The following is a 56595-nucleotide window of genomic DNA, read 5'->3' on the forward strand; positions in this document are numbered from 1 at the left end:
GCAGTGAGTGAAGCGGCTGAGGTAGTGCCCGCGGAAAGCGTCCGTCTGAAGCGAAATGAAAAGCCTTAAAAATATCTAATATCTTAAAACAACTTTTCCACTTATAGCGGTTAATTGAAGAAAAAGACCTCACTTAATGTGAGGTCTTTAGTTGAAATAATTGAATAGGACAACGATTCCTTGGCTGGCAAGGTTCAAAGCGAAAATCGCTACAATCGGAGAAAAATCAATCATGCCGAATGGCGGGATGATCTTTCTGAAAATGTCCAGGTACGGGTCGGTGACTTTTGAAAGCATTTGGCCGAAAGCCGATTCTTTGGCATTAGGCAGCCAGCTCATCAAAATGCTGGCAATCAAGACAAATGAGTAGATGTTAATAGCGGTTAATAGCAAGTTTACAATAGCAATCATTTATTTTTCATGCTCCTCTTTTACTGTTGATCTTCGTAATAATAGTCGGAAATAGCTCCATCCACTTCGACAGTGTCTGGCACGCAGAGAAAAATATCCGTTCCAATGCGCTGAATATCTCCTCCAAGGGCGTAGACAGTGCCGCTAAGAAAATCGATGATGCGCAGACCCTGATCTTTTTCAATCCGCTGCAAATTGACGACTACTGCGCGTTTGTTCTTTAAATTCTCGGCAATGTCCTGTGCTTCCGCATAGACTCGCGGTTCGGCAAGAATCATTTTTGAAGATTTTGATGCGCTTTGCAAGCTTACCAAGTTTGATACTGTTGTTGTTTCCACAGGTTTTTGTCTCCGATCTTTCGGCGCTTTCCGGACTTCCGATTGGATGGGCTCCGGTTTTTCGTAGCGCTGGGGCTGCTGGGGCTGCTGGCGTTGTTGCTGCTGTTGCTCCTGCTCATCTTCTTCGTATTCTTCCAGATAAAAGAAATTCTTGAATTTGTTTTTAATGCTCATTATTTTGCCTCACTTTCCGACCCTACTAATGCAGTACCTATGCGAACAAAAGTTGCTCCTTCTTGGGCAGCAATGACGTAATCATTGGACATGCCCATAGAACATTCCGTACACGGGGCGTGCTCCATCTTTTCTGCGGCCACTTGAAGTTGAAGCGATTTAAGCTCTTTGAACACAGTGCGGATCAAAGCACTGTCGCTGGTGTTCGGCGCCATTGTCATTAACCCGACCACCTGGATTTTATCAAAAGCTGTAAGCGAACGGATAAAATCCAGTGTCTCTGCCGGCAATATTCCGCTTTTGGTTTCTTCGTTGGAGACATTCACTTGCACAAAGCATTTCAACGGTTTTTCTGCCCGTTTCTGAATTTCCTTCGCCAGGCTCAGGCGGTCAAGTGAATGGAGATAGTCGATGTTATTGACGACGTCTTTCACTTTTCTGGTCTGCAGATTGCCGATATAATGCCACGAGACGCCGGCGTCTATAGATTGGAGCTTCAAGGCAAGTCCTTCCGGACGGTTTTCGCCAAGATGCCGGATGCCGGCATCGATTGCTTCTTGAGTCCTTTCAACACCGACCTGTTTCGTTACCGCAATAATGTTGATGCCTGGGCGGATGCTATTTAATTCGTTAGTCATATTTTCAAAAACCGGTTTTATCGCGTTCATTTATTCACAACTTTTCTAAGGATGTTCAATCAATCCCAATCGGCAAAAGCCCATCAAAACCAATTGCCACTAAGCCTGGCCATTTATTGGCCCTGCTGCTTGAAGTTTCACTTTATTGTACCAAGTATAGGCATATTTATCAATTAAGCTCTGCCGTCATTGTCTTTCCGCTTTGGCAGCAACGCGATGACCTCTTTTAAACGCAATAAAAAAACAGCTGCCGGTTCGGCAGCTGTTGTGATTAGCGTCTCTTTTGTCGGTTGCGCAAGAATGTCGGGATGTCTAGTGCATCATCCTGTTGTTTTTCCTGGCGCACAGGCTCTTGTTGGTAAGAAGGCGCGTGGTCTTCACGGCGCTGTTCTTCGCGGCGCGATTCACGTAGTGAAGGCGGCGGAGACTGCTGCTGGATAGACTGTACGCGGCTTGAATTCAATCCAGAGCCCCGCGGCGTTCTTGGTTGTACCTGCTCTTCGTTGAAACCTGTAGCAATTACAGTGACAACAATTTCATCTTTCAGATTGTCATTGATGACAGATCCGAAAATCATGTTTACATCTTCGTCAGATGCCGACGCAACGATATCCGCTGCTTCTTGGACTTCGTACAAGCTCAAGTTCGATCCGCCCGTGATGTTCATAAGAACACCTTTAGCGCCATCGACGGATACTTCAAGCAACGGGCTTGAAACGGCTTTTTTCGCTGCTTCAGAAGCACGGTTTTCACCAGAAGAAACACCGATCCCCATTAATGCAGAACCTTTATTCGACATGATTGTTTTAACGTCAGCAAAGTCAAGGTTGATCAATCCAGGAACTGCAATCAAATCTGAGATACCTTGGACACCTTGGCGCAAAACGTTATCCGCTTCACGGAATGCTTCGAGCATCGGCGTGCTCTTGTCGACAATTTCAAGCAAACGGTCATTTGGAATGACGATAAGCGTATCAACAGATTCTTTCATCGTGCTGATTCCGCTGATTGCTTGTGTAGAACGCTTGCGGCCTTCGAAAGTGAATGGGCGTGTTACGACCCCTACCGTCAAAGCCCCAAGTTCTTTAGCGATTCCAGCGATGACTGGTGCAGCACCGGTACCAGTACCGCCGCCCATGCCGGCAGTTACGAATACCATATCCGCGCCGCGCAATGCTTCTTCAATTTGTTCTTTGCTTTCTTCAGCCGCTTTTTTGCCGACTTCAGGGTTAGCTCCAGCACCAAGGCCGCGCGTTAATTTGCCGCCGATTTGCAGGCGGACTTCCGCTTTGGATAAGTTTAACGCTTGAGCATCAGTGTTGACTGCGATAAATTCTACACCTTGGACTCCGTGTTCGATCATGCGGTTGACAGCGTTGTTTCCGCCGCCGCCGACACCGATAACTTTAATTATTGCCATAGCGTCAATTGATGTATCAAATTCCAACATTCTTTTTCCTCCTAAAATTGCTCCGCTTTTAAAGTAAGCATGATGCAATGTTCATTTTATTCGAAGAATCGGTCAAACATTTTCTTAGCTTTTGAAACGACGCCTTCAGTATTTTCCTTAGGCTGTTTTGGCTGTTTTTTAGGATGGTGTTCTTGCTCGATTTTCGCTGACTCTGTCAATGCAGCGCTCGCTCCTAAACGGCCATAGAACATATCTTCCATGTACGCGTATTGGATAAGCCCAACTGCTGTCGTGTACTGTGGTTCGCGGACGCCGATGAATTCCGGCACGAACAAACGGACACGGGTTTGAAGAATGTGGCGAGCCAATTCCGGCAGCCCTTCTAATTTCGCCATTCCGCCAGTCAATACGACGCCTCCTGGAAGGTCTTGGACGCCAAGGCGGTAAAGCTCATCTAAAATCAATTCAAAAAGTTCTTCCAGGCGGACCCCGATGATTTCAGATATGTATTTCTGGCTATATTGCTCTTTCGTATCTGAACCGATCACAGGAACTTCGAACAATTCATCTTCAGATGCATCGTCGTAGAACGCGTGGCCATGTTCCAGCTTGATCTTTTCTGCTTGTTCTGTCGGTGTTTTCAAGACGATCGATAAATCTTTTGTGACATGGTCGCCGCCGACAGGTATGACTGATGAAGCTGTCAAGTGGCCGTCTTGGAAAACAGCGATCGATGTCGATCCTCCACCGATATCGATGCAGGCCGTGCCGTGATTTTTTTCATCTTCAGTTAAAGCATAATAACCGGCAACCAATGGCTGCATGTAAATTTCACGAATCGAAAGGCCAGCACGTTCAACGCATCTTAGAACGTTGTGCAAAACGGTTTTCGATGTCGTAACCATTGTACCATCCATTTCAAGGCGAATCCCAATCATACCCCGCGGATCTTTGATTTCGTCCAAATGGTCGACAATGTATTGTTCAGGAATGATGTTGACGATTTCGCGTTCTGGCGGAATTGAGATGACTTGCGCCGCATCCATAACGCGGTCCAAATCCTCATCCGTAATTTCGCGGTCTTCGCTGTTTACAGCAACTACCCCTTTTACCGGCTGCAGCATGGCTTTATTGGCAGGAATGCCTAGAACCACTTCGTGGATCTGCTTGCCGATCATTCTCTCTGCTTGGTCGACAGCTTTTTTAATCGATTGAACTGTTGCATCTATATCAACAATCGCACCTTTTTTTATGCCATTTGATTTTACGTTCCCTACTCCGATAACGTGCAATGATTTATTGGCCATTTCCCCGATAAGTACTTTAACGGATGACGAACCGATGTCTAGGCTTACATATAATTCTGATTGACTCAATTCGTGGCACCTCCTTAAATTAACTTCATTAGTTTCATTCTATTGTAAATTGTGCACCTTGTCTAAGCAAAACAGCAGAAGTTTGTAAATTTCCTTACAATTCACCCCTGTGTTTCGCGCAATTCTTTTTTCTCTGCCCATTTCGTCAAAATTATGCGCCGGATGACAGCGATATTCTGGAACAGCCGCACACCGAATGCAAAAATGGCAGCGAGGTATAGATCCACTCCTAAATGCACCCCTAAGAAAGCGAGGCCGGCGGCAAGGGCGATGTTAAAGAAAAAACCCGATACAAATACCTTATCATCATACACCTGCTGTAAATGGGCCCTTATTCCCCCGAACAATGTATCCAGGGAGGCCAGAACCGCTATCGACAGATAGTTCGCATATTCAGGAGGGATTTGGATGTCCGTCAGCAATCCTAATGATATCCCCAATATTAAGCCCAAAATGGATAGCCACATCTATACTACTCCTTTGCTTCCTCTAGCAGATTATAATCAATGTCTTTGCCGTACGCTTCGATTGCCAATTCAGCAGTCGGTTCTGATACTTCAACGATCAGATCGTCGATATAGAAATCATCGCGCAGCGGAGACGACAGCAAATGGTTATAAAGCGTTTCTGTGTCTTCCATGGAATTCGCTACGATTTTTATGTTGAACGGCGGCGTCTGGATTGGCACCGTGTTCACCGTCGTCCTGCCGTTGATGTCACGGATTGCCGTTGTATTGACTATCCGGTTGCCATCGATCGATACATATAATCCATTAAATCGGTTGATTTCGTTTACAAACCGGATCAGCAAGTCAGGAGCAATGCCTTCGATATTCTGCCCCAAAGCGACCGCTTCAGGCGAAGGTTCTATTGACACCTCAATTCCTGGGCCGGCTGTTTCCGTAAGCCCCGCAGTCTTTCGCAAATCCTCTACCGTTTCGACTAATGCCTGTTCCGGGCTCTGGTCCGCCGCGTCTTCGTACTTGGATAAAGTTTCTGACAGCTGGCCGATTTCCGACAGCAATTCCGAGTGGAGCTGCTTTTCACGCGAAAGTTCCTGCCGCACTTCCCAAACATCGCGCGTATCCCGTGAGTTCGGTTCGTTCAAGGTATTGTATTGGATGGCCGTCATTAAACCGATGATGAATAAAATCAGCGAAAACCGGAAAGATATGATTTTTTTCATGATGGCTCCCCTTTACTCAAGATTCTGATAGCATGGCAGGCATGGATATTTTCTGGCCCATATCCAGCGTGACGATGATATTATCGTTGAGCAGCTGATCCATGACGCCGCCTGAAAGTTTCATGGAAGATTCGAGCACATCGGATTTGCCGATCGCTTCAATTGTAAACGGTGCCGGATACTGAACGCCATCGACCGTTATTACCGGTCCAGTGCAGACAATATAGGAATTTCCATCTATGCGCTGGCCATTGACGGAAATGGCTTGCGCCCCGGAAATGTAAAGCTCGTTGATGACTTGGAACACATGGCTTTCATGGACGATATAATCGTTCGGGTTTTTCGAATTGCCATCATATTCGCCGTCCTGCAGCGTCACTTTCAAGCCATCCCCTTCCACTGGCAGAGCTCCGACATAGCGGCGCAGCGATTCTGCTTCATCCGCATAATCACTGAACCGGTCTGGCCCATCAGAAAAAGATTGCTCGTATTTCTGGACTGCCGCCTGTTTTTCTTCCAATTCGGCCCGCAGGTCTTTATTTCGTTCTTGTTGTTCGATCAATTGGCCGCGGAAGCGCTCTTCTTGCTCGAAAAATGCACCGCCTGTGTAGCCGCTCTTGTTTTTTTCAGCTTGGGATAGACTGAAGGAATAAGCCATGATAAAGCCCAATACCAGAAAAACCAGCGAAAAAATAATTGATTTGCTGAAACGCCGATTACTCTTCTTCGGGTTCTTCATCATCTTCACCTTCTTTCGGAGGCCCGTACATGTCGTCATATGAGCGGAAGAAGATTCCGACCTCCATGTCAATTACGCCTTTTTGCCCTTCATCGAGCTGCGCAATAACTGAGGGGTAATAATTCAGTTTTTCCGCCAACGTGCTTAACGTCCCTTTGACTTCGTTGCCATCGTTCATATACAGGCTCACCAAAGGTGAACTTTCTTCCGGATTCAACGTAATCTGGGAAATGAGGTTATAAACCTCAGAATCGACGTCGGTTAACTGCGCCGCTAGTTTCTGGCGGGTTTCATCATTTTCAAAATTGGTGAAAATCGGACCGCTGACTGAATCTACGGGCTTTTCCAAAGCATATCCGTTTGATAAAACCATCTGATAACCGGTTTCGTTATCCAGGTAGCCTATTTTTTCGTGTTCTGCAATGTAGATTTCCAAACCAGTCAACCATTTTTTTTCGACCCTTGAAGCTTTTACCCATTCGAGGCCGTTCAATTTTTCTTCAATCTCTTTTTCAGTGAAGCTCCACATCGAATCTCCAAATTCCAGGCCGCTGGCTTGCTGGTAATCGACCGGCGCGTAAAGATTAGCGCCCGCCACCGCAACATCCTGAAGTTTGCTGTATTTTGTCTGGCTGTAGATGGCCACAACCAGCAACAAAAGAAAAATGGTCAGCAGCGCCACGAACTTGCGATTGGTTCTTTTTTTCCGCCGCTCACGGAGCGTCGGGATGCGTTCTTCGATATCAATCACTTTGTCCATACTCGCTGCTCCTTATCTTTTAGTCGTTTGCTTGCGTTACACGCTGTACCGCATCGATAAACGCATCGCCGCGGATTTCAAAATTTTCATACTGGTCCCAGCTTGCACAAGCCGGTGATAATAATACCGTGTCGCCGCTTTGTGAGTTGCCGACCGCTTTTTCAACGGCTTCCAGCATATCTTCCGCTTTTGCGACTGTTGGAACTCCGTTAGCCGATGCGAATTCCGCAAACCGGCCGGCAGTTTCGCCAAATGTAATAAGCGCTTTGACCCGAGGCATGAACGGACGCAATTCTTCCAAAGAATGATTGCGTTCGAGCCCGCCGGCCAATAAAATGATTTGGCCTGGGAAAGCCTCCAAAGCACTTTTCGTAGCAAGTGCATTTGTCGCTTTCGAGTCGTTGTAGAATTTGCGCCCTTTCCATTCAAGGACGAATTGTGAACGGTGCTTTACACCTGTAAATGACGTCAGGACGCGGATAATAGTTTCTTTCGTGCCGCCCCATAATAACGCAGCCGCTGTGGCTGCTAAAATATTTTCTAAATTATGCTGTCCGCCGAGCAAGATTTTCGATCGTTCGATCAACTGCTCACCCTGCCAGTAAATGAAGCTGTCATCGGCACTGATGCTTTCTTCAGTCCGTCCTTTCAATGTGAAAGGAATCAATTGCGCTTTGCACCCTGCAGCAAAATCCGCCAAAATAGGCTGGTCTGCGTTGTAGATGAAGAAATCTTCAGGAAGCTGATTGGCTGCGATTTTCATTTTTGAACCGACGTAATCTTCCGCCGTCCCATGGTAATCCAGATGCGCTTCGTACAGGTTCGTGATGATCGCAATATGAGGCCGGAATGATTCAACGCCTTTCAATTGGAACGATGAAAGTTCTGTGACGATGACATTTTCCGGTCTTGCTTTTTCCGCCACACCGCTTGCCACCGTACCGATATTGCCGGCAATCAATGGCTTTTTATTGTCTTGGTTGAGCATATGGAACAATAACGTCGTTGTGGTCGTTTTGCCGTTCGAACCGGTGATGCCGATAAACGGCGCTTCACTGATCAAATAAGCAAGTTCGATTTCTGTCCAGATTGGAATCCCTTTTTCGACAGCGGACTCAATGATGACGTTGGAATACGGAATTCCTGGGTTTTTGACCACCAATTCAAATCCTTCATCAAGCAAATCTTCTGGATGCCTTCCGCAAATGACCGTAACGCCCAAATTCAATAGTTCCTGAGCTTCCGGGTTCGCTTCGAATGGCTTTGAATCATTCACTGTAACAAATGCACCGAGCTGATGCAGGATTCGCGCAGCCGTAAACCCGCTTTTCGCCAACCCAAGCACCAACACTTTTTTATGGAAAACCTGTTCAACTTGTTTCATTTTATAAAACCTCCAGCGCAACTGCGATAACCGCTGCAATAAGCCCTACTGCCCAGAAGACAGTAACGACTTTCCATTCGGACCAGCCGCTCAATTCGAAATGGTGGTGAATCGGACTCATTTTGAAAATCCGCTTTTTTCTTAATTTGAAACTGCCGACCTGCAAAATAACAGACGCCGTTTCAATGACGAAGACCAAGCCGATGATGAGCAGCAGCAATTCCTGCTTCAACAAAATCGAGACCATTGCAAGAGCCCCTCCGAGCGCAAGAGATCCCGTGTCGCCCATAAAGACTTTAGCCGGGTATTTATTGAACACCAGAAAGCCTAAGAGCGCGCCTGCTACCGCGAAGGTGAACATGGCAATGCCTTCTTGTTCCTGTACGATGGCAATGACGCCGAACGCAGCAAAAGCGATTGATGCAGTTCCAGCCACTAATCCGTCCAGGCCATCTGTCAAATTGACGGCGTTCGAGAAGCCGACAAGCCAGAATATGATAAATAACACATACAGCATAGATAACTCGATAGAGAAATCAGTGAACGGAATATACACCGCTGTGTCGAATTCAGTGCCGTTCAATAGGAAAAACGAAATAACGGCAATAACGATCTGGGCAATCAATTTTTGCAGTGATGTCAACCCGAGATTCCGCTTCAAGACCACTTTGATAAAGTCGTCCAAAAATCCGATTAATCCGTAGCCGAATAAAACCAGCAGCAGGATGGTGATTTCCTGTGACATCCGGTCCGCAAAAAGCGCGACCCCCAATACAGTAATGATGATCGCGATCAAGTAGACAAGGCCGCCCATTGTAGGCGTCCCCGTTTTTTTCATATGGGACTCTGGCCCCTCTTCACGGATGCTCTGGCCAAATTTCATCCTTCTTAAAAGCGGGATAAAAATAGGCATTAAGGCAACCGTGAGCAAAAAAGCAATTCCAAATCCAAGCAATATATATCCATTCATGTTAGCAAAGAGCTCCTTTAAACATTAAATTATTGGGCTGAATCTTCAGCTGGTGCTTGTTCATTTTGTTCTGTTTCAGCCGATTCTCCTTCTGCCGATTCATCAGCAGGAGGCGTTTCCGGCACAACTTCAGGTTCAGCGGTTTCTTCCTCTGGAATCCCTTCCATGCCATCGGTCATTTGCACTTGGAACGATTCTTCCGGCGTCAGCATCTGCACAACGACCGGTTCCCCTTCTGTTATTGCCGAGCCCGGTGTCAGGCTCTGGCTTGCGGCGTAGCCTTCGCCGACAATCTCCAGTGAGATGCCGCTGAGCGATTGGAACGCCAGCAAGTCTCGTTTAGACCAGGCGGTAAAGTCCGGCAATGCCGTTTCGCCCGCCGTTTTTAAAATCACTGTGCCGCCTTCGACAATCGTTTCTCCAGCTTGCGGGTATTGGCCTTCCACCTTAGAGGCGGCGCCAGTTGAAATGACTTTCAGGCCTTTAGCGGTAAGCTGCTCAGCAACTTTCGCTGACTCAAGGCCGGTATAATCTTCCAGTTCCGCTTTTTTTACAGTTTCTGCATTTTTCGGTTTAATATTCATGTATTTAAGCCCGTTCTCCATTACAGAGGTAAAGATTTTTGCAACTGGCACTGAGCCATACTCGTCTGCCGGCAGTTCAGGCTCCTGAACACCAATATAAATGAGCAGTTCCGGATCTTCAGCCGGAGCCATACCCAAAAATGAGAATAGGTACTTGTTTCGTCCGGTTTTATACAGCCCATTTTCTCCAGGAACTTGCGCCGTTCCGGTTTTGCCGGCTACCGTATAATCCTGCAGCGCAAAACCGCGTGCGGACCCCGCCTCCGAAGTTACAGTGGAAGCCAGGATTTCCCTCACCTGTTTTGCCGTTTCGGCTGAAATCGGATTGCCAGCTTTGGTCGGTTCGCTTTTCTTGGTTACTTCGCCAGTGTCCGGGTTTTTAATCTGGTCGATGACATACGGCTGCATCATCGTTCCATCATTTGCAATGGCGGATGCAGCTTGGATCATTTGGACCGGCGTGACCGTCGATCCTTGGCCGTAAGACATGGTCAATCGATCGATCGGCCATTTGTCGAGAATCGTTCCCGATGCTTCATTTGGCAGATCAATGCCGGTTTTTTCGCCGAATCCGAACGCGTCGATATACCGCATCAAGTTTTCAGGTCCTAAGCGCTCGAGCAAGTATGCCATCGAAACGTTCGATGAACGCTGGAATCCTTCCAAAAATGTGATGCTCCCCCAACCGCGCCCGCTATTATGGTCGCCAATCGTGCGGTCAAGCAAGGTATACGTCCCCGATTCGTAATAAGCATCCGGATCCCATTTTCCTTCTTCAATCGCTGAAGCGAGTGTAAACATCTTCATCGGAGAACCGGGTTCGATGGTCAACTCAATGCTTTCATTGAGCCAGTTGTCGGACAGGCCTTCCCGCGTGTTAGGATTGAAAGTCGGCCGTTGGGACATTCCCAGAATTTCTCCGGTTTTCGGGTCCGCAATAACGGCGATCATGCGCTTCGGTGAATATTCTTCTTGAACGCTGGACATCGCATCTTCTAAAAAGTTCTGCAGTGTTTTATCCAATGTCAATTGGACATTGGACCCGTCCACTGCGGGAGTTACCACCGATTCACTATTTGGCAGTAAAAAGCCCCATTTATCTGTGCTGAATTCCATTTTTCCGTTCTTTCCAGTTAATACTTCATCGTGGATTGCTTCAAGACCCATTTTGCCTTTCGTTACCATCTGCCCATCCTTTTGCTCTTCTTTCAATGCAAAACCGATCAAATGAGAGGCAAAAGAACCGTTCGGGTAAAGGCGCTTCAAGTCCCGGACGAATAAAACGCCCGGAAGTTTTTCTTCTTTCATTTCAAGCATTTTCGTATGGCTGATTTCACGTCCCGCAACACCGAATTCGACTTGGTAGCGGTCTTTTTCAATTCCGGAATTCAAGATGCTTATAAGTTTATCTTCTGGGGTATCCAAATAATCAGACAATACTTCGGCTGTATGTTCCACGTCAGTTACATGCCGCGGGTTGCTGGCCTTCTGTGTGGCCGATTCATCAACGACGGCAACGACTTTATACGTCAACGTATCTTCTGCGATCACTTCGCCGTTGCGGTCAAGGATTTTCCCCCGTTTGGCTGTAAGCACTTCTTCCTGGCTGTATTTCGCTGCAGCTCTTGCGGCTAATTCCTGCCCTTCAACAGAACCTGTGGCCTGAATCGTTACGATTCTTGCCGTTAAAAGGAAAAAGAGCCCTGCAAAAACTAAAAACAGCAGAAAGGCTCCCCATTGAAATCGAAACTTTTTTTTCATTGCCCTGGCACTACCTTTACATTTCGCTCATTTGGTTTTAGGCCGCTTTCCTTTGCTTTTGCCCAAATGCGATCGTATCTGGATAGTTCGCTGACTTGCACAGACAAATCTGTATTTTGTTTCACTTTTTCATCGATTGAATGTTCAATTGTTTGTATTTCCTGAGACGAAGCCTGAATCACTGACTGGTTTTGCAGCACAAGAACAGCGCACAGTACGAATACAGCTACGAATGACAAGTAAAGGAATTTTTCGCCTTTAGTAATGAGATTTCTTTTTTTAGCCGGCTCCCGGGTAGGGTTTTGAGGAACGGCCGGCTGTTGTATGTATGCTTCTTTTCTTGCATATAAAGCCATTTGAACACGTCCTAACTCTCTTTTTTAGATCTTACTTCTGATCTTTCACTTTTTCGGCAATTCTCAATTTCGCTGATCGCGAACGGTTATTATGCTCCAATTCCTCCGCTGAAGGAAGAATGGGTTTGCGTGTAATCAACTTTAATATCGGTTCCATGCCTTCCGGTATGACAGGCAAGTTCGGTGGAAGTTCAGGCATTGACGAATGTTCTTTGAAAATCGCCTTGCACAGTCTATCTTCAAGCGAATGGAATGTGATGACGCTGATGCGCCCTCCAATGGCCAATAGCTCGATTGCGTCTTGCAGCGACGTTTCAGCTGCACCTAATTCATCATTGACTGCTATACGGATTGCTTGGAATACCCGCTTCGCAGGATGTCCGCCTTTACGTCTCGCAAATGCCGGAATCCCGTCTTTAATGCATTCAACCAATTGCCCTGTGGTTTCAATCGGCGCTAGCTCTCTAGCTGCTTCGATCTTTCTGGCAATTTGCTTGGAAAACTTCTCTTCTCCATAACGATAGAATATACGCACCAAATCTTCGAATGCCCATTCGTTGACGACATCGTAAGCGCTTAACTTCGCCGTTTGGTCCATCCTCATATCCAATGGTGCATCATTATGGTAGCTGAATCCCCGTTCTGGAGTATCAAGCTGAGGCGATGACACGCCTAAATCATAAAGGATGCCATCCACTTTCGTGATGCCGCGCATTTCCAGTTCTTCTTTAATGAATTTAAAATTCGCATGGATAAATGTAATCTTGTCTAAATGATCTTTCAACTTCAGCTTGGCATGGTCAATCGCTGTCGCATCTTGATCGAAACAATACAAATGCCCTTTTTCGGACAATTGCTGCACCAGATACTCGCTATGCCCTGCTCCGCCAAGCGTGCAGTCTACGTAAATGCCGTCAGGACGAATGTTCAGTCCATCGACGGTCTCGTGAAGTAAAACCGTGGTGTGGTTGAACAATCATTTCCCTCCGTTCAGTTTCTAAAAATCAAAGTCCGCTAAATTTTCCGCAATATCATTAAAAGAATCTTCAGATGCCGTAAAATACTCTTCCCATGCATCTTTAGACCAAATTTCAAATCTATTGGAGACACCGAGTATGACGCATTCTTTTTCAAGTTTCGCATATGATATCAAGGTCGATGGTATGTTGACGCGCCCTTGTTTATCGAGTTCCACTTCCGAGGCACCCGAGAAAAAGAACCGTGTAAATGCACGTGCGTCTTTTTTAGTGACCGGCAGCTCTTTCAGCTTGTCTTCGATCTTTATCCATTCATCCATTGTGTAGCCAAATAAGCACTGGTCCAGGCCCCGGGTAATGACAAAATTCTCCCCGAGCTGTTCACGAAATTTTGCCGGGACGATTAATCGTCCTTTAGCATCAACGCTATGTTGATATTCTCCCATGAACATGCCATCCACCCCACTTATTGTTTTTAATGTACCACAATCCCCCACTTCCCACCACTTGTTTTTTAAATATTTCACGTATGTTACAGAAAAAAATCCCAATTGCACTTCTTGAGACAAAAAAAAGCCTGCCGAGGCAGACTTTGCGTACTTATAAGTAGATGAGTTTATGATTTTTGTCATATTCAAAATCGAGTGCAAGCAGCTCTTTAACAAGGTTCAATCCATAGTCATTCATATACGGGAACGGGCTGAAAATTCGTTCCTGGTAGCCGCCATTCGGATGCAGCTCCAGTTCCAGCAAATCAAAATGGGCGAATTGTGTGCTGTTCTGCAGAATTACTTCATCTTCTAATTTGTTCTTCAAGAATTGCAGTTGTTTCTGATGGAATTGCAGGTTTTTCTCCACCAGCGGTTCCAATCCCCCACTTATCGTTGAAAATGCTTTTTTGATTTCGATGTATTTGGCTTGGAGCTGCTGTTCCAGTTCTTCAATGAGCTGTTCCGCCTGTTCTTCGCGTATCGACTCCATCAAATGCTGGCGCATTTCGGGAATTTTTTGACCTTTTGCTACTTCGGCGGCTGACAGATTGTATTTCCTCAATAAGGCCTCAACTTTTCTAGAAACCAAGGTCATGCTCAAACGTGGCATAACAACCGGCATTTCCATCCCTGCTGTTTGAAATACATTTTTCAATGCAGCCCAATAAGCGATTTCGCCTGGCCCGCCTACAAAAGCCAAGACCGGAAAGACCATTTCCTGCATCAATGGACGGGTCACTACATTATTGCTGAGATTTTCAGGTGATGTTCTTGCAATTTCCAGCAGCTCATCCAATGTGTATTCGATAGCCGCCCCTTTTCCTGTGAAGCGTTCGCCTTCACGCTGAAGAAGAATCCGCTCGCCCTGCACCGTGACAAATAAATTGGCGGCATTTTCTTCAGCTCCGATAGCTGCAGCATACCCGGCTTCCTGCAATTGCGCTTCAGTATCGGCAACGGCATGCGCTATCTCTTCAGAGTGCCGGATCATCTCCTCGAAATATGGAGTTTCGTATTGGCGAAGAGACGTATCCGCAGCGTCAATATACAATAGCCCTTCTTCGTTGAAAAAATGGTTTAAAAGCAGCGCAAAGAAATCCGTGTAGGAGTCTGCCTTTTCCAACTTTGTAAATACCAACGCCTGCAGCTCTTTGCTATAGGCTGTCTCTGGCAGGCTACGGAAGTATTCTTTCAAATAGGCTTCGACCGTTGATTTATTCAATTGTGCCGTGGAAGCAGAATTCTTGCCATATTCAGTATGTGGGACATTTAATTTGTCGAGCCGGCCGTTTATACCGCGGTACAAGTGGCTGACTTCTGCTAAATCATGGTCTTCTCCCGCAATCCAGAAAACAGGTACGACGTCCGTTCCCAACTCAACAGCTGCTTGCTTAGCCAGCACGATGATGGAGATGGCTTTGTGGACAGTGTACAAAGGACCTGTAAGAAGGCCTGCCTGCTGCCCCGCAACTACGACGGGCGCGCCCGCTTCGAAAGCTGCCAAATTCTTTTCGGCATTCTCGGAAAGACCGTTCGGAGACATATAATTGCGCAGGATCCCAGTGAGCTTGTGCCGATCCACTGGATGCTCTTTCAGTTTTTGATAGCGCTCTTTGAACTGCGCCGTGTCTGGTTTATAAGAAAAAAATTGTGCGATCGCGGGTTCGCCGTTTATGTAATCGTTCATCAGTTTACTGGCCGGTTCTATATAAAGTTCCTCTATATTCATTTAAAAATGTCCCCTTTTCCCTTTACATTCAGATACAACTATATCAAACCTGGACGCCATTGAAAAAAAATAAGCTTACAAGTTCAGGCTGCGGAGTTTCCACAGGCCTTTCTTGTAAGCTTCAAGCAGTCAAGAAGTCGTTGAGTGCGAACGCAATTCCCACTGCCCAGATCAAGCAATGGGCAATGCTGAGCAGCAGAAAATAAACTCGCCAGGTTTTGCGCCCCAGTTTCAGGATTTCAATTTCCTTCGACTTTTTCCATTCATTGATGAGCATGGCAATCGCCACGATAATCGCTGCCGCATAAGAAATGAATGAAGCGTCAAATTCCCATAAGGCTCCGATAGCCACCGGAATTGAAAAAAACAAGAGAAAAGTGGTCAAGTCCGCAGCCAAGCCGATTGAGCGATAGCCCAACCGCTTTCTTGCGAAAAGTACGATTAGTATAAAGGCAGTGGCAGGGGCGAAAATGAAAACGGCCCCAAGCGAATAAAAGATATCCATTGGTTAAACCTCGACTGATTTTAATAAATTATAAAAAGCTTTTAATGTCGGCAGTTCGATCGGCGACCGCATCAATGTGTAGCGGATGATCGTGTCAATCTCCATCTTCCGGCCGGCCCGTTTATCAGCAAGCATTGACGACGTGTTGCCAGCAGTTGATGCGCACAAAGAAGTAACTTCTTCAAATGGCAAGAAGGCGTCGATATCTGGAAATGCCCTGTATAGCTCCGTATACAGATCTTTCATCAATTCGTAGGCGTAGGGGTTCGTCAGCAATTCGCCGTTCTTGATCTCCATCAGCGCTGTCAGCGGATTGATGATGCTGTTGAGCAGCACTTTCCGGAACAGCATGCGATCGGCATCTTCATGCCAGCGGGTCAGCACTCTCCTTAAATCAAGCAAGGGCAAAAAATGCCTTTTCTCGCCTTTCAGCAAAGCCAAATTCAAAACTCCTTTGCCGGTGTGTTCGATTTCGTTATCGCTGATCCGGATAACCCCATGCTCGACACTGCCTGCAGCTATGTTTTGCTGAGGCATGCTTTTCAAGTACTCAAGGTGCAGCATGCCGTTCTGCAGGAAGACGATGGGATTTTCAGCACATTCCTTGTTGACGATCGGCAGAATTTCTTCAAGAGCATCGTATTTCACGGCAAGCAGCACAATCGCATGGCGATTGATGTTTTCCAGTTTTTCAGACGCATCGACAACATAATAGGCACTGCCCCTTTTGATGCCTTGCTCATTGATCAATTGCGCCTGTTCTTTGCGATGGGTGATCAGCTTGACGCTGGCCCCTGCATCGCGCAGCATGCAGGACATCAGCATACCGACAGAACCTGCCCCCACTACGACGTATTCCATTACAACCCCTCCTAGCCAGAATGGTTTCACCTTTTTAAAAGAAGCCTGCCTTAGCAAGGCAGACTTCTGGTTTCATTTTATTATACAGGAGTAATGGCATGTTTTCGATATGGCAACGGCAATTCTTTTGATTCATAGAAGGATAGGCGCTGCGCCAGGACTCCGCGCAATTGGTGGGGAGCCACAATTTCATCGATGATCAATTCAGAAGCCAATTTGTAGATATCGATTTCTTCTTTATACTCGCGATGTTTTTCCTGCACATACTTGATGCGCTCTTTCGGATCTTCGATCGCTTCAATTTTATTTGAATAAACAGCATTGACTGCCGCTTCCGGGCCCATGACCGCGATTTGTGCAGTCGGCAATGCGATGCAGACGTCCGGTTCGAAAGCCGGGCCTGCCATTGCATACAATCCTGCGCCGTAAGCTTTGCGGACGATGACCGAAATTTTCGGCACGGTTGCAGAACTCATCGCAGCAATGAATTTCGCGCCGTGGCGGATGATGCCTGCGCGCTCGACTTTCGTACCGATCATGAAGCCTGGCACATCTGCAAGGAATAAGAGCGGAATCGAAAAGGCGTCGCATAAGTTGATGAATTTTGCGCCTTTGTCGGCAGAATCGCCGAACAACACGCCGCCTTTGACTTTCGGCTGGTTGGCAAGGATGCCGACGACTTGGCCTTCAATGCGGGCGATTCCTGTAATCAATTCTGCCGCAAACAATTTCTTGATGTCGAAAAAGCTTCCTTCGTCGACTAATTGGTCGATCAATTCATACATATCAAATGGTGCGTTCTGGTTTTCCGGAATAATCGCTTCCAGTGTCCGGCCAGCTTTCGCTGCCTTCGCTTCGATTTTTTCCGGCTTCATCGCAAAGTTCGCGGGAAAGTTCTGCAGGTAACGGCGTGCTTCGGAAATCGCTTCTTCTTCCGTCGCCACCAACACATCACCGACGCCGCTGACCGTACAATGCATCCGCGCTCCGCCCATTTCTTCAAGCGTCACTTTTTCGCCGATGACTTTCTCAGCCATCCGCGGTGAACCCAAATACATCGAAGCATTGCCTTCGACCATGATGACGATGTCGCAGAAGGCAGGAATATAAGCTCCCCCAGCTGCAGATGGTCCGAATAACAAGCAGACCTGCGGCACCATGCCAGACATTCTTACTTGGTTATGGAAAATCCGCCCCGCACCCCTACGGTTTGGAAACATGTCCAATTGATCGGTAATCCGTGCACCGGCTGAATCGACCAGGTAAAGCATCGGCACTTGCATTTTCTCAGCGGTTTCCTGGATGCGAATAATTTTCTCCACTGTCCGGAAGCCCCACGAACCGGCTTTGACCGTCGAATCATTGGCCATGACACAAACTGTTTGGCCATTGACTTTGCCGATTGCCGTCACAACGCCATCAGCTGGCAAATCGCCCGCTTCGACATTGGCAAAGCGGCCGTCTTCCACGTAGTTTTCGTCGTCAAACAGCAATTTCAAGCGGTCCCGAACGAATAATTTATTGCTTTCTTTCATTTTTTCATGGTATTTGGGATGGCCGCCCGCAAAAATCGTTGCGAGCTTTTGCTCCAAACGCTCATTATACCCCGTTGTTTCCGTTGTTTTGGTCATTTCACTTGTCCCCTTTGCGTAAAAAACTCCGCTTATTCAGCGATTGTAACCAATGTCTCTTCTTCGTTGACGAAACCGCCGACTTCGACATGGACTTTTTCAACTACGCCGCCGACTTCAGCTTCCACCGGAATTTCCATTTTCATGGATTCAAGCATAACCAACGCCTGGCCTGGCGTTACTGTATCGCCTTCTGCTACTAATACGTTCAGGACTGTTCCTGCCATTGATGCTTTTAATTCTTTCATGATTTTTGTTCCTCCTTTGTTTTTTCCATCCATTCCGGCAGCACTGAAGTTGCGTATGTGCCAGAAGCAAACGGTTCTGAGCCGATAAATTCACGGTATAACGGCAAATTGGTTTTAACACCGACTATTGTAGCTTGATTGAAAAAATTCTGTGATTTATTCAAAGCGTCTGCCCGGTCATTGCCCGTGATGATCACTTTTGAAATCATCGGATCGTAAAATGGTGTTACGGTGTTGCCTTGTTCGTAGCCTGTTTCAATGCGCGCGCCTTGGCCCCATTCAACCGTCTGCAATAGGCCCGGTGATGGAAAGAACGTTTTCGGGTCTTCCGCATAAATCCGGTATTCGATGGAATGGCCTGTTGAACGGATGCTGTCCTGCGATGGCAATGTTCCGCCAGCCGCCACATCGAGCTGCCATTCAACCAAGTCGTAGCCCGTCACTTCTTCGGTGACCGGGTGTTCAACTTGAAGCCGTGTGTTCATCTCGAGGAAATAGAATTCATTGTTTTTGTCAACGATGAATTCGACCGTTCCCGCATTCGTGTAGCTGACTGCTTTAGCCGCTTTGACCGCCGCATCGCATAATTGCTGGCGCACATCTTCCGGCAGATCCGGTGACGGCGACTCTTCAATCACTTTCTGGTTGCGGCGCTGGACCGAACAATTCCGTTCGAATAAATGAACGATGTTGCCTTGCTCATCGCCGAAAATCTGCACTTCGATGTGGCGTGAATCTGCAATGAATTTTTCTAAGTAAACGACGTCATCACCGAAATACGCTTTGGCACGGTTTTTGACAGACGCAAACTGCTGACTGAGCGCTTGCTCACTATCGCAGCGCACCATGCCGATGCCGCCTCCGCCTGCACTCGCTTTCAACATCAGCGGATAGCCGATTTTGCCGGCTTCTTCGATCGCTTCGTCAATCGTAGCAACCCCATTGACTGTTCCTGGCACTACAGGGACGCCTGCTTTCGCCATGGTTTGCCGGGATTCGAGCTTGTCGCCCATTTTTTCTATGATATCCGCGGATGGTCCGATAAAAATCAGTCCGGCTTCAGCCACTTTACGGGCAAAGTCCGCGTTTTCCGACAACAGCCCATAGCCAGGATGAATCGCTTCGGCGTTATGCGCTTTTGCGGCTTCAATGATTTTGTCTGCTTGCAGATAAGACTGTACGACCGGATTCGGTCCGATCAATACTGCTTCAGTCGCTTCGTTGACGTAAGGCAGATCCCCATCTGCCTCGGAATGGATAGCGACCGTTTCGATGCCAAGGCGGCTGCACGTGCGGATAATGCGGCGCGCAATTTCGCCTCGGTTCGCGATCAGGATTTTTTTCATATTAGAAATACCCCCAATGTTTTTCTCCCTTCTCTAGCATATACGAATTTTGTAAGCGATTTCAACTATTGGGACAAAATTTTCTAAATATATAAATTGAACCGATGATTCATTATATGGATACTCTGCAGTTTTGCTCCGTAACTTCAGAATAGCAGATTTACATAAATATTTTATTTTCAAAGTGCTTATTAAGCGAAGGCACGATCAAGGGCTAGGCGAAGCAATGAGACGAGTATTCTTCTCGACTCAGGGCGGGAGCCATGCCCGGTGCGGTGTATAAACTATAAATTCTTATTCTCAGCCTAAATAGAAAAAAGACTCCCAACAAGCAGGAGCCTTATTTTTTGGATTTTGACAGGAAATTATCGACTGCTTCGTGGTGCGCGTCTTCTGCCCAAAGCTTGGCGCAGCGGCTGACTTCGGCTTCTACGCGTTCTTTCAGGTTAGTGGACTGCCATTGTCTGATGGCGATTTCCTTATAGGCTTGGTGGACTTCCGGCAGAATTTTTTTCATCGACCGGATAAAATCCTCCACATCCCCATCTTCTTTGATGATCTTTGTCGCCCATCCATTCTCCAGCAATTCATCCGCTGTATAAGGCTTGGCGTCGCACAGCATCTTTAAAGCATGGTCATGGCGCAGCATGTCCAATAAGTAGGTACCGCCGCCCCAGCCGCTTGTAATGGCCAGCGTGCCCTGTATAAAGCCGCATTTAGCATGTTCTCTTACGAGCCTGTAATCGCACGCCGTGGCAATCTCGCATCCGCCGCCGACTGCTGCGCCATTAACGAGCGCAATCACCGGCACAGGCAATGTCTTAATGCTATAAAGAACGTCGCTCATGCGCTTCAGCATCGGATATGCCTGTTCTTCTGTCTTTAACTCGTGAAAGACCGACAAATCGCCTCCAGAGCAGAAAGCCTGCGTGCCAGCCGCTGTAATGATGACGAAACGCGGTTTCAAGGTATGTACTTTGGTTATTAAGGTTTCAAGCCCTTCCATGACATCTGCGTTGATCGCATTGCGGATATCCGGCCGGTCAATTGTAAAAGTCAGGATTCCTTCTGCCAATTCAATTTTGTATGACATCTTGCCACCCCTTATTTTTGGATAGAGAAAAAGGCTATCGAGAGCCATGGCCTCTCAATAGCCTTTTAGCAGCAAATACTGGTTTACTTGCTTGCTACAACTTCTTTCCCTTTGTATGATCCACATGCTTTGCAGACGTGGTGAGCCAATTTCGATTCGCCACAGCTTGGGCAGTTTACCATGCCCGGCACTGACAATTTGAAATGTGTACGGCGTTTTCTTTTAACGGTTTTGGACGTTCTTCTAGCTGGTACAGCCATTGGTGACACCTCCTTACAATGATTCTATTCATCTGACTGATCAAAATACTTTGCTAAATCAGCAAGTCTTGGATCCGGTTTTGGTGGTGCTTCAGCTTTCTCGGCTTCCACTTGTTCATCTGTTGTGTACGACCAATCCTTGCCGCCTTTAATAACGGCTTCGTCGGCGTCTTCCTTAAAGACTTGTATCGGAATCTCAAGCAGGACCAGTTCTTCGAGTATTGGCTGAAGATCAATTGTTTCAGCGTCTACAAAATGAACATTTTCATCCTTGCTTCCACGGTCTTTTTCGGACCAAGAGAAGATTTCAACCGATTCAATGTCGATAGGGAATTCAACATCTTCCCAAGTTCGTGCACAAGGCAAGATTAACATGCCTTCGAGATGGAGCTTGCACGTCGTTTGTTGTGAACCAACTGTACACTTTCCTGTGACCCGCACAGGTGAAATTTCGCGAATATCGCTATTGCGCTTTTTCACTGCATCAAGCCGAACAGTTTCGTCAATTGGCATTCCGTCTTTGCGATGCTTCTGAAGCTGTTGAATCGCGATTTTCATAAAGTATCACCTCTAAGACAACAAAGTTTATTGTATAATGTACAGAAAAGGATGTCAAGATAAAATCTTGTCAGGGTGTACCTGATATCAGTAAACTGTATTGTAAGTTTACCAAAGGGGAGAATTAAATGAAAGCTACAGGCATTGTTGTTGAATATAATCCGTTTCACAACGGCCATTTGTACCACGCGCAGCAAGCACGGCAGAAGGCTGGCGCAGATGTGGTGATTGCCGTAATGAGCGGGCAATTTCTTCAGCGCGGCGAGCCGGCGTTCGCTGATAAATGGGCGCGGACGGAAATGGCGCTTGCCTCAGGAATCGATATCGTCTTCGAATTGCCATATGTCTATGCAACCGCACAGGCGTCCGATTTTGCAAAAGGCGCGATTGAGCTGTTGGGAGCTGCAGGCTGTGAATCTTTCTGTTTCGGCAGCGAAGAAGGCTCTATCGAACCTTTTTTGAAAACTTGGGAGCTGCTGGACAGCCAGCGTGATACTTATGAACGCTCGATTCATGAAGCCGTCCAAACCGGTATCAGCTATCCAAAGGCGTTGAACGAAGCTTACCACCGCCTCACCGGTTCTCGCAGCGGATTTGCCGATTTGGCGAAACCGAATAATATTTTGGGCTTTCATTATATTGAGGCTGCCCAAAAAAGCGGCTCCACCATCAAGCCTTTGACCATCCAGCGGATCGCCGCCGGCTACCATGATCCGATTCATACAGACTCAACCATCGCGAGCGCCACTGGCATCCGGCGCGCTTTTTTCGAAGAAGGCTCCCTGGAAGGGATTGAAAATCACCTGCCCATCCCTTCCCTTGCAGCCTTGAAAGCTTTTCACGATGACTATGGCGCTTTTGGCAGCTGGCCCCAATTTTATCCGTTGCTGCGCTATAGCATCCTGAAAGAACGCCCTCAAAATATAAAACGTTTCTCGGAAGTTGCGGAAGGAATTGAATACCTGATTTTCGAATCGGCGAAAAAGGAGCCCACATTCGAAGGATTTATTAATCGTGTTAAATCAAAGCGCTACACCCGCACCCGGATTCAACGCATGCTCACGCACATCTATACAGGGTTCACGTGGGACCAGCTCCGGTCATTCGAAGGGCCATCCTATTTGCGGCTTTTGGGGATGTCGGAAACGGGACGCCATTACTTGAATGGACAAAAAAAGAATATCGGCCTCCCACTCATCAGCCGTGCCGCCGATTTGGCCGATCCGATGGGGGAAATCGATATTCATGCCAGTTCCATGTATTTTCTCGGGCTTGGCGCAGACAACTTGAAGCGCGAATACACGACGCCGCCGATTTATTTCGGCTGAAGCTCTTCTAGGTAGTCCATAGCCTCTTCAATCGTTTTAACGGGCACCACTTCCATGTCGGTGCCTATTTTTTCTGCCGTTTTTTTGGCCAGCGCATAATTGGATTCCGTCGCACCTTCAGTTACATCATCCGGAGCAAAGAAAATTTCAATATCCTGGTTGTCGGCGGCAATTACTTTCTGATCGATGCCTCCGATGCGCCCGACTGTACCGTCGCTTTCCATCGTGCCCGTTCCGGCAATATCATAGCCTTTGGTGATATCTTCATCAAGCAGCCGGTTCAAGATTTCCAGCGTGAACATCAAGCCGGCGGAAGGGCCGCCGATTTTTTCCGAGTCAATCGTCACTTCCGGATTTGTGGTGATTTCCTTGTTCTCAACAAATGCGATGCCGATCCCGATGCGCTCAGGGTCAGTCGGCAATGGAGCCAGTTCCACTGTGTCCGTGATTTCACGGTCTTCCCTCTCGTATACAAGTTCCACTTGTTGGCCTTCTTCCTGGCCGCTCAAGTATTTGACAAACTCTTCTTGTGTACTGAATTGATTGTCATCCACTGAAATGACGCGGTCTCCGGCTTCAAGAATCCCATCAGCTGCTCCGCCTTCGAGAACGGTCATAACGTAAACGCCGTTATTCGTCACTTCGTAAGGCTTGTCTGCAATGTCGAACGCCACTTGCAGCGCATTGACCTGGGAATCCGCCATCATTTTCAATTGGCGGACATTGTATTCTTCATCACTTTCATGCGGACTTCTGACTTGATCCGCCGGCATGACTTTATAGCCGTCCTGGAATTTGGCGAAGGCATATAAAACCGGTGTCGCCTTCAGCAGCGAGATGGTCATCAAGCTGAGCGTCCCCTCGTCGTCTTCGTCCCCGCCGGCCACTTCCACAAGCGGACCTAATTCATACGCACCGCCTGGCCGTGTAATGTAGGAGTCCAGCGGATACGATGACAGCAAAACTGCCAAAGCGACAATAATGGCGAAAAACGCCAATTTTTTCTTTTTCATATCGATTTCTTCCCCCTTGCAGTCTAAATGACAAAAAGCCACGTATGCCGTGGCTTATTGATACTTCTGTTTCAAGGCTTTTTCAACTGCTGGCGGTACAAGGCCCGTTATTTTGCCGCGATATTTGGCCACTTCTTTGACTATGCTTGAGCTCAGGAAAGAATATTGGTTGCCTGAGATCATAAACAAAGTTTCAATGTTTTCGTTTAAAAACCGGTTCATCGAAGTGATTTGCATTTCGTATTCGAAATCAGACACAGCGCGCAGCCCTCTGATAATGGCCTTGGCTTCGACTTCAATCGCATAATCGATGAGCAAGCCTCCGAATGAATCGACTTTGACGTTTGGAATGGCATCTGTCACTTCACTGATCAATGCGATGCGCTCCTCGACCGAGAACAATGGATTTTTCGAAGAATTATTCATGACCACCACTCTGACTTCGTCAAAAATAGCGGCAGCCCGCTTGACGATATCCAAATGGCCCATCGTAATCGGATCAAAACTTCCTGGCACAACTGCAATTTTACTCAAACTTTTCTCCCTCTTCCCCTTTAAAACGGTAAATTGAAATGATGGTGTTGCCATAGAGCTCTTTTTTGAAACGTTCGAAAAATCGGGTGCGGTCGTTCAATTCCACATCCCGGTCATGTTCGCATACCACAATAGCATCTTCAGTCACTAAGCCGAGTTCTGCAGCTTTATCCATCAAACCGTAAGCCTTTTCCATGTGGTAAGGCGGGTCAAGGAACAACAGGCGGGCTTGGAGACCGTTTTTTTGCATCGCTTTCAACGCCCGCTCCGCGTCTGCTTTGAAGACGTCCGCACGCTCGGCAAGCCTGGTCTTCTCCAGATTCGCATTGATGGTTTCAATGGCTTTGCGGTCTTTATCGGTGAACGTCACACGGTCTATGCCGCGGCTCAACGCTTCGATTCCCAGCCCCCCGCTCCCTGCAAATAGATCCAGCGCGATGCCGCCGTCAAAAAACGGCCCGATCATATTGAAAATCGATTCTTTCACTTTATCTGTCGTGGGCCTAGTTGTAGTGCCCGGAACCGCTTTCAGCGGAATCCCTTTTACTGATCCTGCTACAACACGCATTTTATCGCCTCTTATTTACTGATTTTCTTATGAAAAGAATGTGCTTAATGGTAAAATGGTTTTTGGAAAGGACGTGGTTTTATGATACAGCGTTTTATCGAATTAGGAGAAGGATACGGAGATATCTTCGAACTCCGTGAACTCATCACAACAAATTCACACCGTTTCAAACACGGTTTTATATTTGTTTCAGAACAGCACGACGGCAAATCCACATTATCTGTGGCTGCTGCATTTGAACCGACTGCACAAGGCGGTTTCATGCCGATCTACATTTGCCGGGAGGGCATTCCAGAAAACTCAAAACGCCTCGAAATTTTTGAAGAGGCTGTCAAGGCACTGGGCCATACGCCGATTAAGATGGATGTGAAACATTCTTCGGCCTACGGCGAAAAACGGTTTTATTTCAGCCATTTGATCGCTATTTTGCGGTTGAACCATTATATCCCACCGATGCAATAATTACAGGCCGATCTTATAATCGTATTCCTTCGCCTTATCGGGCTTGGCGTTTTCGTATTCGGTTTTCAGGAACGGGCGCTGCGATTCAAGCACCAGCTTGACGTAGGGCAATTTTGATAATTTGGTTTTAGTGCTTTCAATAACATCCTGATCCATATACAGCACAACATATTTCAATTTGCGGGAAATAAAATGGACATGCCCGAATTTCCGCAATGATTTTGCTTGCTTTAAATGATGCACATAAACGATGAGGCCTTGGCGATCATGCATAATCATCCCTCTTTTCTTAACTTCTACAATACCATAGGTAAGAAAAAAGCCGCAACTGAGGAAATCCTCGCAGCAGGCATGCCCACAATGCCCGTGCTCATTTAAAAATGACATTCACATACCGGATTCGCTATAATAGTTTTAGTAGAATTTTCAAGGGGGTTTCTTATCCGCATGGGCAAAAAGACAAAAATAGGAATTGCTGCCGTCGCAGTCGGAGCTGCCGCATGGGCTGGCTCTAAGGCAATCGCAACTCCCCAGGTGCGCCCTGGCAAAAAAGTGCTCACATATACAACACCGGCCATATTGGCACACCGCGGGGGCAGCGCAATCGCTCCCGAAAACTCGATGGCCGCCTTCACCAAATCCGCCGAACTTGGAGTGGATGGATTTGAAATCGACATCCGACTGACGAAAGACGAAGAAATCATCGTTTTCCATGACGAATTCCTCGACCGTACGACAGATGGAGCTGGGCGCGTTGCCGATCTGGCTTTGCCTGAACTGCGCAAGCTGGACCTGGGCTACCGCTTTGCAGATGATAAAGAAAATAACCCTTACCGTGGAAAAGGCGAAACGATTGTCACGTTGAAGGAATTGATCGAAAAATTCCCGGACATGTGGATCAACATCGATATGAAAGATTCGCCAGAAACCTACGAAGGAAGTTTGATTCCTTCTAAACTTTGGCGTTTGATCGATTCGCTTGGCGTGCATGACCGGGTAGTTGTCACAAGCTTCTTCGACGAGCAAATTGACCGCTTCAATTTATACGCACAAAACAGCGTCGCTATCGGCGCTGGCGAAAATGAAGTCCGGAAAGCTTATGCTGCCTTTAATAGCCAGTTTGGCCATTTGTACCAGCCGAAAGCGGACGTTTTCCAAATTCCGGTTAAGTCTTCGATGTTCCGATTGGATTTGCCGCGTTTCATCGCTTTTCTGTCGAATCTGAATGTTCCTGTCCATTATTGGGTGATCGACGAACCGGAAGCCATCAAGACTCTAGTCGCAGCCGGCGCAAAAGGCATCATTACAGACCGCCCGGACATTGCCCTACAAACCGTTAAAGACGCTGAAAACAATTAAATCCAATAAAAAAATGTGCAGCGGAGACGCTGCACATTTTTTTATAATTATGGCTCTAAGCTGAACACGAACAGCCTCCACCCGTTCCACACCCGCTGCCGCAAGACGAATCGGATGAGAAAAATGGGTTGCTTGAAGGGATTTTTACGGCTTCTGAAACCGAGCGGCCGATGATGAAGCTCACTTGGTCCATCAGATCCTGCAAATCGTTCTCCGCAAAGCGCAGCGCAGCGACTTGTTCATTCAAGTCGATTCTCCGCTTGTCGACACGGATTTGTTTCATCACCCTGCTGTATTCAGGATGGTATTTGCCGAAGCGTTGAACTTCTTCATATTGGTCTTTCAACCTTGCAAAAGCTTGGATTTCATCTGCAAGATTTTTATCATTATATACATCACGGTAAGCTTGGCGATACGTTTCCGCCTGCTCCGATTGTAAAATCAGTTCGCTCAACTCTTCTGCAGAGTCAGTAATTTGAACCCATTCATAGGTCATGAACATATTGAATTCCTCCTCTACATTTCAATAATAGCAGAAATCCCATCATATTCATACATAGCGAAAGGACTGTCCCATGGAAAATCTTACAAACCAATTCCAGCGTATTTTAGACAGCAGCACACCGGACGACTTAAACATCCTGGCCGATTTTTTGGAAAACTTCGAGAAAAAGCAACAAGGCGAATTCAACACTTATTTGAGTGCCAGCTTAAACATGAAACGTGAAACGTCTGTTGAAAAAAGCATTGTTTCCATTCCAAATACCGCTTTTATCCATAATAATATCGCCATTCCACACGGCGGCATTTTGGCGGTTCTTTTGGACACCGCCATGGGTACGCTCGCCAACAGCAAATGCGCTGATGGGATGGCTGCGGTTACAACAAACTTAACGATTCATTATTTGGCTGTAGCGACAGAAAACGAAATCAAAGCCGAGGCAAAGATGATTCGCCAAGGCCGGCATACGATGGTAGTCGAAGGCAATATTTTCGAATCCGGCGGTAAGCACATTGCGACTGCAACCGGTTCATTTTTTCTTGTTCCCGCAGAGGGCTGACTTGCCGTCACTCCGCTTCTGCGGTTTCTTCTGGAGGTTTCAGCATGATCTGGGTATAGTATTTTCCGAACGCACCCACCCCGATTTCATCAAAACGGTCCGATAATAAGGCCTTGCGATGGTCCGGCGAATTAATCCAGCCATGTACGGCTTCAGCTGCGTCAAAATATTGGAACGCTGTATTTTCAGCAGCCTCCTCAAAACCGATGCCGGCGTTCTTAAGCCGAACGTTCAGACTTTCCAGTTCGACTTCCTGGCCGGAAGAAAAACTTTTCTTTGCGGTATTCTCGCTATGTGTCTGGGCAAGTTCATTGGCAGCCATATTTTCATCCAGCGGGACCAATTCGTGGTGGATTCTGTAGACATTGGTCATGTCGATAATCTGTCTAGCGTTTGCAGCATCGATTGATTGCTGCTGGGTTGAGGAAGGTTTGATGACCGGCAGCAAGTCGCCTGTGAACATCATGTCATAAGGCTGGTGCCTGACAAGCGTTTCTGCATCCATAAACCTCACAGCTTCAAGAATGCGGTCTTCCTCATCGATATAAAGCTGCGCATAGATTTTTTCAAATCGGATCAGTAAACGCCTATCCAAATCTTCAGGCCCCAAATTGAATGTAAAAATGCTATCATCGTATTTTACCGATATTTCGTTTTCTACTATTGTAAAGCGGTACAAATCATCAAGCGTCTGTCCGATGGTATATGGCTCCACTTGTGCTGCTTTTCCTGCCGCATATACTTGGACAATTTCCCCTTCTTTGACGCCGACCATCAAATAACTGGAATACGACTGGTTATAAACCCACCATTCATAGCCGAATGCCGATGGCTCTTTGCGCGACGGATCACCATAATCGGCAAGCCACTCTTCTGCAGGCAGTCCGATATACGTCGACAGCCCTTGGGATGGGCGTTCAAGCTCCAACGGGTTTTCCACCAAATCATCGGCCGGCAGCGGATCTTGAGGGACCGGCGCTTCAAGCAAATCATTTTCTTCTATGGAAGAATCAAAATAAAAGAAGACAATCAGGATAACCGACAGAAAAATCATGATGCGCACTAAGTCCTTCAATCGATCATCTCCTTAATTACTATTTTATATTAAGTTCAACTGGTCATTTTTAATAGTCGATATGGAGAAAAACAGCTACGCTTGCCGCGGGCGAGCGCCAAGCCTCCTCGCTCGCTTCGCTCCCTGCGGGGTCTCGGCTGTCTCGCTTTCCCGCAGGCGTCTCCGCTGTTTTTCTCCATATCGAGATATCCCTTAGCGGAGGCGCGTCAAGGGGCTAGGCGAAGCTATGAGACGAGTGATTTTCTCGGCTCATGGCGAGAGCCAAGGAGGTGCCATTTACTTTTGGCAACTCCTTTGCGACGAGCTTGCGCAGGAGCAATCGTCTTTGCTCTGCCCAAAGCGTCTGGAGCGGCGTTCAATAAGTTGCTTCTTTAGTTAACCTTATATAGATAATTATAACAGCCGTCTGTATTCTGACACAATCTAGCCATTGCAACAAGCATTATTTTCATCTATTATTAAAGAAGCGTATAGTCAGTTATGATATTGAGGAGGAGATCCTATGTATTTTGAAAATACAGGACTTGAGGACATTCGAGTAGACTTTGCTCTACTAGACGACATTATGAGAAAACATGGTATGACTAAAGAAGGCCAATGGGATTACGAGCGTGTAACTTTCGATCGTAAATTCATGATTCGTGAAGGCACTTTCTACCTTCGGGTATTCGCTTATGCCGTTGAAGGCGATATCGATTCAAATGATGCAATCGTCCACGTCATGAAGCCGGTAATCGGCAAACATTATTATCCGCACGGTGTGGAATACGGTGAAGACGAGCACTTCCCAGAACATTTGATCAAATCCAGCACTGAAGTGTTAAAAGCGATCAGAACAGATCTTGAAAGCTTCATCATCAAAGCATAATGCGAAACCGCAGTTCACCACGAACTGCGGTTTTTATTTACCTGTTGCCAGCAGCAGCTCTCTATATCCACCTTCTCTTCTCTTGCGAACAAAAAATAAAGGTTAATTTTTTCAGAAATGACCTATTTGGGAATCCGCATTATTGCTATAATAATATAAGAACTTTTTAGGAGGATTGCTGTGTCTAAGTGGCTCAATAAACGCATATTTACTACTGTGATTGTTATTGCGGTGCTTATCGTGATTTCCGTATACATATTGCCCATCTCAATTCCGCTCATCATCGCATTGCTGACAGCTATTTTCCTTGAACCGCTTGTCACTTTCGTGCAAAACCGGTTTAAATGGCATCGAAAAACATCCGTCATTACTGTCTTCATTTTCTTTGTACTGGCGGTTTCCGGCATCTTATACTGGACCGTTACACAGTTGATCGGCAGAATTATCCAATTTACTAAAATGGTGCCTGAATACGCCAACTCGTTGACTGAGATGTGGAACGAAGTCCAAAGTTTCTTCCTGCGCTCTACCGAAGACATGCCGGTTGAAGTGGTTTCTTCCATTGAAACGGAATTGGCAAGCTTTTTGGAAGGAATCCGTGATTGGTTTCTGACCATCGTTAACTATGATACGGTTACCAATCTCTTAACAGGGATTCCCACATTTCTTGTCAGTTTCATCGTTTTCCTGATTGCGCTATTCCTGTTCATGCTGGAATTGCTAAACTTGAAAGAATTACTGTTTAAGCGATTAAAGGAAAGCACTGCAGAAAAAGTTCGATTCATGGCTGCTCGGCTGAACCATGTAATCTTCGGATTCCTGAAGGCTCAGTTTTTGGTGAGCGTTCTTATCTTTATCGTCACACTCATCGGGCTCCTCATCATCATTCCTGAGTATGCGGTGCCGATGTCATTGTTCATCTGGCTTATCGATTTCATTCCAATTCTCGGATCGATCATTGTTTTGGCTCCTTGGTTCATCTATCAATTCATCATTGGAAATGTAGTCCTAGGAACGAAATTAGCTATTCTGGCACTCATACTGCTGGTGATCCGGAGAACTGTTGAACCGAAAGTGATGGGCACGCAAATTGGCCTTTCCCCTCTTGCAACCTTGATCGCCATGTATATCGGCTTGCAGCTTTTCGGTTTTCTTGGTTTCTTCATCGGCCCACTGATCGTCATCCTGTTCACATCCGCCCGTGAGTCCGGAATGATCAAAGTCGATTTTAAAATTTAAGCTAACTATATAAAAAGCGCTGTCCCGGAAGCCTTGAAATAGGCATTCCGGGACAGCGCTTTTTTTAGTTTTCACGTACTGAAAGTATTCATTAAGCTCATAAATAAAACAGCTTGGGAGAAATCAACGACTTCTCTCAAGCTGTTTCTTTTCATCCGCCCAGAATTGCTTTAAATACGGAAGTCGTGTGGCCGCCTTCGTAGATAACATAAAGCAGCATGTAAACCGCTACTCCTGTGATTGCCGTGGAAAACCAGACAATGCTTGTGATCGGACCAATTTTACGGTGCTTGTCCAAACGGTTCTTTAAACCGAGCCAAATTGTATAAAGGCCCATTACCCCGCCAGTTGTAGCCAATGTAATATGGAAGATCAAAAATACCGTGTAGAAAATCTTAAGTTCGTCTGGGCCGCCGAAAGCGGTGTTGCCGACGAATAACGTGCGTGACACATAAATGATGAAGAATGTCAGCGCAGACACTCCTGCAGCCAGCATGAACTTCTTATGTGCTTCGATTCTGCGTTTGCTGATAAGGTACCAGCCAATCGCCACAAGTACAGCGCTTAAAACGATAAAAAACGTACTAATAGTTGGTAATAAAGGCAAATTCATTCACTTGATCCCCTTTTGCTTCATTAAGCATTATGTCTGTGCATCGCCATATCTTTCCGGTCCTGCAGTACTTGTGCGGTAATTTCATCCGCATTATCGTTTTCATTTCTAAGCCACTCGTAGAACACCAGCCATAGAAAGACTGTAAAAACGAGCTCCTGCAAAACTTTCATAATGATGCCGCCCGTGCGTTGATCTTCCAATGCAGACATCGGCGAAAACAATTCCGGCCCTGATAAGTTCAGTTGCGACAACGTCCCTGTAGGTACACATAATGCCATAGCCTGCAGCCAAGCTTCCCCGTCCGTGTAAGTCATGTAAAATGGATTGCCACTGAAAATGATCAATGCGCAAGCCGGTGTCATAAGTACGCTGAGCCCAAACAGATACGCCAGTTTTTTCAAACCGTGGAAACGGTACGTTCCTTCGAGATTGTTGACCACTGGCCACCAATAAAATATAGCAGAAACAAACAAAATAAGATGCGCGAGGGCATGGAGCATCGTATCCGATTTTACAAAATCGAAAACCAGCGGAATGTGATAGAACGAAAATACCATCCCGAACAAGATCAATGCCAGCATCGGCTTCGAAAAGAAATTGAAAATCGGTTTAACAACTGGCAGATTGACGAATGGGCGCCATATCCACGTTGGTATACCCATAATCAATAACGGCGGTATCAACAACAGCAACAGCGCCATCTGCACCATGTGCATCGAGAAGACGATATGCCCCAGCAGATCAATCGGTGAGCCTTTGATGGCGTACATCAGCAACATGCCGGAAACGAAAAGAATCGGTTCTCTAGGCTTTAGAGGTTCGTTGTCTTTAAACTTGCCCCGCCATTTTATCGTAACTAAAAAATAGAATATCGTAATCAATACGAGAATTCCCAAGTAAACCGGACTCCATAAAGCCTGAAATCCAAATATACTGATTGGCATCCCTGTAGACCTCCCTTTTAACTCAAGTACCCCCATTATATAGCCCCAGGCTTGGTATATCAATGAACGAACTATGACAATTGAAAAAAGAGAGGCTGCCAATACCTCCCAGACAGCAAGAAAAAACCCCTTCATCAATGAAGATGAAGGGATTCAGTCTTACCACCAGATGATCGTTACAAAGGTAAGGACCGTGATGAATGCTACGAACATGCCGCTGAACATAAAGAATGCGACCATGCCGTGCCCTTTATTGCTCAAATGCATGAAATTATAAAGCTGCAAGACTACTTGGATTGCAGCCAATAAAAGAATGATTGGCACAATCAAGTAAGGCGAGAAGCCCGCGGAAACTGTCGTAAAGGCGATCAAAGTCAAGAAAATCATGATCGCAAATGACGTCAATTGGCCGCGCATTTCTTTAGAACGTTGGCGTCTGAGGTATTCGTACTCAGAACGTGATCTTGTAGGTGTATGAACGTCGTGTCCCATATTAACCGATCACTCCCATCAAATAGACTACAGTAAAGATAAATACCCATACTACGTCAATGAAATGCCAGTATAATGCGGCTAAATAAAATTTTGGTGCGTTGTACATGTTCAAGCCGCGTTTAGCGTTGCGGAGCATCAATGCGATGAACCAGCTCAAACCGAACAAAACGTGAGCTCCGTGCGTTCCGACCAGCGTATAGAACGCTGAACTGAAGGCACTGTTCGTATAGCCGAAGCCAAGGTGAACATAATGGTTGAACTCGTAAATTTCAAGTCCTAGGAACACTAAGCCCAAAAGGACTGTTATGCCCAACCAAGCCTGCATCGCTTTGAAATTATGGTTTTTCATGTGGTACATTGCATAAACACTTGTCAGCGATGATGTCAAAAGAATCATCGTCATTGCGAAAACCAATGGAAGTTCGAACAAGCCAGAAGCTGTGAACTCCATACCGCTAGGCCCTTTATCTTTAAGCGCCAGGTAAGTGGCGAATAAAGATGCGAACGTTACAGTCTCTGCAGCAAGCAGAAGCCAGAATCCCACGAATTTGTTTTTACCTTCGAGTGTTGCCGTTTCCGGATGGTCCGGCCACGTTTGAGGGGTATATTTTTTATTTAGATCCATCTTTATTGCCCCCTTTAGCATCTCTCAGCAATTCTTCTTTCGTGATGTAGAAACCAAGATCATCTTTCAGTGAACGCACGAGCATTGAACCGAAAGTAATCACTAATCCGATAACAAGGACCGGAAGAGCCCATGCTTTATCGCCGTCCATATGGTACATAGCACCGAAACTAGCTACGAACATACCGAAAGAAATGACAAGCGGAATAATTGAGCCATTCGGCATGTGGATGTCGCCTAACGGTTCTGCGTAGACCATACCTTCTTTATTGCCTTCCATTTTCTCGATCCAATAAGGGTCAAGTCCACGCACTAAAGGAGTTTGTGGGAAGTTATAGAATGGCGGCGGAGATGGGATAGCCCATTCCAACGTACGGCCATCGCCCCATGGGTCGTTGCCGACACGTTCGTTTTTAACAGTTGTCAAGATAACGTTGATTACAAGAACAATTACACCGATTGCCATGAACAAAGCACCGACAGAACTGATCATGTTGTAAGCATCCCAGCCTTGGTCAGCTCCGAACGTGTAAACACGGCGTGGCATACCCATCAGCCCTAGGAAATGCTGGATGAAGAATGTTAAGTGGAACCCGATCAAGAAGAACCAGAATGTCACTTTCCCTAATTTTTCGTTCAGCATAGTCCCGAACATTTTCGGCCAGTACAAGTGTGTACCTGCTAGAATCGCAAGAACAACACCACCGACGATAACGTAATGGAAGTGGGCTACGATAAAGTAAGAATCGTGCAATTGGTAATCAAGCGGCGCTATAGCTTGCATGACACCAGTAACTCCACCTGCAGTGAACGAAGGGATGAATGCGACTGCATATAGCATCGGCGTCGTAAAGCTGATGCTTCCTCCCCAAATCGTAAGAAGCCAGTTGAAGATTTTAACACCAGTTGGCACAGCAATGATCATCGTTGCTAGAGCGAAAACAGCGTTAGCTGTCGGCCCCAGACCAACTGTGAACATGTGGTGAGCCCATACCATGAAGCCATAAAAACCGATAAGAATCGTTGCGAATACTAATGCGGTGTAACCGAAAAGGCGTTTACGCGAGAAAATCGCAAAGATTTCAGAGAAGATACCAAAAGCCGGCAAGATCAAGATATAAACTTCAGGGTGACCGAAAATCCAGAATAAGTGTTCCCAGATGATCGTATTTCCTCCCATTGTTACATCGAAGAAGTTTGCGCCGAATAGGCGATCGAATACCATAAAGAATAAGCCGATTGTTAACGGCGGGAATGCCAGCAAAATCAAAGCTGAAGCGACAAAAGTCGTCCAAGTGAATAGCGGCATTCTCATGTAAGTCATGCCCGGAGCACGCATATTAATGATTGTCACGAGGAAGTTAATCCCTGCAATCAGCGTACCGAATCCGGAAATTGTTAAACCAAGTGTGTAAAAATCGATTCCGTGCCCTTCTGAAGCCATAGCTAGAGAAGCGTAGTTTGTCCAACCAGCATCCGGCGCTCCACCTAAGAACCATGAAAGGTTCAGGAAAATACCGCCGAAGAAGAATAGCCAAAACCCGAGTGAATTCAAAAACGGGAATGCTACGTCACGGGCGCCGATCTGCAAAGGCATAACGGCATTCATGAATGCGAGCAATAATGGCATCGAGGCCAAGAAAATCATGGTCGTACCATGCATTGTAATTATTTCGTTATAAAGTCCGGCGCTTAAGAAATCATTTCCGGCTTTCATCAACTGGATTCGGATCAACATCGCTTCGATACCACCGATTACGAAGAACAATCCCCCGGAGATAAAATACAGAATCGCGATTTTCTTATGGTCTACTGTTGTTAAATAGTCCCAAACGGTAGCACCGAAGCCCTTTTTCTGAGCAATAGAACTCACAATGTATACCTCCCTTTTTTAAGCTCCGATTCTTTTACTCTTCAACTGACAAACTCATCAAGTAAGCAGCAAGCGCATCAAGCTCTTGCTCTGAGAATGGATCGCCATTGTTCAAAGATTCCGGACTAGGCATCAAGTTGCCTGGCTTATATTTTTGTGGATCAGAAATCCAGTTTTTAACTTCTTCTTCGTTATGTTCTAAAAATCCAGCTACGCGGTTGCGGTCGCCGAATGTTGCTACGTTCGGACCAGGTTTTCCGCCAGTTCCAACTCCCGTTGTCGCATGGCACCCGATACAAGTTTTCTCAGTGAAAAGCTGTTCGCCTTGTTGAGCAAGTTCGCCTTCTGCAGGTGTTGCTTCCTCTTGCATAGCAGCTACCCATAGCTCAAAATCTTCCGGGCTTAGCGATTTAACTTTAAAGTCCATCAAAGCGTGGGAAGGGCCGCAAAGCTCTGCGCACTTGCCGTAAAAGACTCCATCTTCAAGTTCAGAAGACTCTTTATCGAACGTTAAGTAGAATGTATTGACGTTTTCAGGGTTAGCGTCCAATTTCCCGCCGATTGAAGGAATCCAGAAAGAGTGTTTAACGTCTGCAGCAAGCAGATTGAAGTAAACTCTTTCACCTGTCGGAACAACTAATTCCTGTGAAGTGACGATGCCTTGTTCTGGGTATTCGAATTCCCACCAGTACAATTTAGCGTTTACATTAACAGTCAGGTTGGACATGCTTCCGTCTTCTGCCGCTACGTCCATTGTTGACGTATCCGCAAGATCGAATGTGGAATAGACCGTTGGAACAGCTAAAATCAAAAGCAGCACAATAGGAATAGCTGTCCATATGAATTCAAGTTTCGCGCTTCCTTCAACTTGCTCGGGAATCACGTCTTCGCCAATTTTAGAGCGGCGGAATTTTACGATTGCCAAAACATAGATGACAGTAACGACAAGAATGACAAACGCCATTACGGCTGATGAAAGGATCAATAAATTGAATTGATCGGTTGCTACTTCGCCAGCAGGCAATAATGTAGAGATTTCTTCACGCCCGCATCCTGACAGAAAGACAAGCAAAGCTGTCAACAAAGCGAAGAGACGCCAATTTTTGAGCCCTTTTTTCATAGCTTTTCATACCCCTCTCTCAATTAAATGAATTTGTTTAAAATGCTGGAACTAGACGAAAACAGCGAAGATGATCATCGATACAAATAGGATGGTCATATAGTTCAACGAATAGATGAACATCGTTTTCGCCCATTTCAAATCATCTTTTACTTTGAAGCCCTTGATGGCAAGAGCTAACCATCCGAGATTCAACAATGTCGCCAAGATGATAAAGCTTATTCCGAGATCCATTAACAGGAATGGAAGAGGGAATAACAGTAAAACCCATGCAAGCATGGATTTTTTGGTGCGGTGGAAGCCTTTGACAACCGGCAGCATCGGAATGCCCGCTGCGCGGTATTCTTCTGTGCGTTTCATAGCCAATGCATAAAAATGCGGCGGCTGCCAAACGAACATGATTAAGAACAATGCCCAGGCGCCCATTCCGAGAGCCGGTTCAACTGCAGCCCAGCCGATAAGCGGCGGGATGGCTCCCGAAACGCTCCCCACTATTGTGTTGCTGACGTGCTTTCTCTTTGACCACATCGAATAAATGACGACGTACGCCAATATTCCTGCAATACCCAGAATACCAGCTGATACAGAAGCAGAGAACAAAAACACTTCGCCTAAAACGATGAAAGATAAAGCGAGCGCCAATACAGCAGACGGCTTGAATCTCCCTGTTACAGTCGGACGGGACCTTTTGCTCGCCATTAACGGGTCGATATCTGTATCAATGTAATTATTCATTGCAGCAGAACCAGCGATTATCAATGCTGAACCGACTAGCGTATAAACCAGGATGTCCAACTCCTGCAGAAAATGCCTATCGGAAAACTGAAAAGCCAACCACAAACCGGTAAATACCGTTATTAAATTCGAATTTACGATTCCGATTTTTATCAAAGCGAGAAAATCTTTCATAAATGTGGTCGTTTCAGGTGCCTGATGGGCTTCTGCAGACAAAGACCGGCCATTTGACATATATAACTCCCTCCTTTCAAAGTTGTAAGCATACTCCGCTAACCATAACTATATCTAAATTCCAGTCCATTTTCTACATATAACTGAAATTTCCTGATAAAAGCGATGATTTTCATGTAATTTGTCACAGAAATACGCTCCTCCTATCATACATGAGTATTCACGTTATTTTAAGATAGAAAAAGATTTGTTTTTGAACAGTTTGTGAAGGACTCATTTAATATGTCCAAATCTTGAAAGTTTCCGCTATCGCTGATTTTCCGTTGTGTTTTTCAATAACTTTCGCTATTATCGAGTATGCAGGCAACGGACATATTATAAAAGTTTTCTATAGAAAAAAGTAGGTGGCATCCTTGCAACAAAGTAAATATCTAAAATGGTTTGCGGTGGCCGCAACGATCGGCATGCTTCTCATTTTGCTGGGCGGCGCGCTCGTGACTAAGACCGACAGCGGAATGGGCTGCGGACGTTCATGGCCAAGCTGCAACGGTGAACTGATTCCAGATGAAATCACTGCAGAAGTTCTCATTGAATTTTCCCACCGGCTCGTCACGGGCGCAGTCGGCATTTTAATCCTGATTCTCGGCGTTTGGTCATGGATCAAATACGGCCATATCCGGGAAACAAAATTTTTGGCTGCCACGGCAGTATTCTTTTTAATTCTCCAGGCATTGATCGGAGCAGCCCAAGTCCTTTGGGGACAAGGCGACTTTATCTTAGCTTTGCATTTCGGCATCTCGCTCATCTCTTTTGCGTCAGTTTTGCTGCTGACACTGCTCATTTTTGAAGTGGATCGAAAATTCGACACAGACCGTATTGCTATTGGCAACAAGCTGAAGTTCCACACGATCGCAGTTACCTTGTATTCTTACATCGTCGTTTATACCGGTGCGCTTGTGCGCCACACGGAAGCGAGCCTGATTTGTTCCGACTGGCCGCTGTGCCGCAATGATCAGTTCGCCTTGCCGAACAATATGTTTGAATGGGTCCAAATGGGTCATAGGGCGGCAGCCGGTTTAATCGTCATCTGGCTTGGCTACATTGCGTGGCACGCGTTCAAGAATTATAAGGACCAGCGCGCGATTTATTGGGGCTGGATCACAGCTTTCATCATTGTGATGCTGCAGGCGACGACTGGCATGCTGGTGGTGCTGACCAAATTGAATTTGGCAGTTGCGCTTCTTCATTCGCTGCTGATTTCACTGTTGTTCGGATTGCTTTGCTACATGGTGCTCCTCGTATCCCGCAGCAGAGTCAAAAAATCTTAAAATAAGCAAAGGCGCCGCCATCCACTGATACGTGGATGGCGGCGCCTTTTTCTTTAATGTGTTAGCTGAGTTTGCTTTTTAGTACAGGTTCAGTGAAATGCATTTTAAGCTCTTTCCATTTCAATCAGTAAATCTCCTGTTGAAATGCCTTCGCCTGCGCTGACATTGATTTCTTTAACAATGCCGTCGAACGGAGCTTGTACGGTCGTTTCCATCTTCATTGCTTCTGTAACAAGCAAGTGGTCGCCGCGCTTCACTTTCGCTCCAACTTCCGCCACTACCTTCAAGACAGTGCCTGGCATAGTTGCCGCGATGTGCGTTTCGTTCTTCATGTCTGCTTTCGGGCGAGCAAGTGTATCAGCTTCAATTGTCATGTCTTGGATATTGACTTCACGCGGCTGGCCGTTCAGCTCGAAATAGATTGTACGGTGTCCGTCTTTTTGGGGTTCTCCGATTGATACCATCTTGATCATCAATGTCTTCCCTTTTTCGATTTCCACTTCTATTTCTTCGCCGAGTCTCATGCCATATAGGAAGGTCAATGTGTCCAAAACGGAAACATCACCGAATTCCTGGTTCGTCGCTGTATATTCTTCAAAAACTTTCGGGTACAAGGCATAAGCCAAAACTTCATGGCTAGTAACTTGCCGTCCTAATTTCTCAAACAGTATTTTTTCAATGTTGTCAAAATCCGCAGGCTCCAGCAATTCGCCAGGACGGACAGTGATTGGCTTCCGTTCTTTCAAGATGACTGCCTGCAGCTCTTTCGGGAATCCGCCGTGAGGCTGCCCGATATAGCCTTCAAAAAATTCAATGACCGAGTCCGGGAAGTCGATTGTTTCTCCGCGAGTCAGCACTGTTTCTTCGTTCAGGTCATTCTGGACCATGAATAATGCCATGTCCCCCACCACTTTAGAAGATGGTGTAACTTTCACCACGTCACCGAATAATAGGTTGACGCGGGAATACATTTCTTTCACTTCTTCCCAGCGCATGCCCAGTCCAACCGCTTTTGCTTGCTGCTGCAAGTTGCTGTACTGGCCGCCCGGCATTTCATGGACGTAGATTTCCGAATGTGGGCTGTTCATGCCGCTTTCGAAATCGCCATAGTATTTCCGGACATCTTCCCAGTAATGGGATAATTTTTCGAGTGCCTGGACATCGGTTCTCACTTCACGACCGCTGCCTTTCATTGCGTAATACAATGAATTCGCGCTCGGTTGGGAAGTCAATCCGGCCATCGTGCCAAGAGCCGTATCAACGATATCCACACCTGCTTCGATCGCTTTCGAATACAAGTAGATGCCGTTCCCGCTCGTATCATGCGTATGAAGATGAATCGGCAACGATACAGTATCCTTCAATTCTGAAACGAGGCGGTACGCTGCTTCAGGCTTCAGCAATCCAGCCATGTCTTTGATCGCCAGAATATGGGCACCAGCAGCTTCCAGCTCTTTTGCCATATCCTTATAATATTGAACCGTGTATTTGTCACGGCTTGGGTCAAGGATATCGCCCGTGTAACAAATTGCCGCTTCAGCCACTTTCCCTGATTGGCGGACTTCATCAATCGCCACTTCCATACCTTTGATCCAATTCAAGCTATCAAATATACGGAAAACATCGATTCCGGCATCACCGGATTTGCGGACGAATTCACGGATGACATTATCCGGGTAATTTTTGTAACCGACAGCATTCGCACCGCGGAACAGCATTTGGAACAATACGTTCGGCACCTGTTCGCGCAATTTGATCAAACGCTGCCAAGGATCTTCTTTCAAGAAACGGTACGAAACATCGAATGTTGCCCCGCCCCACATTTCCATTGAGAATAGATCATTCTGCAAATGCGCGGTTTCTTTGGCGATAGAGAACATATCGTGTGAACGCACCCGCGTCGCCAGCAAGGATTGATGGGCATCCCTGAATGTTGTATCTGTCAAAAGAACGTCTTTTTGTTCGTGGATCCACTTTGCCAATCCTTCTGGGCCTTGTGCATCAAGAATCTGTTTCGTACCTGCAGGCGGTGCCGCTGTAATGTCGATTGCCGGCTTCCTTGGAGACGCGAAAATCGGTTTTTTCTTCTTCTCGATTCCCGGGAATCCGTTGATTGTCACATTGCCTATATAGTTCAGCAATTTCGTGCCGCGGTCTTTGCGGACCGGGAAGATGAACAATTCAGGAGTCGAATCAATAAAGCTTGTATCAAATTCCCCTTTTAGGAAGTTTGGGTGTTTTACAACATTTTCCAGGAAAGGGATATTTGTTTTGATTCCGCGAATACGGAATTCCTGGAGATTGCGGTCCATTTTAGCTGCTGCGTCTTTGAACGTCACAGCCCATGTCGACAATTTCACGAGCAAAGAATCGTAAAATGGCGTAATGACCGCTCCTTGGAAACCATTCCCCGCATCCAGCCGGACACCGAAGCCGCCGCCTGAACGATAGACCATCAATTTCCCGGCGTCTGGCATAAAGTCGTTCAACGGATCTTCCGTCGTAACGCGGGATTGGATGGCAAAACCGAATAATGGGATATCTTGCTGCAAAGGAATCGCAATTTCCGGGCTGTGGAGGCTATAACCCATGGCGATTTTTATCTGCGCATGGACGATGTCAATGCCCGTCACCATTTCGGTGATCGTGTGCTCCACTTGGATACGTGGATTGACTTCGATGAAAAAGAATTCTTCGTTTGCCACAAGGAACTCTACTGTTCCTGCATTTATGTAATCGATATTATTCATCAATTTCACTGCTGCGTCACAAATGCGGTTGCGCAGTTCGTTGCTGATGGAATTTGAAGGAGCAATCTCGACTACTTTTTGATGGCGGCGCTGAATGGAACAGTCGCGCTCATACAAATGGACGACGTTGCCTTCTGCATCCCCTAGAATTTGGACTTCAATATGTTTTGGTTTGTCGACGAATTTCTCTACGTACATTTCGTCTGAGCCGAAAGCGGCTTTCGCTTCCGATTTAGCGCGCTCATACGCTGATGCCAGTTCTTCCTGGTTTCTGACGATCCGCATGCCGCGGCCGCCTCCTCCTAGTGATGCTTTAATCATCAATGGGAAACCTGCTGTTTTGCTGAATTCTTCCACTTCCGCCAACGATTCTACAGGGCCGTCTGTACCTGGAATAACCGGTATGCCAGCTGCAATCGCTTGATCGCGGGCCTTGACTTTATCCCCGAACATGTCCAAGTGGCGTGAAGTCGGGCCGATGAAAACAATCCCTTCTTCTTCACACCGGCGTGCGAAGTGAACGTTCTCAGATAAAAAACCATAACCTGGGTGAACCGCATCTACTTCAGAGTCTTTTGCGATACGGATAATGTCCTCGATATCCAGATAAGCGTCGATCGGCTTTTTGCCTTTGCCGACTAAATAAGATTCATCTGCTTTATAACGATGATACGAACCGCTGTCCTCCTGCGAATAAATCGCAACTGTCCGAAGATTCAGTTCTGTACACGCGCGGAAAATCCGTATTGCAATTTCTCCGCGATTGGCTACTAAGATTTTATTAATCGTCTTCACACCGCAGCACACCCTTTACTTTTTGGATTTTTCAAATCTGTGGAACATGGAGACATTCATCAATACTCCCATAGCTAACGATAACAAAATTACGGACGTTCCGCCATAGCTGATAAATGGAAGCGTAACACCGGTTAGTGGGATCAGCCCGGTCATGCCTCCTAAATTGACGAATGCCTGAATGCCGATCATGCTTGAGACCCCGGTAGCCAGCATACGGGCCAGCGGGTCTTTCGTTGTCATAGCAATTGATAAACCGCGCAAAACGATAAACGCCAATCCGCCAAGCACAAAAAGCACGCCAAAGACACCAAGTTCTTCTGCGATGACTGACATGATGAAATCAGTGTGGGGTTCAGGCAGATACCCGAGTTTCTGGATGGATTGCCCAAGGCCTAAGCCACTGAGGCCCCCAGAGCCGATTGCCAGGTAGCCGTTGACTATTTGCAGGCCGAAACCAAGCTCATCGGAAAACGGGTTAAAGAATGCATCAAGGCGGCCAAGCCTTTTTTCAGTAAAAATCATGTCCGAAGCAAAAATCATGATCGGCAAGATGAATATTGCGGATGCCCCGACGACAATCGCCGCGAGCCGCGCAAAGAATTTGAATTGAATGCCGCTTGCTGCCATCACGGCAAGGCCGACAGCGCCGATGATCATCATCGATCCAAGATCGGGTTCTAAGAACACCGACAATAGCACGAGTGTCAGTATAATGACCGGCGGTGCCACAGATTCGTTTAGTTTATTGATGTTGCCGTTTTTGTACTTGTTGGCAAAAACACCTGAAAGATAGAAAATGATGCCCACTTTCGCCACTTCGGACGGCTGGATATTGGCAAAACCGAGGTTGATCCAGCTTTGCGCCCCACCAGCTGCGTAGCCGATGAAGTGAACCAGCACCAAACCGAGAAAGATGACCGCAAGTATGGTCATAAGCATCCATTTTTTGCTGAAATGCTTATACGGGAATAGCGCTGCTACCGCAAAAACGGGAAACGCCAATGACAGATTGATCAATTGCTGTATGTAGAAGCGGTCTGGATCATCACCGTAATAATTGACCGACCAAGCCATGCTGGCGCTGTAGATCATTACCAGACCGAACAAGGTTAAAGCTATGTATACAAAGAATAAAGGGTAATCGAAGTTTTTTGCGTATCTTTTGATGTATTGTTTCATGTTTTAAGACCTCTTTTTTCTGGATTAGTAAAAAAACTCAAACAAAAGTCGTTTGAGTTTTAAGTCATTTATTTGTGTACGCGTCGTGGAGGATTGAAAGTTTCTTCTCCAGCGTGTCCATTAGGTTTTTGCCGGTTTCGCGGTCAATCAGCCCCAGTTTGACAGCAAAATCGATTTCCCTCGACAAGCCGAACATCTGCGTATCGAGCACTTCTTCATATAACGGGCAAGAAGGCAAAGTCAGGTTGTCCATTTGGACTTTTATCAAATGCTCTATTTTTTCAGCATCGGCTCTCAGGAGATCCAATGCCTTCAATTGGTAAGTTTGTTCTTCTGTATTTTCCATGAGGACTCCCCCATTAATTGATATTTATCTCTATTAACCTGTTTAAAGTGTATCTTTTCACAGGTGAAATTGCAAGCCTCTTTCCAGTGTGGAATTAATCCCTTTAGGATTTTGCCAGAAAACGGTATACTGATAAAAGAGTTATATTTAATGGAGGTTTTCAGGATGGAATTTATTGTACCTTTCAAAGGAGAAGTTAAATTCAAATTGACTCTGGATCCTACGGTCTGGATTTTTGATGACCGCAAGCTCAATTTGGAAACCTATTTTACGGAAGAACATATTGAAAAAGATGAGCTGGAAGAATACAAACGCGGCATGGGTGAACACTGGTCGCGTGAAATCATGGAAGGCGCAACGGTGCCGCCGACCTTGAATTCGGAAAAGACATACAAAAGAGCGGAAAAAAACGAAATGCTGACAGGCACTTTCGGCATGAAATTCGCTCCATTTTTGAAAAATGCAGAACCGGAAGCTGGCGCAAGCACTGTCGTATTTGAAACCGCGCATGGCGAGCACGCATTTCCAATCTCAGAAGCGCAAGAACTGATCTTCAAATTCAGCGAAAAAGGCAAGCCTTTGAAAGAAGACGGCCCTGTCCATGTGCTGCTGCCGGACGGCGCCAACAAAGACAACCCCATTACGGACATTTTAGCGATCCGGGTCGAATAGGAGGATTCACCATGCGTGTGCAATGTGTTATCTGTGATACCATCGAAGAACTGGTCGACGATACGCTTGAAGCAAAAAGACTCCGCAACCGGCCCATTCATACCCATATGTGCAAAAAATGCCATGACCGGATCACGGAACGGACAAAACAGCGGATTGCTACCGGAAAGTTCCATTTTTACCGGAGCTCCAGAAGAATTGAGGATGACTTTTGATGAAAGTGCTTAAAGGCATCTGGATCGGCTTTTGGAGCGGATTGCTCCTTGGGCTGCTCCTTAAATGGATTCAGGCTGTAACAGGCGAACAAGTCTACACCCTTCTATTGAACGTTGACTTCATACCGCTTATCGGCCCCATCAATTGGCCAGAGCCTGTGGAGTTCGCTTTCCACATCATCATCTCTCTTATCATCGGCATCGTTTATGTCTACTTGGCAAAACGCCGCCCCCATTCGTTCGGGCAGCTGGTGCTGCTGAGTTTGGCCATGAGCATCCCGTTCTATCTGCTTTACTTCCCTTTGTCCGCTATGGCCATCCGGGAAGATGTGCCAGGCTTCACTGACGCTGGAGCAATCTTGTATTGGGTTTTCGCCCACTTGACTTACGCAATGGCGCTCCCCGTACTGTATAAAACATTCGAACGCAAAAACGGTTCATCTCAATGAGATGGACCGTTTTTATGTTTATAAAGTTCCAACAACGCAAAAAACGCTGCGTCTCAATGAGATGCAGCGTTTTCGCGTTTTTCGCGCCAAAGGCGGATTTTATACAAGATCAGAATCATTGCGGCGATTACAAGGCCTTCCACAACCGGCAGGAAAAAGGCTAAGAACGTCAGCCCTAAACCTCCAGCCAGCAGAAACAAAGCAATCACAGCATTTTTTCCGACGGATAGTTTTTTTGCAAACCCGAGTTTATAGACGAACGCAGATAGCAGAAAGATCACTGCAAAGAGCGCATATCCTGCTATCGTGTAATTCGGCATGGTTTCGTATAAAAATCGAGCTACGGGATACATACTGTCATAGACAAAAGCTTGTTCGTCGCCCACAGATTATACATCCTCCCAGTCTATTATTCTTCGATTGCTACTTTTTTCTTCTTAGCCATACGCTCGCGTTCGTTTTTATCAAGAATTTTCTTGCGCAAACGGATTGTTTGTGGCGTGATTTCGCAATACTCATCGTCGTTCAAGTATTCCAAAGCTTCTTCAAGGCTCATCAAACGAGCTTTTTTCATTGTCGTTGTTTGGTCTTTGTTCGCTGAACGAATGTTTGTCGCTGCTTTGATCTTAACGATGTTAACCGTCAAATCGCTGTCGCGGTTATGTTCGCCGACGATCATGCCTTCGTAGATTTCAGCTCCGACTTCGACAAAAGCAGTTCCGCGGTCTTCGATGCCCATCAAGCCGTAAGTCGAAACTTTACCGCGCTCCATAGATACCAATACACCTTGGCGGCGTCCGCCGACACGGCCAGAAGCAACTGGCTGGTAGCTGTCGAATGTGTGGTTGATGATTCCGTAGCCGCGCGTCTGAGTCAAGAACTCAGTCGTGTAGCCGATCAATCCACGTGCTGGTACATTGAATACCAAACGGACTTGTCCGCTTCCGTTATTGATCATATCCAGCATTTCACCTTTGCGCTCACCAAGAGACTCAATGATAGCGCCAGTGTATTCTTCTGGAACATCCACTTGAACGCGTTCTACTGGTTCACAGCGTACGCCATCAACCATGCGGACGATAACTTCCGGTTTCGAAACCTGGATTTCAAAACCTTCGCGGCGCATGTTCTCGATCAAAATCGACAAATGCAATTCTCCACGTCCGGAAACTACCCAAGCGTCAGGTGAATCTGTAGGTTCTACACGAAGCGATACGTCTGTTTGCAATTGTGCATCCAAACGTTCCTGGATTTTTCTAGAAGTGATCCATTTACCTTCTTTACCGGCAAACGGGCTGTTGTTGACAAGGAATGTCATTTGCAATGTAGGCTCATCAATGCGCAGAATCGGCAATGCTTCAGGATGATCTGAAGGACATACCGTTTCCCCTACGTTGATATCTTCCATACCAGAAATGGCAATCAAATCGCCAGCTTCGGCTTTTTGGATTTCAATGCGCTTCAAGCCCATGAAACCGTGGATTTTCGTAACACGGAAGTTTTTGACAGAACCGTCAAGTTTCATCAAGGATACAGATTGTCCGACTTCAATCGTTCCGCGGAATACGCGGCCGATTCCGATACGCCCAACATAATCATTGTAGTCAAGAAGCGCTACTTGGAATTGAAGTGGCTCATCTCTGTTATCGATTGGCGCTGGAACATGTTCCATGATTGCATCGAAGACTACTTGCATGTTTTCTTCCTGGTCTGCAGGGTCAGATGAAAGACTTGCTGTACCGTTCATGCCTGATGCAAAAATAACCGGGAATTCCAATTGCTCGTCATTCGCTTCAAGTTCGATGAACAATTCGATGACTTCGTCAACCACTTCTTCCGGGCGAGCGAAATCGCGGTCAATTTTATTGACGACTACAATTGGCTTCAAGTTTTGCTCAAGTGCTTTTTTCAATACAAAACGCGTCTGTGGCATACAGCCTTCATAAGCGTCAACTACTAGCAAGACACCATCAACCATTTTCATGATACGTTCAACTTCTCCACCGAAATCGGCGTGTCCAGGTGTATCAAGGATGTTGATTTTAGCGTCTTTATATTGAATGGCTGTGTTTTTTGCAAGAATCGTGATTCCGCGTTCTCTCTCGATGTCGTTAGAGTCCATAGCGCGTTCTTCCATGTGTTCATTTGAACGGAAGATTCCTGATTGCTGCAGAAGCTGATCCACAAGCGTCGTTTTACCATGGTCAACGTGGGCAATAATAGCAATGTTTCTTAAGTCGTTACGTAAGTTAGTCATACTTTCACTCCAATTATTCTTTTTTCGTCCCTATAACTGTGTTAGTATATCACATATAGGGGGAAAACCCTAAGACTTTATTTCAAGCGTTTATCCTAGGAGGAAAATACCGTGAAAAATATAAAATGGATTTTTGTCTTCTATTCACTTGCTGCAATGCTTTCAATGGCTGGTATCGGAGTTGCCGTAGGCTTGCGCAGCGTGCCAGGAATTTTACTGGCTATCGTGCTGCTTGGCTTTGTCATGGCGCGCGGTTTCAAAAAGAAAAAAGAGATGATTGATGCAGGCGTTCTGTAAGCGATCAGAAATAAAGCCGCCGGGAACTTTCCCGGCGGCGTGCAAAAGGTGCGGATATCTGCACCTTTTTTTATTTGGGCTGAATGTATTCAGAAAGAATCTTGCCATGTATCGACGGATTAGCCGCCATAAAAGTGTCCTGTACGAGCAAATTCTCTTTGTCGCCTTTGAAATTCGACGTCATTCCGCCTACTTCCCGGACGATGACGGAGCCGCCTGCAATATCCCATGGCGACAAGCGCATGGAAATATAAGCGTCTATACGCCCACTAGCGACAAATGCCAATTCCAGCGCAGCCGAACCGTAGGACCGGGTACCGCGGACATCACGGATCAACCGAATTGTCGATTCGTGTTCGACGTATTTATTGGGCGTCGCCCACATGGCGTTCATGCCGATTATCGATTCGGAAATCGATGTCTCCTGCAGCTTCGGCAGTTTCTCATCGTTGAAGTATGCACCGCCGCCTCTAACCGCATGGTATAGATCGTCATTTACGACATCGTAGATATAGCCCAGCTCGCCAACGCCGTCTTTATAAATGCCCAGTGAAATGGCAAAATTACGCTGCTGGTGCACGAAGTTCATCGTGCCGTCAATTGGGTCAAGCATCCAGATGACGCCTTTCAAATCTTGGATATCGTTGCCGAATCCTTCTTCACCAAAAATCCGGTGGCCGGGATAATCGGTATTGATGCGTTCTATGAAGAGCTGTTCAATTTCTTTGTCGATATTCGTGACCAAGTCGTTGACGTGCGCTTTTGTTTCGATTTCGATGTCTCCGCGGAATGATGTGCGGATGCGGTGGCCCGCTTCTTTTATAAGTGATTTTATGTATCTGTCCATTTCATGCAAATTCACTGGTGGTCCTCCCCTTTTTTAAAGCTCTCTATAATATAAACGAAAAAGGCACATACTGTCTGTTCTCAGTAGGTGCCTTTATGTGATAAATGTATTAGAGCGCATGAAGGGCCTCCAGTTCAACATGGATTTCTTGGAGCCGTTTTTCGCTCTTGCCGCTTTGCAATTCATCTTTCTGCTGCATTGCGTCAAACAAAGATGCAAGCTCATAATCCAATTCCAGCTTCAATGCATTGATGTATTCCTTTTCCACTTCAGCTTTGCGGATGATTTGAATCATCTGTTTCATAGATAAGCACCCCTTCCTCTTCGCATTCCGATAATTCAGACTTCTCGAATTAAAGTTATTTATATATACCCCATTGGCGAGTGAGAAAAACTTATTTATACTCTTTCTTCCCAAACTTCGTTAAAATGAAACCTGAGTTTCGATTTAAAGGAGGAAACCTATTTTATGGCCTACTGGAACCAGCAAGATTTCGAAGTTTTTGAAACACCTGGACTTGAAAGACGCATGGAGGCATTGATTGCCCATGTGCGCCCTAAATTTGAAGAACTCGGTAAAGACTATTCTTCTTTTTTCTCCGGCAAGACCGGTGAAGAGTTTTACCCGCATGTTGCCAAGCATATGCGCCGCACTGTCAATCCCCCAAATGACAGCTGGGTCGCTTTCGCTCCACATAAGCGCGGCTATAAAGCTGTTCCGCATTTCCAGATCGGTTTATGGAACAGCCATGTTTTCGTGATTCTGGCTGTCATTTATGAAGCTTCCGGAAAAAGCGCGATGGCGGAACGCCTCTTGGCATCAAACGCGCTTGAAGCGCTGCCGAAAGATTTCATGTTGTCCGGAGACCACATGAAACCGGAAGCTTCCGACCTGGATGAATTGTCTTCAGATGGCATCGACCGTTTGCTCGTTCGTTTGAGAGACGTTAAAAAAGGCGAATTGGTGATCGGACGCCACATTACACGTGAAGAAGCCGTGCAGATGAGTATGGAAGAATTCCATGCAGCTGTGGAAGACACTTTTTCACAATTGCTGCCGATTTACGACATTCTCCTGAACAAAACAAAAGTTCCACAGCGCTGAGCTGAGGAACTTTTGTTTATTTTTTTATCTTGATGATTTCATCATCGCTTTTCGTTTTCATGTCCTTGATCGCAGGAAAACTGGCATAGCCGCTTTCTTCCTCGAATTCCCTGAAATACGTTTTTTCTTCAGCGATGGACGGCACAATTTCCTTAAACCTGCGGTAGCGGGCTAAAAGGTCTTGCCGTTTAATGCCTTTTTCATAGGCCATTTCTATGCCTTCGAAAAAGGCGACGACATCGATGATTTCATCTGTGCTCCAGTCGATGGAGAAGGGATACGAATAATCCATAGTGATTTCCTACTTTCCAATCATGAGAGACCATTTGCCAGCGACGGCTTCGGCTTCCTGCTCCATGCGGCTGAATAGCTCCTGGACAGTCGGCACGTCGTGGATCAGGCCTGCTACTTGCCCGGCCCAGCCGAAACCTTCTTCGGTTTTGCCCTCGTAGATGTATTTTTTATTGGCCTCGCCGCTGACATATGTGCGCAGCGCTTCATAAGTCGGCGTCTCGGCTTCTATTTCAAGAATCTTATCAGTCCAGCTGTTTTTCAATGTACGGGCTGGAGCACCGATGCTCTTCTTGATGATGACGGTATCATTTTCCGAACTGGAAATCAATGCCTCTTTGTAAATTTGTGAGGCATGGACGCATTCCTTGGTCGCGATAAAACGCGTTCCCATCTCGATTCCCTCCGCTCCCAGCGCGAGAGCCGCCATCAAGCCGCGCCCGTCCCCGATGCCGCCTGAGGCGATAACAGGAATCGACACGGCATCAACTACCTGCGGTATCAGCACCATTGTGCCGATGTCGTCGCGCCCAAGATGCCCGCCGCCTTCGTGGCCGACGACCATGACTGCATCCGCTCCAAGTTCTTCGGCTTTCTGCGCTTGGCGCCTTGCAGCTACCAGCACCAACTTTTTAATCGGCGTACCTTCCAACTGTTCAAAAATCGGCGTCGGATTCCCGCCGGTCATTGATACGACCGGCACATTTTCTTCAATGGCAACTGCGAGCATATGGGAAAAAGCGCGGCCGTGTTCCCCAATCGCGAAGTTGACGCCGAAAGGTTTGTCGGTCATCGTACGCACTTTACGGATTTCTGCTCTTAATTGTTCAGGATCCGCTAGGCTCATGGCTGTTATCTGGCCAAGCCCCCCGGCATTGGAAACAGCAGCCGCCAAGTCTGCATAAGCTAAATATGCAAGCCCCCCTTGGACGATCGGCAAACGGATTCCCAGCAATTCTGTAATTCGCGTGTTAAATTTCATAAAACAATCTCCTCCCTTTCCACTTTAGAAATATTCGATAAAACTGCGTGAATTCCTTTTATTTTAATAGTATAGCGATGACTGGCATGCTATAATTCAATTTGTTTTTATTTTTAATAAGTTAGGTGGGTTCCCATTGTCTCAATTAGAAACTCCGTTATTCGATGCTTTGCTGAAGCACCGGAATCGGCATCCCATTCAATTCCATATTCCTGGCCACAAAAAAGGCCAAGGCGTCGATCCGGCATTCAGAGAATTCGTCGGCGATAATATATTATCGATAGACTTGATCAATATCGCCCCTTTGGATGATTTGCATTCTCCAAAAGGCGCGATCAAGCAAGCGCAAGAACTTGCTGCAAAGGCTTTCGGAGCAGATTACACGTTCTTCTCTGTACAAGGAACAAGCGGCGCAATCATGACGATGATTCTGAGCGTCGTCGGCCCAGGCGATAAAATCCTGGTGCCGCGCAACGTCCATAAATCAATCATGTCGGCGATCGTTTTCGCCGGGGCTATTCCAATCTTCATCCATCCGGAAGTAGATCCAGAACTTGGCATTTCACATGGCATTTCAGCGGAAGCTGTGGAAAAAGCCTTAATCGAATACCCGGACGCCAAAGCAGTGCTCGTCATCAACCCCACTTATTTCGGGGTCGCAGCCGATTTAACGCGCATTGTTTCCATCGCGCATGAGCGCGACATTCCCGTGCTGGTTGATGAAGCGCATGGCGTCCACATCCATTTCCATAAAGCACTCCCTGTCTCGGCAATGTCTGCCGGAGCGGATATGGCAGCTACTTCTGTCCATAAACTTGGCGGTTCAATGACGCAAAGCTCCGTCTTAAACGTCAAGGAAGGCCTTGTTTCACCGAAGCGCGTGCAATCCATCCTGTCGATGCTGACCACGACTTCGACGTCTTACCCTATCCTGGCTTCACTGGATACGGCGCGCCGCCAATTGGCGGTCCATGGCTTCGATTTGATCGACCAAGCCATCCGCCTGTCCCAGGACGCCCGCAAGCGCATCAATAAAATACCGCATCTGCGCTGCGTCGGCAAAGAAATCTTGAATACGTCAGCTACCTACGATATGGATCCGACAAAGCTCTTAATCAGCGTCAAAGACCTCGGCATCTCCGGACACCAAGCGGAAGAATGGCTGCGGGAAAACGCCAATATCGAAATCGAATTATCCGATTTGTATAATATTCTTTGCCTTGTAACCATCGGCGATACACGTAAAGAACTGAATTTGTTGATCAACGCGCTGCATCGCATGAGCGAAGCGTATGAAAGTGAAGCGGCGATTGTCGAGCCTGTCGTTTTGCTTCCGGATATTCCTAGCCTGGCGATGACACCGCGCGATGCTTTCTACGCAACGACCGAAGTGGTGCCAATCGAAGAAGCAGTCGGACGCATCTCAGCTGAATTTATCATGGTCTATCCGCCTGGCATCCCGATTTTCATACCGGGTGAAATCATTACTCAGGAAAACATCGATTACATCGATATGAACATCAAAGCCGGATTGCCCGTCCAAGGCCCGGAAGACGATTCTTTGCAAAAGCTGCGTGTCATCAAGGAACAAAAAGCGATACGTTAAAACCAAAACAGCCCGGGTGCTATGCCCCGGGCTGTTTTTTTATTTTCCTGCGCGTTCAATATCTGCCGGGTCGATAAAGCCATAACCTTTGTTTTTCAACCCTTCGATGATAGCCGGAAGCGCCTTCGCTGTCCAAGCACGGTCATGCATCAGCAGGTTGGCCCCGTTCCGCAAAAATTCCGTATTGACCATGATGTCAGCTAAAGCTCCCGCTTCGCTGTACTGCTTTTCCCAGTCATAACCGTAACTCCAATTCATCAGCAGCATGCCCTCAGCTTCGACAAGCCCTTTGCTGAAATCCGTGTTCGTACCATTTGGCGCACGGAAAAATACCGGTTTTTCGCCGATGATTTCTTCCACCGCCGCGCTCAATGAGATGATTTCCTCCCGCTGCTGGGCGTCATCGATTGTCTTCAAATTAGTATGGCTGTATGTATGGTTGCCGATGGCAAAGCCCATTTCATGGATTTTCTTCAGATTCGCTTTTTCTTCTTCGGTGTCGAGAAAATGCCCGTTGACAAAAAAGATCGCCGGAACGTCAGCTGCCTTCAATGTTTCAGCCATCCCGACCGAATGCTCAGCCGGTGCATCGTCAATGGTTAGCAATACAGCTTGCGCAGGAGCTTCCCCAATTGGTTCAACGCCCCAGTTCGCAGGATTAAGACGATATGCCGGTTCCGCTTGTTCAACTGGTGGTTCAGGTTCTTCAGGCGCTTCTTCCGGCACTGGAACCTCTTCTTTTGCAGGTTCCGGTGCTTCAGCAGGCGCGGTCTCTTCCTGCTGCACAGCTTCTTCGCTGACCGCATTTCCGCATCCTGCCAATAATATTGTGCTGGCCAATAAAACTGCCCATTTTTTCTGTATCATAGATGATCACCATCGCCCTTTCAGTGAAATTTTACCATAAATTTTTGCATAAAAAAAGAAGCCGTGCACATTGCAGCGGCTTCTTTCCTTATTATTTAATGATGTGGATTGGAGTGCCAAGCGCTACTTCCGCAGCTTCCATCGTAATCTCAGCCAAAGTCGGATGAGCGTGGATTGTCATGGCGATATCTTCAACAGTCATTCCTGCTTCGATTGCAAGGCCAAGTTCAGCGATCATGTCAGATGCGCCTGCACCAACGATTTGTGCACCAAGCAACAAGCCGTCTTCTTTGCGTGAAACCAGTTTTACGAAACCGTCAGGAGCGTTCAGAGACAAAGCACGGCCGTTTGCGCCAAATGGGAATTTCGCAGCTGACGCTTCGAATCCTTCTTCTTTTGCTTGCTCTTCTGAAAGTCCGACACTTGCAAGTTCAGGATCTGTAAAGCAGACCGCAGGAATCGCCAAGTAATCAACAACTGATTTTTCACCAGCAATCGCTTCTGCAGCAACTTTGCCTTCGTATGATGCTTTATGAGCCAATTGCAGGCCAGCGACAACATCACCGATTGCATAGATATTCGAGATGCTTGTACGGCATTGTTTGTCGACTTCGATCAAGCCGCGTTCAGACATTTTCAAGCCCAATTCTTCAAGGCCCATTTCGTCTGTATTCGGACGGCGTCCGACAGTAACCAATACGTAATCAGCTTCAAGTGTTTTTTCTTCCCCGCCTGCTTCATATGTCACTTTGACGCCTGCATCGGATTCTTCAACGCCTTTTGCTGATGCTTTTGTAATGACTTCGACGCCTTTTTTCTTCAAGCCTTTTTTGACGATAGCCGTCATTTGCTTTTCAAATCCAGCCAAAATGTCAGGTGCGCCTTCAAGAATCGTAACTTCAGAACCCATATTCGCAAATGCAGTTCCTAGTTCCGTACCGATATAACCGCCGCCGATGACAACAAGTTTGCCAGGCAATTCTGTAAGAGCCAAAGCCCCTGTAGAGTTGATGACGCGCTTCGTGAATTTGAACGTCGGAATTTCAACCGGACGAGATCCAGTAGCAATAATGACGTTTTTGAATTTATAAGTCTGAGACGATTTTTCGTCCATGATGCGGACTGTGTTTTCATCTACGAAATAAGCTTCGCCACGGACGATTTCAACTTTATTGCCTTTTAGCAATGATTCAACGCCGCCAGTCAATTTTTTCACAACGCCGTTTTTGAATTCTTGTGCTTTTTCAAAGTTAAGGGAAACTTCTTTTGCAATAATCCCCATGTCTTCAGAATGCTTCGCCTCTTCGAAACGGTGTCCTACAGAAATCATCGCTTTTGAAGGGATACAGCCGACATTCAAGCATACTCCGCCGATGTATTCTTTCTCAACGATTGTTACTTTTTGGCCAGTTTGCGCTGCACGGATTGCTGCTACATATCCGCCAGGGCCTGAACCGATGACGAGCGTGTCTGTTTCGATCGGAAAATCTCCTACTACCATAAGTTTTACGCCTCCATTAATAATAATTCTGGTTCGCTTAATAAACGCTTGATGTGATTTAATGCATGCTGTGCAGTTGCTCCATCAATCATTCGATGATCGAAGCTCAATGATAATGCTAACACAGGTGCTGCTACAATTTCACCATTTTTAATTACTGGTTTCTCGGCGATGCGGCCGATTCCAAGGATTGCCACTTCCGGGTGGTTGATGACCGGCGTGAACCATTGGCCGCCAGCTGAACCGATATTCGTGATCGAGCAAGACGCGCCTTTCATTTCTGCAGGCGACAATTTGCCGTCGCGTGCTTTCGTTGCCAAGCCGTTGATTTCGTCGGAAATCGCGAACACTGATTTGCGGTCAGCATTTTTAATGACCGGCACAAGCAGGCCTTTTTCCGTATCAGCAGCGATGCCGATGTTGAAATAATGCTTTTGGATGACTTCGCTTGTTTCGTCATCGAACGACGTGTTCAATGCCGGGAATTCGCGCAATGTGCTGACGAGTGCTTTGACCACGTACGGCAAGTAAGTCAATTTAATTTCTTTTTCTGCTGCAATGTCTTTGAACTTTTTGCGGTGTGCAACAAGTTCTGTCACATCGACTTCGTCCATCAACGTTACGTGCGGTGCCGTTTGTTTTGAGTGGACCATCGCTTTGGCAATGGCACGGCGCATGCCGGACATTTTTTCGCGCGTTTCAGGGAATTCACCTTCTGGTGCAGGAGCTGCTTTCGGAGCCGCTTCTTTAGAAGATTCTTTTGCAGCCTCTTCTTTTGGCACTGCTTCTGCAGTTTCAGTGCTTGCTGCCGGCGCATCTGCTGCTTGCTGCTGTCCGCCGATCATGAACGATTCGATGTCTTCTTTCAAGATGCGGTCGTTATTTCCTGAGCCAGTAACTTGAGTGATGTCGACGTCTTTGTCGCGTGCAAATTTGCGGACGGATGGCATTGCGATAACGCGTGCATTCGGATCTTTCGGCGCATTTTGTGCTTGCGCCTGTGAACCAGCACCTGTTTCTTCTGATGCCGGCTGTTCTTCTTTCGCCGGTTCTTTATCAACATTTTGGGCAGCTTCCGCTGTTCCAGCCTGTACTTGTTCTTCTGTTTCTTCTTCGCCTTTAGGTTCTTCTTTTTTCTCAGGAGCCGGTGCTGGCTCTTCGCCTGAACCTTCATTGTCAGCCGCGTCATCGCTCTCGATGCGCACGAGCACATCTCCAACAACTGCAAC

Annotated in this window: 62 protein-coding genes (1 of these 62 only partly in view); 13 read left to right on the forward strand and 49 right to left on the reverse strand. The window is 46.6% G+C overall.

What is annotated here, in order from left to right; translation table 11 throughout:
- Positions 1-147: 147 nt before the first annotated feature.
- The 24 genes from QMA09_RS08080 to QMA09_RS08195 all read right to left on the reverse strand — a co-directional run bounded on the left by QMA09_RS08080 (position 148) and on the right by QMA09_RS08195 (position 21787).
- On the reverse strand, positions 148-411 hold the full coding sequence (locus tag QMA09_RS08080; protein ID WP_135505510.1) for a YggT family protein: 264 nt from the start codon (positions 409-411) through the stop codon (positions 148-150).
- A 20-nt stretch (positions 412-431) separates the two neighbouring features.
- A complete protein-coding gene (locus QMA09_RS08085; RefSeq protein ID WP_290212734.1) occupies positions 432-923 on the reverse strand; it encodes a cell division protein SepF in 492 nt (163 codons plus the stop codon).
- On the reverse strand, positions 923-1591 hold the full coding sequence (locus QMA09_RS08090; protein WP_290212735.1) for a YggS family pyridoxal phosphate-dependent enzyme: 669 nt from the start codon (positions 1589-1591) through the stop codon (positions 923-925). The genes QMA09_RS08085 and QMA09_RS08090 overlap by 1 nt, the downstream gene beginning before the upstream one ends.
- Before the next feature lie 241 nt (positions 1592-1832).
- Positions 1833-3011 (reverse strand): cell division protein FtsZ, encoded by a 1179-nt coding sequence (gene ftsZ / locus QMA09_RS08095; protein ID WP_135500212.1) that lies wholly within the window; start codon positions 3009-3011, stop codon positions 1833-1835.
- A gap of 56 nt (positions 3012-3067) precedes the next feature.
- Entirely contained in the window at positions 3068-4348 is a 1281-nt protein-coding gene (ftsA, locus tag QMA09_RS08100; RefSeq protein WP_290212736.1) for a cell division protein FtsA, read from the reverse strand.
- Positions 4349-4449: 101 nt separating this feature from the next.
- The gene (locus QMA09_RS08105; RefSeq protein ID WP_135500214.1) at positions 4450-4815 is read right to left on the reverse strand and encodes a small basic family protein; all 366 of its coding nucleotides are present in this window, start codon (positions 4813-4815) and stop codon (positions 4450-4452) included.
- Positions 4816-4820: 5 nt separating this feature from the next.
- A complete protein-coding gene (locus QMA09_RS08110) occupies positions 4821-5534 on the reverse strand; it encodes a DUF881 domain-containing protein (protein ID WP_135500215.1) in 714 nt (237 codons plus the stop codon).
- A 16-nt stretch (positions 5535-5550) separates the two neighbouring features.
- Positions 5551-6273, reverse strand: a complete 723-nt coding sequence (locus tag QMA09_RS08115; RefSeq protein ID WP_290212791.1) for a DUF881 domain-containing protein — start codon at positions 6271-6273, stop codon at positions 5551-5553.
- A complete protein-coding gene (locus QMA09_RS08120; RefSeq protein WP_135500216.1) occupies positions 6251-7033 on the reverse strand; it encodes a cell division protein FtsQ/DivIB in 783 nt (260 codons plus the stop codon). The genes QMA09_RS08115 and QMA09_RS08120 overlap by 23 nt, the downstream gene beginning before the upstream one ends.
- A 19-nt stretch (positions 7034-7052) precedes the next feature.
- Positions 7053-8417 carry a UDP-N-acetylmuramoyl-L-alanine--D-glutamate ligase gene (murD, locus tag QMA09_RS08125; RefSeq protein WP_290212737.1) on the reverse strand — a complete coding sequence of 455 codons (1365 nt, stop codon included), beginning with the start codon at positions 8415-8417 and terminating at the stop codon, positions 7053-7055.
- Between the two features lies 1 nt (position 8418).
- On the reverse strand, positions 8419-9387 hold the full coding sequence (gene mraY, locus QMA09_RS08130) for a phospho-N-acetylmuramoyl-pentapeptide-transferase (RefSeq protein ID WP_290212738.1): 969 nt from the start codon (positions 9385-9387) through the stop codon (positions 8419-8421).
- Positions 9388-9416: 29 nt separating this feature from the next.
- Positions 9417-11732 (reverse strand): penicillin-binding protein, encoded by a 2316-nt coding sequence (locus tag QMA09_RS08135; RefSeq protein WP_290212739.1) that lies wholly within the window; start codon positions 11730-11732, stop codon positions 9417-9419.
- The gene (ftsL, locus tag QMA09_RS08140) at positions 11729-12088 is read right to left on the reverse strand and encodes a cell division protein FtsL (RefSeq protein ID WP_135500220.1); all 360 of its coding nucleotides are present in this window, start codon (positions 12086-12088) and stop codon (positions 11729-11731) included. The genes QMA09_RS08135 and ftsL overlap by 4 nt, the downstream gene beginning before the upstream one ends.
- Before the next feature lie 31 nt (positions 12089-12119).
- Complete coding sequence (rsmH, locus tag QMA09_RS08145; RefSeq protein ID WP_290212740.1) at positions 12120-13064, reverse strand: 16S rRNA (cytosine(1402)-N(4))-methyltransferase RsmH; 945 nt, start codon at positions 13062-13064, stop codon at positions 12120-12122.
- Positions 13065-13085: 21 nt separating this feature from the next.
- Positions 13086-13517 carry a division/cell wall cluster transcriptional repressor MraZ gene (mraZ, locus tag QMA09_RS08150; RefSeq protein WP_135500281.1) on the reverse strand — a complete coding sequence of 144 codons (432 nt, stop codon included), beginning with the start codon at positions 13515-13517 and terminating at the stop codon, positions 13086-13088.
- Between the two features lie 148 nt (positions 13518-13665).
- Positions 13666-15285, reverse strand: coding sequence for a bacillithiol biosynthesis cysteine-adding enzyme BshC (bshC, locus tag QMA09_RS08155; RefSeq protein ID WP_290212741.1), 1620 nt, complete (start codon positions 15283-15285; stop codon positions 13666-13668).
- Positions 15286-15406: 121 nt separating this feature from the next.
- Positions 15407-15790, reverse strand: a complete 384-nt coding sequence (locus QMA09_RS08160) for a DUF3397 family protein (protein WP_135500222.1) — start codon at positions 15788-15790, stop codon at positions 15407-15409.
- Between the two features lie 3 nt (positions 15791-15793).
- The gene (locus tag QMA09_RS08165; protein WP_290212742.1) at positions 15794-16651 is read right to left on the reverse strand and encodes a ketopantoate reductase family protein; all 858 of its coding nucleotides are present in this window, start codon (positions 16649-16651) and stop codon (positions 15794-15796) included.
- 80 nt (positions 16652-16731) lie between these two features.
- The gene (locus tag QMA09_RS08170) at positions 16732-18282 is read right to left on the reverse strand and encodes an acyl-CoA carboxylase subunit beta (RefSeq protein WP_135500224.1); all 1551 of its coding nucleotides are present in this window, start codon (positions 18280-18282) and stop codon (positions 16732-16734) included.
- 32 nt (positions 18283-18314) lie between these two features.
- Positions 18315-18530, reverse strand: a complete 216-nt coding sequence (locus QMA09_RS08175; protein ID WP_290212743.1) for a biotin/lipoyl-containing protein — start codon at positions 18528-18530, stop codon at positions 18315-18317.
- A complete protein-coding gene (locus QMA09_RS08180; RefSeq protein ID WP_290212744.1) occupies positions 18527-19876 on the reverse strand; it encodes an acetyl-CoA carboxylase biotin carboxylase subunit in 1350 nt (449 codons plus the stop codon). The genes QMA09_RS08175 and QMA09_RS08180 overlap by 4 nt, the downstream gene beginning before the upstream one ends.
- A 340-nt stretch (positions 19877-20216) precedes the next feature.
- On the reverse strand, positions 20217-20969 hold the full coding sequence (locus tag QMA09_RS08185; protein ID WP_290212745.1) for an enoyl-CoA hydratase/isomerase family protein: 753 nt from the start codon (positions 20967-20969) through the stop codon (positions 20217-20219).
- 83 nt (positions 20970-21052) lie between these two features.
- The gene (rpmF, locus tag QMA09_RS08190; RefSeq protein WP_135500228.1) at positions 21053-21229 is read right to left on the reverse strand and encodes a 50S ribosomal protein L32; all 177 of its coding nucleotides are present in this window, start codon (positions 21227-21229) and stop codon (positions 21053-21055) included.
- Between the two features lie 24 nt (positions 21230-21253).
- Positions 21254-21787: a YceD family protein gene (locus QMA09_RS08195; protein ID WP_290212746.1), complete on the reverse strand. Its 534-nt coding sequence runs from the start codon at positions 21785-21787 to the stop codon at positions 21254-21256.
- Positions 21788-21915: 128 nt separating this feature from the next.
- Between QMA09_RS08195 and QMA09_RS08200 the strand changes: the two genes are divergently transcribed.
- Positions 21916-23115 (forward strand): nucleotidyltransferase, encoded by a 1200-nt coding sequence (locus tag QMA09_RS08200; protein ID WP_290212747.1) that lies wholly within the window; start codon positions 21916-21918, stop codon positions 23113-23115.
- Here QMA09_RS08200 and QMA09_RS08205 read toward each other — a convergent pair.
- From QMA09_RS08205 to rsmD, 3 genes are read right to left on the reverse strand one after another with little or no spacing between them, the layout of a single operon-like run.
- On the reverse strand, positions 23103-24128 hold the full coding sequence (locus QMA09_RS08205; protein ID WP_290212748.1) for a SepM family pheromone-processing serine protease: 1026 nt from the start codon (positions 24126-24128) through the stop codon (positions 23103-23105). The genes QMA09_RS08200 and QMA09_RS08205 overlap by 13 nt on opposite strands.
- Before the next feature lie 54 nt (positions 24129-24182).
- Complete coding sequence (gene coaD / locus QMA09_RS08210) at positions 24183-24662, reverse strand: pantetheine-phosphate adenylyltransferase (RefSeq protein ID WP_290212749.1); 480 nt, start codon at positions 24660-24662, stop codon at positions 24183-24185.
- Positions 24655-25230 (reverse strand): 16S rRNA (guanine(966)-N(2))-methyltransferase RsmD, encoded by a 576-nt coding sequence (rsmD, locus tag QMA09_RS08215; protein ID WP_290212750.1) that lies wholly within the window; start codon positions 25228-25230, stop codon positions 24655-24657. Before rsmD ends, coaD begins: the two co-directional genes overlap by 8 nt.
- Positions 25231-25311: 81 nt before the next feature.
- Between rsmD and QMA09_RS08220 the strand changes: the two genes are divergently transcribed.
- Positions 25312-25692 (forward strand): DUF7147 family protein, encoded by a 381-nt coding sequence (locus tag QMA09_RS08220; protein WP_135500234.1) that lies wholly within the window; start codon positions 25312-25314, stop codon positions 25690-25692.
- Here the strand turns inward: QMA09_RS08220 and QMA09_RS08225 are convergent, their stop codons facing one another.
- Positions 25693-25965 carry a YlbG family protein gene (locus QMA09_RS08225; protein ID WP_135500235.1) on the reverse strand — a complete coding sequence of 91 codons (273 nt, stop codon included), beginning with the start codon at positions 25963-25965 and terminating at the stop codon, positions 25693-25695. It lies immediately after the preceding gene.
- Between the two features lie 174 nt (positions 25966-26139).
- Here QMA09_RS08225 and QMA09_RS08230 point away from each other — a divergent pair, with 174 nt between their 5' ends.
- Positions 26140-27051, forward strand: coding sequence for a glycerophosphodiester phosphodiesterase family protein (locus QMA09_RS08230; protein ID WP_135500236.1), 912 nt, complete (start codon positions 26140-26142; stop codon positions 27049-27051).
- 55 nt (positions 27052-27106) lie between these two features.
- Here the strand turns inward: QMA09_RS08230 and QMA09_RS08235 are convergent, their stop codons facing one another.
- Positions 27107-27553, reverse strand: a complete 447-nt coding sequence (locus QMA09_RS08235; RefSeq protein WP_135500237.1) for a YlbF/YmcA family competence regulator — start codon at positions 27551-27553, stop codon at positions 27107-27109.
- Between the two features lie 73 nt (positions 27554-27626).
- Here QMA09_RS08235 and QMA09_RS08240 point away from each other — a divergent pair, with 73 nt between their 5' ends.
- Positions 27627-28112 (forward strand): PaaI family thioesterase, encoded by a 486-nt coding sequence (locus QMA09_RS08240; RefSeq protein WP_135500238.1) that lies wholly within the window; start codon positions 27627-27629, stop codon positions 28110-28112.
- A 7-nt stretch (positions 28113-28119) separates the two neighbouring features.
- Here the strand turns inward: QMA09_RS08240 and QMA09_RS08245 are convergent, their stop codons facing one another.
- Entirely contained in the window at positions 28120-29187 is a 1068-nt protein-coding gene (locus QMA09_RS08245; protein WP_290212751.1) for a CAP domain-containing protein, read from the reverse strand.
- A 502-nt stretch (positions 29188-29689) separates the two neighbouring features.
- Between QMA09_RS08245 and QMA09_RS08250 the strand changes: the two genes are divergently transcribed.
- Both QMA09_RS08250 and ytvI read left to right on the forward strand, forming a co-directional pair.
- Positions 29690-30055: a YugN family protein gene (locus QMA09_RS08250; protein ID WP_135500240.1), complete on the forward strand. Its 366-nt coding sequence runs from the start codon at positions 29690-29692 to the stop codon at positions 30053-30055.
- Between the two features lie 180 nt (positions 30056-30235).
- A complete protein-coding gene (gene ytvI / locus QMA09_RS08255) occupies positions 30236-31294 on the forward strand; it encodes a sporulation integral membrane protein YtvI (protein WP_135500241.1) in 1059 nt (352 codons plus the stop codon).
- A gap of 151 nt (positions 31295-31445) precedes the next feature.
- Here the strand turns inward: ytvI and QMA09_RS08260 are convergent, their stop codons facing one another.
- The 7 genes from QMA09_RS08260 to cyoE form a co-directional block, all read right to left on the reverse strand.
- Positions 31446-31907 (reverse strand): DUF420 domain-containing protein, encoded by a 462-nt coding sequence (locus QMA09_RS08260; RefSeq protein ID WP_135500242.1) that lies wholly within the window; start codon positions 31905-31907, stop codon positions 31446-31448.
- Positions 31908-31930: 23 nt separating this feature from the next.
- On the reverse strand, positions 31931-32854 hold the full coding sequence (ctaG, locus tag QMA09_RS08265; protein ID WP_290212752.1) for a cytochrome c oxidase assembly factor CtaG: 924 nt from the start codon (positions 32852-32854) through the stop codon (positions 31931-31933).
- A gap of 159 nt (positions 32855-33013) precedes the next feature.
- Positions 33014-33346 carry a cytochrome c oxidase subunit IVB gene (gene ctaF / locus QMA09_RS08270; RefSeq protein ID WP_290212753.1) on the reverse strand — a complete coding sequence of 111 codons (333 nt, stop codon included), beginning with the start codon at positions 33344-33346 and terminating at the stop codon, positions 33014-33016.
- A 1-nt stretch (position 33347) separates the two neighbouring features.
- Positions 33348-33974 carry a cytochrome c oxidase subunit 3 gene (locus QMA09_RS08275; RefSeq protein WP_135500245.1) on the reverse strand — a complete coding sequence of 209 codons (627 nt, stop codon included), beginning with the start codon at positions 33972-33974 and terminating at the stop codon, positions 33348-33350.
- Entirely contained in the window at positions 33961-35847 is a 1887-nt protein-coding gene (locus tag QMA09_RS08280; RefSeq protein WP_290212754.1) for a cytochrome c oxidase subunit I, read from the reverse strand. Before QMA09_RS08280 ends, QMA09_RS08275 begins: the two co-directional genes overlap by 14 nt.
- Positions 35848-35881: 34 nt before the next feature.
- The gene (gene coxB, locus QMA09_RS08285) at positions 35882-36967 is read right to left on the reverse strand and encodes a cytochrome c oxidase subunit II (RefSeq protein ID WP_290212755.1); all 1086 of its coding nucleotides are present in this window, start codon (positions 36965-36967) and stop codon (positions 35882-35884) included.
- Between the two features lie 51 nt (positions 36968-37018).
- Positions 37019-37936, reverse strand: a complete 918-nt coding sequence (gene cyoE / locus QMA09_RS08290; RefSeq protein ID WP_290212756.1) for a heme o synthase — start codon at positions 37934-37936, stop codon at positions 37019-37021.
- Positions 37937-38289: 353 nt separating this feature from the next.
- On the opposite strand from cyoE, the gene QMA09_RS08295 reads away from it, so the two are divergent.
- Positions 38290-39204, forward strand: coding sequence for a COX15/CtaA family protein (locus QMA09_RS08295; protein WP_290212757.1), 915 nt, complete (start codon positions 38290-38292; stop codon positions 39202-39204).
- 104 nt (positions 39205-39308) lie between these two features.
- Here the strand turns inward: QMA09_RS08295 and pyc are convergent, their stop codons facing one another.
- The 3 genes from pyc to QMA09_RS08310 all read right to left on the reverse strand — a co-directional run bounded on the left by pyc (position 39309) and on the right by QMA09_RS08310 (position 44277).
- Entirely contained in the window at positions 39309-42749 is a 3441-nt protein-coding gene (gene pyc / locus QMA09_RS08300; RefSeq protein ID WP_290212758.1) for a pyruvate carboxylase, read from the reverse strand.
- Positions 42750-42764: 15 nt separating this feature from the next.
- Complete coding sequence (locus tag QMA09_RS08305; RefSeq protein ID WP_135500251.1) at positions 42765-43931, reverse strand: FtsW/RodA/SpoVE family cell cycle protein; 1167 nt, start codon at positions 43929-43931, stop codon at positions 42765-42767.
- A gap of 64 nt (positions 43932-43995) precedes the next feature.
- Entirely contained in the window at positions 43996-44277 is a 282-nt protein-coding gene (locus QMA09_RS08310) for an Fpa/YlaN family protein (protein WP_135500252.1), read from the reverse strand.
- 165 nt (positions 44278-44442) lie between these two features.
- Between QMA09_RS08310 and QMA09_RS08315 the strand changes: the two genes are divergently transcribed.
- From QMA09_RS08315 to QMA09_RS08325, 3 genes are read left to right on the forward strand one after another with little or no spacing between them, the layout of a single operon-like run.
- Complete coding sequence (locus QMA09_RS08315; RefSeq protein ID WP_290212759.1) at positions 44443-44949, forward strand: peptidyl-prolyl cis-trans isomerase; 507 nt, start codon at positions 44443-44445, stop codon at positions 44947-44949.
- Between the two features lie 11 nt (positions 44950-44960).
- Entirely contained in the window at positions 44961-45164 is a 204-nt protein-coding gene (locus tag QMA09_RS08320) for a YlaI family protein (RefSeq protein WP_135500254.1), read from the forward strand.
- The gene (locus tag QMA09_RS08325; RefSeq protein ID WP_290212760.1) at positions 45164-45613 is read left to right on the forward strand and encodes a hypothetical protein; all 450 of its coding nucleotides are present in this window, start codon (positions 45164-45166) and stop codon (positions 45611-45613) included. The genes QMA09_RS08320 and QMA09_RS08325 overlap by 1 nt, the downstream gene beginning before the upstream one ends.
- Positions 45614-45666: 53 nt before the next feature.
- Here the strand turns inward: QMA09_RS08325 and QMA09_RS08330 are convergent, their stop codons facing one another.
- Both QMA09_RS08330 and typA read right to left on the reverse strand, forming a co-directional pair.
- The gene (locus tag QMA09_RS08330; RefSeq protein ID WP_135500282.1) at positions 45667-45966 is read right to left on the reverse strand and encodes a YlaH-like family protein; all 300 of its coding nucleotides are present in this window, start codon (positions 45964-45966) and stop codon (positions 45667-45669) included.
- A 56-nt stretch (positions 45967-46022) separates the two neighbouring features.
- On the reverse strand, positions 46023-47870 hold the full coding sequence (gene typA / locus QMA09_RS08335) for a translational GTPase TypA (protein ID WP_290212761.1): 1848 nt from the start codon (positions 47868-47870) through the stop codon (positions 46023-46025).
- Positions 47871-47981: 111 nt separating this feature from the next.
- Here typA and QMA09_RS08340 point away from each other — a divergent pair, with 111 nt between their 5' ends.
- On the forward strand, positions 47982-48167 hold the full coding sequence (locus QMA09_RS08340; RefSeq protein WP_135500256.1) for a YlaF family protein: 186 nt from the start codon (positions 47982-47984) through the stop codon (positions 48165-48167).
- 70 nt (positions 48168-48237) lie between these two features.
- On the opposite strand, the gene QMA09_RS08345 is transcribed toward QMA09_RS08340, so the two are convergent.
- Together QMA09_RS08345 and QMA09_RS08350 are read right to left on the reverse strand one after the other, a co-directional pair.
- Positions 48238-49029: an inositol monophosphatase family protein gene (locus QMA09_RS08345; protein WP_290212762.1), complete on the reverse strand. Its 792-nt coding sequence runs from the start codon at positions 49027-49029 to the stop codon at positions 48238-48240.
- A 94-nt stretch (positions 49030-49123) separates the two neighbouring features.
- Positions 49124-49318, reverse strand: a complete 195-nt coding sequence (locus tag QMA09_RS08350; protein WP_290212763.1) for a hypothetical protein — start codon at positions 49316-49318, stop codon at positions 49124-49126.
- A 165-nt stretch (positions 49319-49483) separates the two neighbouring features.
- Between QMA09_RS08350 and QMA09_RS08355 the strand changes: the two genes are divergently transcribed.
- Positions 49484-50119 carry a YktB family protein gene (locus tag QMA09_RS08355; protein ID WP_290212764.1) on the forward strand — a complete coding sequence of 212 codons (636 nt, stop codon included), beginning with the start codon at positions 49484-49486 and terminating at the stop codon, positions 50117-50119.
- A gap of 16 nt (positions 50120-50135) precedes the next feature.
- On the opposite strand, the gene QMA09_RS08360 is transcribed toward QMA09_RS08355, so the two are convergent.
- Both QMA09_RS08360 and QMA09_RS08365 read right to left on the reverse strand, forming a co-directional pair.
- Entirely contained in the window at positions 50136-50411 is a 276-nt protein-coding gene (locus QMA09_RS08360; protein ID WP_135500260.1) for a UPF0223 family protein, read from the reverse strand.
- Positions 50412-50420: 9 nt separating this feature from the next.
- Positions 50421-51392 carry an NAD(P)H-dependent flavin oxidoreductase gene (locus QMA09_RS08365; RefSeq protein WP_290212765.1) on the reverse strand — a complete coding sequence of 324 codons (972 nt, stop codon included), beginning with the start codon at positions 51390-51392 and terminating at the stop codon, positions 50421-50423.
- 136 nt (positions 51393-51528) lie between these two features.
- Here QMA09_RS08365 and QMA09_RS08370 point away from each other — a divergent pair, with 136 nt between their 5' ends.
- A complete protein-coding gene (locus tag QMA09_RS08370) occupies positions 51529-52998 on the forward strand; it encodes an aminotransferase class I/II-fold pyridoxal phosphate-dependent enzyme (protein ID WP_290212766.1) in 1470 nt (489 codons plus the stop codon).
- Positions 52999-53037: 39 nt separating this feature from the next.
- Here the strand turns inward: QMA09_RS08370 and QMA09_RS08375 are convergent, their stop codons facing one another.
- The 3 genes from QMA09_RS08375 to QMA09_RS08385 all read right to left on the reverse strand — a co-directional run.
- A complete protein-coding gene (locus QMA09_RS08375; RefSeq protein ID WP_290212767.1) occupies positions 53038-53865 on the reverse strand; it encodes a polysaccharide deacetylase family protein in 828 nt (275 codons plus the stop codon).
- A gap of 91 nt (positions 53866-53956) precedes the next feature.
- Positions 53957-55366 carry a dihydrolipoyl dehydrogenase gene (gene lpdA, locus QMA09_RS08380; protein ID WP_135500264.1) on the reverse strand — a complete coding sequence of 470 codons (1410 nt, stop codon included), beginning with the start codon at positions 55364-55366 and terminating at the stop codon, positions 53957-53959.
- Between the two features lie 5 nt (positions 55367-55371).
- Positions 55372-56595, reverse strand: the 3' portion of a protein-coding gene (locus tag QMA09_RS08385; protein ID WP_290212768.1) for a dihydrolipoamide acetyltransferase family protein. 195 nt of this gene lie beyond the right edge of the window; the window shows 1224 of its 1419 coding nt (coding positions 196-1419); its start codon lies off the right edge, out of view — the gene reads right to left on this strand; it ends in the stop codon at positions 55372-55374.

Origin of the sequence: Planococcus sp. APC 3906 (assembly GCF_030407685.1) — a bacterium.
GTDB lineage: Bacteria > Bacillota > Bacilli > Bacillales_A > Planococcaceae > Planococcus > Planococcus koreensis.

Excerpts from the sequence above, each read along its gene's own strand:
- QMA09_RS08120 (WP_135500216.1), bottom strand. The coding sequence starts at position 7,033 with ATGGACAAAGTGATTGATATCGAAGAACGCATCCCGACGCTCCGTGAG.
- bshC (WP_290212741.1), bottom strand. The coding sequence starts at position 15,285 with ATGAATATAGAGGAACTTTATATAGAACCGGCCAGTAAACTGATGAAC.
- QMA09_RS08315 (WP_290212759.1), top strand. The coding sequence starts at position 44,443 with ATGGAATTTATTGTACCTTTCAAAGGAGAAGTTAAATTCAAATTGACT.
- ctaF (WP_290212753.1), bottom strand. The coding sequence starts at position 33,346 with ATGGGACACGACGTTCATACACCTACAAGATCACGTTCTGAGTACGAA.
- QMA09_RS08350 (WP_290212763.1), bottom strand. The coding sequence starts at position 49,318 with ATGAAACAGATGATTCAAATCATCCGCAAAGCTGAAGTGGAAAAGGAA.
- QMA09_RS08170 (WP_135500224.1), bottom strand. The coding sequence starts at position 18,282 with ATGACCAAAACAACGGAAACAACGGGGTATAATGAGCGTTTGGAGCAA.
- QMA09_RS08305 (WP_135500251.1), bottom strand. The coding sequence starts at position 43,931 with ATGAAACAATACATCAAAAGATACGCAAAAAACTTCGATTACCCTTTA.
- QMA09_RS08365 (WP_290212765.1), bottom strand. The coding sequence starts at position 51,392 with ATGAAATTTAACACGCGAATTACAGAATTGCTGGGAATCCGTTTGCCG.
- ftsZ (WP_135500212.1), bottom strand. The coding sequence starts at position 3,011 with ATGTTGGAATTTGATACATCAATTGACGCTATGGCAATAATTAAAGTT.
- QMA09_RS08180 (WP_290212744.1), bottom strand. The coding sequence starts at position 19,876 with ATGAAAAAAATCCTGATCGCGAACCGAGGCGAAATTGCGCGCCGCATT.
- QMA09_RS08085 (WP_290212734.1), bottom strand. The coding sequence starts at position 923 with ATGAGCATTAAAAACAAATTCAAGAATTTCTTTTATCTGGAAGAATAC.
- QMA09_RS08355 (WP_290212764.1), top strand. The coding sequence starts at position 49,484 with ATGGCCTACTGGAACCAGCAAGATTTCGAAGTTTTTGAAACACCTGGA.
- QMA09_RS08135 (WP_290212739.1), bottom strand. The coding sequence starts at position 11,732 with ATGAAAAAAAAGTTTCGATTTCAATGGGGAGCCTTTCTGCTGTTTTTA.
- QMA09_RS08165 (WP_290212742.1), bottom strand. The coding sequence starts at position 16,651 with ATGGAATACGTCGTAGTGGGGGCAGGTTCTGTCGGTATGCTGATGTCC.
- lpdA (WP_135500264.1), bottom strand. The coding sequence starts at position 55,366 with ATGGTAGTAGGAGATTTTCCGATCGAAACAGACACGCTCGTCATCGGT.
- coxB (WP_290212755.1), bottom strand. The coding sequence starts at position 36,967 with ATGAAAAAAGGGCTCAAAAATTGGCGTCTCTTCGCTTTGTTGACAGCT.
- cyoE (WP_290212756.1), bottom strand. The coding sequence starts at position 37,936 with ATGTCAAATGGCCGGTCTTTGTCTGCAGAAGCCCATCAGGCACCTGAA.
- QMA09_RS08195 (WP_290212746.1), bottom strand. The coding sequence starts at position 21,787 with ATGAAAATCGCGATTCAACAGCTTCAGAAGCATCGCAAAGACGGAATG.
- typA (WP_290212761.1), bottom strand. The coding sequence starts at position 47,870 with ATGACTAACTTACGTAACGACTTAAGAAACATTGCTATTATTGCCCAC.
- QMA09_RS08330 (WP_135500282.1), bottom strand. The coding sequence starts at position 45,966 with ATGTATCCCGTAGCTCGATTTTTATACGAAACCATGCCGAATTACACG.
- QMA09_RS08275 (WP_135500245.1), bottom strand. The coding sequence starts at position 33,974 with ATGGATCTAAATAAAAAATATACCCCTCAAACGTGGCCGGACCATCCG.
- QMA09_RS08090 (WP_290212735.1), bottom strand. The coding sequence starts at position 1,591 with ATGAACGCGATAAAACCGGTTTTTGAAAATATGACTAACGAATTAAAT.
- QMA09_RS08260 (WP_135500242.1), bottom strand. The coding sequence starts at position 31,907 with ATGAATTTGCCTTTATTACCAACTATTAGTACGTTTTTTATCGTTTTA.
- QMA09_RS08325 (WP_290212760.1), top strand. The coding sequence starts at position 45,164 with ATGAAAGTGCTTAAAGGCATCTGGATCGGCTTTTGGAGCGGATTGCTC.
- QMA09_RS08115 (WP_290212791.1), bottom strand. The coding sequence starts at position 6,273 with ATGAAGAACCCGAAGAAGAGTAATCGGCGTTTCAGCAAATCAATTATT.
- QMA09_RS08105 (WP_135500214.1), bottom strand. The coding sequence starts at position 4,815 with ATGTGGCTATCCATTTTGGGCTTAATATTGGGGATATCATTAGGATTG.
- QMA09_RS08235 (WP_135500237.1), bottom strand. The coding sequence starts at position 27,553 with ATGTTCATGACCTATGAATGGGTTCAAATTACTGACTCTGCAGAAGAG.
- rpmF (WP_135500228.1), bottom strand. The coding sequence starts at position 21,229 with ATGGCTGTACCAGCTAGAAGAACGTCCAAAACCGTTAAAAGAAAACGC.
- QMA09_RS08360 (WP_135500260.1), bottom strand. The coding sequence starts at position 50,411 with ATGGATTATTCGTATCCCTTCTCCATCGACTGGAGCACAGATGAAATC.
- QMA09_RS08320 (WP_135500254.1), top strand. The coding sequence starts at position 44,961 with ATGCGTGTGCAATGTGTTATCTGTGATACCATCGAAGAACTGGTCGAC.
- QMA09_RS08310 (WP_135500252.1), bottom strand. The coding sequence starts at position 44,277 with ATGGAAAATACAGAAGAACAAACTTACCAATTGAAGGCATTGGATCTC.
- rsmD (WP_290212750.1), bottom strand. The coding sequence starts at position 25,230 with ATGCGTGTTGTAGCAGGATCAGTAAAAGGGATTCCGCTGAAAGCGGTT.
- QMA09_RS08200 (WP_290212747.1), top strand. The coding sequence starts at position 21,916 with ATGAAAGCTACAGGCATTGTTGTTGAATATAATCCGTTTCACAACGGC.
- mraY (WP_290212738.1), bottom strand. The coding sequence starts at position 9,387 with ATGAATGGATATATATTGCTTGGATTTGGAATTGCTTTTTTGCTCACG.
- murD (WP_290212737.1), bottom strand. The coding sequence starts at position 8,417 with ATGAAACAAGTTGAACAGGTTTTCCATAAAAAAGTGTTGGTGCTTGGG.
- QMA09_RS08080 (WP_135505510.1), bottom strand. The coding sequence starts at position 411 with ATGATTGCTATTGTAAACTTGCTATTAACCGCTATTAACATCTACTCA.
- QMA09_RS08240 (WP_135500238.1), top strand. The coding sequence starts at position 27,627 with ATGGAAAATCTTACAAACCAATTCCAGCGTATTTTAGACAGCAGCACA.
- QMA09_RS08205 (WP_290212748.1), bottom strand. The coding sequence starts at position 24,128 with ATGAAAAAGAAAAAATTGGCGTTTTTCGCCATTATTGTCGCTTTGGCA.
- QMA09_RS08110 (WP_135500215.1), bottom strand. The coding sequence starts at position 5,534 with ATGAAAAAAATCATATCTTTCCGGTTTTCGCTGATTTTATTCATCATC.
- QMA09_RS08250 (WP_135500240.1), top strand. The coding sequence starts at position 29,690 with ATGTATTTTGAAAATACAGGACTTGAGGACATTCGAGTAGACTTTGCT.
- QMA09_RS08160 (WP_135500222.1), bottom strand. The coding sequence starts at position 15,790 with ATGGATATCTTTTATTCGCTTGGGGCCGTTTTCATTTTCGCCCCTGCC.
- QMA09_RS08175 (WP_290212743.1), bottom strand. The coding sequence starts at position 18,530 with ATGAAAGAATTAAAAGCATCAATGGCAGGAACAGTCCTGAACGTATTA.
- QMA09_RS08220 (WP_135500234.1), top strand. The coding sequence starts at position 25,312 with ATGATACAGCGTTTTATCGAATTAGGAGAAGGATACGGAGATATCTTC.
- QMA09_RS08185 (WP_290212745.1), bottom strand. The coding sequence starts at position 20,969 with ATGTCATACAAAATTGAATTGGCAGAAGGAATCCTGACTTTTACAATT.
- ftsL (WP_135500220.1), bottom strand. The coding sequence starts at position 12,088 with ATGGCTTTATATGCAAGAAAAGAAGCATACATACAACAGCCGGCCGTT.
- QMA09_RS08225 (WP_135500235.1), bottom strand. The coding sequence starts at position 25,965 with ATGCATGATCGCCAAGGCCTCATCGTTTATGTGCATCATTTAAAGCAA.
- mraZ (WP_135500281.1), bottom strand. The coding sequence starts at position 13,517 with ATGTTCATGGGAGAATATCAACATAGCGTTGATGCTAAAGGACGATTA.
- ctaG (WP_290212752.1), bottom strand. The coding sequence starts at position 32,854 with ATGCCAATCAGTATATTTGGATTTCAGGCTTTATGGAGTCCGGTTTAC.
- QMA09_RS08230 (WP_135500236.1), top strand. The coding sequence starts at position 26,140 with ATGGGCAAAAAGACAAAAATAGGAATTGCTGCCGTCGCAGTCGGAGCT.
- QMA09_RS08375 (WP_290212767.1), bottom strand. The coding sequence starts at position 53,865 with ATGATACAGAAAAAATGGGCAGTTTTATTGGCCAGCACAATATTATTG.